The organism is Faecalimonas umbilicata (genome assembly GCF_004346095.1).
Classification (GTDB): Bacteria; Bacillota; Clostridia; order Lachnospirales; family Lachnospiraceae; genus Faecalimonas; species Faecalimonas umbilicata.
Window position 1 is genome coordinate 1 of the sequence record NZ_SLZV01000012.1, and the last position, 57671, is coordinate 57671.

Below are 57671 nucleotides of genomic sequence, written 5' to 3' on the forward strand. Positions count from 1 at the left end.
CGTGCAAAGTCAGTAATCTTATTCTACACTGAGGTATTTTTTTCTCAACCTTCTTTCTTGGAATTCCTTATATTTGAATTATACAGGAAGCTCCTCATATTTATTTTATATATGTTTAATCATTCATATGATCTTTTTAAATTTGCACCCCTTTTGCTTTTACATCGGGGTGCATTTTTTTCTAAAGTTCAATCTCACAATCTGGCTCTACTTTTTTACAAGCCTTTAAGACATCATTCATAACTGCTTTTGGTTCTTTTCCATCTTCAAACTCCACAATCATTTTTTGTGTCATAAAGTTTACAGTTGCATTTGCTACTCCAGCTGTCTTTTTTGCTGCATCCTCCATAAGATTTGCACAGTTTGCACAGTCAACTTCGATTTTGTAAGTTTTTTTCATGATAAATATCTCCTTTCGTGATTGCTATTTAAACTTTCATTTAACAATTAAGCACTTGTTTAATCGTTGTAGCTATAGTATAATTCTGTTGTAGCCTAAAATCAATAGAGATACGTGATTACCTGCCAAACGGGCGAAACACATTTCTAAATAGAGCAAAAGAAAGGAAAATTGTCTATGTCTTATACGAAGTTACCACATAACCATCATAACGAAACAGATCATACTGCGTTATTAGAACAGCTTGATGATATCCAACACTTTCAAATCGTTTCAGAATTATTTAAACAATTAAGTGATCCTACACGTATTCGTTTATTTTGGCTTTTATGTCATTGTGAGGAATGTGTCTTAAATATATCTGCAATGATGAAAATGACAAGCCCTGCCATATCCCATCATCTTAGAGTACTGCGAAACAAAGGATTGATTTCTAGCAGGCGCATAGGAAAAGAGGTTTATTATAAATCATCAAACACAGAACAGAGTATACTGTTACATAAAATGATTGAAAAAATTTTAATGATTACATGCCCTGAACATAAGGAGTAAATAATATTATGAACAACGAAATCGTACCATTAGAAAAAAGTGATCAAGAATTTTCTCAGAAATATCATCTCGCTAGTTATGATTTATATGAAGGTATAAATCTTGCTTTTATGTCATTGACTGGCAGAAAACAAACTGATACACATGAGCCATTAAAACATATATTAGAAATCAATTACTGTCATAAGGGAAGAATTGGGTGGAAAATGGCCAATGGAAATAGCATTTATTTAGGTGAACACGATTTTTCACTGCACACAATGGAATATTGTTCTGCTTCTATAATAACTTTACCTAATGAATACTATGAAGGAATCAAAATTTATATTGATTTAAATATCCTTTCAGAAAAAACACCAGAACTGTTAAAAAATACTGGTATTACAGGAGAAAGTATACTTAATAAATTTTGTAAAGATGGAAATTTTTCAGTTTTCATTGGCAATGAAGAAACTGACGCTATCTTTTCAGCATTCTATCATCAGCCAAAAGAATTTCAACTTGCATACTGGCGAATAAAGGTGATAGAACTCTTACTATATCTAAGTAAATTATCTATTGATACAGAAAACAGATTATCTGAATATCAATCTGAACAAGTTGAAATTATTCGCAATATCCACAAATACCTTTTAGATAATCTGAGCCAGCGAATAACAATAGATGAAATGGCATGTAAGTATCTTATCAATCCTACTACATTAAAATCTGTCTTTAAAGATGTATATGGTACTTCTATTGCCTCACATATAAAAGAACACAGAATGAAATTTGCAGCCCGTTTGTTAATGGAAACACCAAAAAGTATAAAGGAAATTGCAAAAGAAGTAGGATATGAAAGCCAAAGCAAATTTTCTAAAGTTTTTAAAGAATATTACAAAGTTTTACCGACAGAGTATCGAATGTTTCACTCAAGCAAATTAAAATAGAATTGATTGGCTATATAACAGCTTTCAACCAGTGTTTTAATGAATACCTAATATTCTTTCATATTTAATTACAAAACCATCACTAATGTTCCAACACCAATTAAAATACACCCTATCAAAGATTTCATTGTAAATTTTTCGTGTAAGAAAATAAAGGCAAGTGCCAAGGTAATGACTACACTTAACTTATCAATTGGAACAACTTTTGAAGCTTCCCCCATCTGTAACGCTCTGTAATAGCATAACCAGGAAGCTCCCGTAGCCAATCCGGATAGAATCAAAAATACCCAGCTTTTTCGACTGATTTCTGATAATCCGCTTTGTGTATGAGTCAAAAATACCATTCCCCACGCCATCATTACCACTACAACAGTTCTTATAGCCGTGGCAAGATTAGAATTTACTCCATCAATACCAATCTTAGCCAGTATCGAGGTCAATGATGCAAATATTGCTGATAGTAGTGCAAATATAAACCACATAAATTTCATCTCCGTTTCACGCTTACAGATTTGCGGCTTCTTTATCAAAAATTATACCATACACAAAATAAACCGTCACTGTTTTTTGTACCTTTTTCATATATTGTAACAACAGATTCTGACAGTGTCTTATCCTTCTCCTGACAAGAAAAATCCGGTCAGGGATCTGCCGCCACATACCGCAGATACATCCTCGACCGGATTTTTTTCTTCCTTATTGTAATTGTATATAGGTTTAACAGCTTTATAATTTTAATATTTCTCTTAGCTTTTTCAGTGACATCCGGTAAACAATCAGCTGATAAATACAGATTATAACTGCAAATCCTACTGTACATCCAAATGACATCCACTCCGTACTCTGGATTCTTTTATCATTTCCGATATAGATGATCATCAGAAATGATAGGATCAGAAACAGTCCGATTGCCGTCGGAAGCACAAAGATTTTCCGGAGCTGGTTCTTGATACAGCGCATGATATAAGTATTTTTCGCACCAAGTTTTCTCAAATCGTCAAACATTTTCTGATTCTGCACACCGATCGTAACGCTTCGTGTATAAGCGATGATCCCGATTGCTGCCAGGCAGATGCAGGAGACGTAGAGAAAGGTCAAGATCATAATTCCGCTCTCGTGAAGATAAGTTTTCATCTGGATCGGTTGAATCTCCGGATTGAATTTCCAGTCATGGTATAAATATGGATCTTCTGGATCCATCGGCTCTGTCATCCGATAGTGATAAGGTTCTCCGGCAGCTTCTGCCCGATCCTCTTCAGCTTCGTTATATGCATTCAACACTGCCATATCTTTGCCTGCACGTCTGACATACTCTTTCCGAAGTTCGATTGCAAAATCATACACATTTTCACTCTCTTCCACATCAAAGAAAATCTGTTTCATCTGGCGCTGTTCTGTCATCTGTGCCGTGATCGTCTGGAAGTCGCTGTCATTTAAAATATAGCGGTGTACATTTGCACGGTAAAACATGCGGTCTTCCACTGTTTTGGCAAATTTCAGATTCAGCTGTGCTCCGGTTTCCTGATTTGTCACAAGATCCATATCGGTATATTTCTCCCAGAAGTTTTCTGTCTGCTCCGGCAGGATAATCTGTGCAAATGTTCCTGGCTCTACCTCCACTTTTGTCCCGGTATACTGCTCATAGACAGATGCACTGATAAATTCTCCATAGGCATATGTCTCATAATAATCTTCGATCAGCTTCCCATCATCTGTCCAGTCTCTCTCGACCCCGGATGTCTGAAGTTCTGCAAAAAGAACTTCCTGATAATCTGTGATCGTCACTCCATATTCGTCTGCCATCACCTCGATGTCTTCCTTCTGGATCTCCTGCTCTGTCTGTCGGTAAATCAGATTAAAATCTACCGGCGTATCTGCCATTGTGCGAAACATCACAAGCTTGTCTGGGATATAGGAGCCTGCGTAGAGTGCTGCACCGGTCAGAAAAGCAAGGATACACATATTCCGGACGGTCTGTCTTCCCTGAAATTTCATCATACTGTTGGAAATCAGGTTATGATAATATTTCTGCGGCTGCTTCCCTCGCTTGTGATAGACGATAAAAAATACAAACAGCATATAGATTCCGACTGCCGCTACGAGATAGACTGCATTCCAGATAGCCGGCATCTGAAATTTCAATAAATTGGCGGTAAGCTGTGGCCCCGCATATCCAAAAAGCAGACCCACCACAAGAAAGATTCCGCCTGCAATTCCATAGCCTTTCTTTACAAGCTGAAGCGGTTCATTTTTCTTCTCTTCATTTAAAATATCCATCAAATTTGTCCGCCTCATATAGCGCGCTGCCATAAAAAATAAGATGAGCACTGTCACCGCCGCAAAGAAAAGACTGATACCAAGTCCCGCAGCCGAAAACATCCTCCGCTCCAGAATATCCGTCAGAAACGTGTGAAGCAAGATCCACAAAATCCCGACTGCAGCCACTACTCCAAGTACAATCCCGGATATGATTCCCTTTCCCAGAGACAGGCAAAGTTCTTTGTACAGTTCTTTTTTGAGCCGTTTCTTCGACATCCCAAGTGCTAGAAACACTCCGGTCTCACGGCTTTTTGTCCGGAAAAATAACCCAGCCGCATAAATATTAAAGATCAGACATCCAAGGACTGCCAGTGCAAAGATCATCATGATCATCTTCAGCGAATCTCCGCCCTCCGGAAATCCTGCCTGTACCACTGGACTGTACAACACACAGACAAAGGATGTCACAAGAAAAATCGAAAAAAAGGTACAAAATAGTAACTGCTTATAATTTTTCTTGTTATATCTGCGAAGTTTCAGGAAAATACTGCTGCTACTCATCTTCATCGCCATCACCACCATTAATGATTTTTAATTCTGTCAGAAGTTCATCTAAAAATGTTCTCCGATCCCCGGTTCGGATCAACTCTTTATAGATTTTTCCATCTTTCATGACAATGACACGGTCACAATAGCTTGCCGAAAAGCTGTCATGCGTGACCATGAATATAGTTGCATCCAGATTTCTCTGCGCTGCAAGAAATGCTTCAATGACTGCCTCACTAGATCTGCTGTCCAGATTTCCGGTCGGTTCGTCCGCAAGGATCAGAAGCGGGTCGTTCATCAATGCTCTTGCCACCGCAGTACGCTGTTTCTGCCCACCGGAAATTTCTGCCGGATATTTGTCTGCAATCTCCCAGATGCCAAACATCTTTAACAGCTTTTTCGCCTTCTTTTCCATCTTTTCGTACGGCGCATCTTCGATCACCTGCGGGATGCATACATTTTCAAAAACTGTCAGTCCGTCTAACAGCATGAAATCCTGAAAGACAAATCCAAGTTCCTGATTACGGATTTCTGCCATTTTTTCTTCTTTTAACTGCGCCAGTTTTTTGCCATTTAACAATACCTTTCCTTTTTCGTATGGGATAAAGCAGGAAATACAATTTAATAATGTTGTCTTTCCGCTTCCCGACGGCCCCATGACCGCGACAAACTCTCCTTTATGAATCGTAAAATCGACACCTTTTAACACTTCGTAAGTATCTTTTCCAACCACATACGATTTATGTAAATTTTGAACCTCCAGCATGTGCTCTCTCCTCCTCTTTCTTTTTCTAAGAACATCTTATCAAAAGAAAGTTACCACACAGGTACTGAAATGTTACAATCTTGAAACATTGTTGAGAGTTTTACTCTACAGATACGCGGATCCGCTCTACCAGACTTCCACTCTTTTCGATTTTCTGATAGGTCCATACCGGAACTACAATACACACTACGAATAAAATTAGTGTTGCTCCCAGGAAAGGAAGCGCCGGGAACCAGAATTTGGCACCCATATAGTTCATCGTCTGATAGATTGCATAAGTAATTCCAATTCCAACAGTTAACGTCAAGAACAACACCCCGCCTGTATAGAAAATACCTTCCCACACAAGCATTTTCTTCACCTGCCGTTCGGTCATTCCCACACTTTCCATGATCGAGATTTCTTTCTGGCGGCTCTGCATATTTCCGACAGAAGTATTGATATAGTTCATGACTCCTATAATTCCAAGTATCAGAACGATTCCGAATCCGATTTCCATCATGTGCCCCTGTGCCGCTTTTACATTTTCTGCCTGCTCGATTTTAGAATCCCATGAAAAATCAGTTTTATTGGGGCTTTCTTCTATATTGGAAAGAATTGCATCCTCAGTCTCTTTATGATATTCTTCCGCATAACGGATCCCCACTCTGAAAACGATCGGTTTTTCTGTAAATGCTTTGACTGCATCATCGATGACAATCATCGTAGGTGGAAATCCAAGAAGCGATACATAATCCCCGACGTCTGTCATACCTGCGATTTCAAATGTCCGGGTATTTTCCGAATGTACATATTCCTCACAGGAAATCTGCTTCCCGCGCAGCTCCTTTTCATCTAGTCCGAACAATCCATGTCTATATAAAATACAAGTCTTGCCGCTCAAAAATGCCTCCTCATCCACCGGCTGTTCCATTTCTGCATTCAGCGCCCGGAAATCTTCCTCCGTAATCCCTACCAGAGAAGATCCAAAATTTTCTGGATGCTGCTGATATTCTTCGATATCGTCCTCATAAGGAATATTCATCCATGTTTCATAAAACTCCCGCATCCAGACATCTGTTACCTCTTTTTCCCATGGAACGATTGTAGGAACTGTGATAGTTGGAAGTACTTCTTCCACTCCATCTGTTTGACGGATCTCATTTAAGAGTTCTTCATTTAAGATCGGATGCACTCCCTGAATCTGTTCTTCTCCTTCTGCGGCACGATTCAAAACCATGTTGTTGATCGTATCATTTTTCAAGACCATATCCAGTCCCATGTAATTATAGGAATACTCTCGCGCCGACTGTGTGTGCAGCAATGTGATCAGACAGAGAAATACAGAAAGGCTGGCAGCAAGTGACAGCATAGTCACCATCGTCTTTTTCTTATTCCGTGTCAGCTGTTCCAATGCCATGCGAACAATCAGACTTCCTTTTCGTGTTTTGTGCCTCTTTCTCACACTGGAGACTACACGGTACTCAAGCGCTTCGACCGGTGAGCTTCCCACTGCAATTTTCGTCGGTTTTCTTCCTGCATACCAGACAGTGCATCCAGTCAGCAACACGGTCAATAAAACGATGATCGGATGAAAGGTTACCTGCACCGCTCCCATTTCCTTTGCAGATACGAATGTCTTTACCACGACCGGAATCAGAAAGAAAGAAGTCCCTGCTCCGATCAGAATCCCTGCAAGCATTCCGATGCCACCAATCCATAAAAGCTGTTTCTGCATCAACTGCCGGATCTGACGCCCGGTCATCCCAATTGTCTGTAAAAGCCCGTAATACCGGATATTGCCCGCCACAGACAAATACATAATATTGTAAATCAACAGATAGGCACTCAACACTGTAACAAGTGCGATCCCTGACAGTCCCAGAAAGATTTCGGTTGCATTTCCATACTCATACACATAAAATAGCCGCTGTGATTTTTTAAGTTTCATACTGTCAATAAAAGCCTGCTGCGCTTCATCCGACATCCATTTTTTACAAAAGGAAATATGACAACGGCCATAATATACCGCATCCAGCTTCTGCTTGTCACAAAAGGCTTTTGACATATAAAAATTGTCTGTATCGCCGTATCCATCCCAAATACCGGAAATTCGAAAGGTTTCCACTTCCCTTTTCTCATTGATCTCATACACAAATGTAATTTCATCTCCGATTTTCTTGTCTGAAAACCCACACTTTTTCAGAGCATCTTCTGTCACCATCACCTCGTTTTCTTCAACTGGATAATGACCTTTCACAAATTTTCTGGCAGGTGCCATCATTTTCTTCCAGTAAGTATCATCTGCATACAGCAAACCGACTCCCGGTGTCTTGTCCGCCTCCGTTTCTGCGACTACACCTGACACCATTACAACACCATAATGCTCTACAGTTGGATTTTCTTCTAAAATCTCTTTCTGTTCTTCTGAAATTCCATACATGATCGCGTCAAACTCAGCCCCGTTCAAACGGATATTCTGTTGTCTCTGCATTTTTAAATAGGTAGCTCCCACGGTAAAAACACTAAATAGCAAAAATGAAGACAACATGATTGCCAGAACCATAGATAAGCTGCGTCTTCGATTGCTTTTCAAATTGTTCTTTGCCAGCCGTTTCACAACAGCCTGATTGTTATTCTTCAGCATAGAACTCACTTCCTTTCACAATCTTTCCATCCTCAATCCGCACAATTCGGTCCGCCATCTGCGCAATGTCATTGTCATGGGTGATCAAAACGATCGTCTGCCGAAACTGCTTTGCGACAATTTTCAGTAAGCCCAGCACATCATGACCAGTGGCTGTGTCCAGATTGCCGGTCGGTTCATCAGCAAGGATCAGCGTCGGCTTACTTACTAATGCCCTCGCAATCGCCACCCGCTGCTGCTGCCCGCCAGAGAGCGTACTCGGAAGTGCTTCCCGCCTTTCCTCCAACTGAAGCAGTTCCATGATTTCTTGTACAAACTCCTGATCCACACGCTTCCCATCCAGTTCGATTGGAAGTATAATATTTTCATATACGTTCAGATCCTGTACCAGATTATAACTCTGAAATACAAATCCTATTTTTCGGCGGCGGAATATCGCAAGCTGTTCTTTCGTAAGTCCTGCCAGATTTTTACCTCCTACAATCACACTCCCACTTGTAGGCACGTCCAGCCCTCCGATCATATGCAGCAATGTGCTTTTCCCGCTTCCGGATTTCCCGATAATTGCTACAAATTCTTCTGCCTTCACCCGAAAATCCACTCCATCCAAAGCCTTTACCGTATTCGTTCCCTGTTGATAATATTTTTTCAGATTTCTTGTTTCCACAATATAATTTTCCATCTACTTTCCTCCTCGTCTAAGTACTTCATATGTATCTTTCCGAATGTATCTTTTCGAACACATCTTTATCTTAGCAAAGAAAAATCACAATCCTGTCACAATCTAACATTGTCACAAAATTGTGATTTTTTCAATTTGGAAGATAGAGGCAAAATTCTGACCCTTTTCCGATTTCAGAGTGTACTTCGATATATCCATTCTGCAATTCCAGTATCCTGCGTGTCAGATATAAGCCAATTCCCACGCCGTTCTGCACATGAACTTCCGGTTCCCGATAAAATCTCGTAAAAATTTCTGCCTGCCGTTCCAATCGGATGCCTTTTCCATTGTCCTTGACACTGATTTTCGTAAAGATTTCCTGACGAATTACCGTGACGCAAATTTTTCCCCCGGCACTTGTATACTTCACCGCATTATCCAGTACATTAAAAATCGCTTCTTCCGTCCATTTTTTATCGTAGTCCAACATCATATTTTCTTCACATTCCACATACAGCTCAATTTCTTTTTGTGCCGCTGCGGGAACAATCTGACTGACCGCCGCCGTCAATGTCTGATAAAGATTTTCGCGCTCTTTCTGTATCTGAATAATTCCAGTTTCCAGCCTTGACATTTTTACCATACTCTGCAAAAGGAATTCCAGTTTCCCAGTCTGCTCCTCCAGACAGTTTAAAAACTCCTTCCCCTTTTCAGACAATGCTTCTTCCTGCAAAAATTCCTGATACAATTTCATATTTGCCAGCGGTGTTTTAGTCTGATGAGAAATATCTGAAATCAGCGCCTTCATCTGCCTTTTTTCCAGTAAGGCATCCGCTTCTTTCCGGTTCCATACTCGATACAGCTGCCAAAATTTCTCACCGCATTTTCCCCACAGCGTATCTTCTGTCACCTCAGTCGTTTCTTTCCACTCTTTTCCCGACAATATCTGCTCAATCGCCTCTTCCACCTGATCTGCGAACAAATCCACTTCTTGTTTCATCTTCATGGATTTCCTGACGGCGCCTGCTGCCACAAAGGCAGAAGCAAACACAACAAGATCTCCAATCCCCATCATCCAATCCATTGATAGCCCATCCCATACACATTTGAAATATATTTGTGCTCGTGATTCTCCAGCTTCCGCCGAAGACGGTTGACATTTACCGCCAGCGTATGCTTATCGACAAACTGCCCGTCACAGTCCCACAACTGCTCGAGCAGAATCTCATACGTCAATAGCCTTCCCTGATTTTCTGCCAATACTTTTAACAGCCGAAACTCCGTAGGTGTTATTGCACATGCTTTCTGATCCACCATAACTTTTGCCCGCTCCCAATCGATCTTCAGATATCCGTCATCATACCCTCCCGGCTGTTCCGGCTGCGTTCGCTTAAAGATCCGCTCAATCTTCCGCAGCAACACTTTCATAGAAAAAGGCTTTGTGATATAATCCTCTGCTCCCAGATCATATCCTTTCAGCACGTCCTCTTCCAAATCTCTTGCCGTAAGAAAAAGAACCGGAATGTCCTGCTGTGCTTTCACCCACTGACAAAAAGTAAATCCCTCTCCATCGGGCAGATTGACATCTTGGATCACAAGCTGCAGTTTTTCTTTCCCGGTGAATGACTGATATTTTTCCTTCGCCTCTTGTATGGAAAATGCCGTGCTTGTGTGATAGTCCTGCTTCTTCAGTGCATAGCATAATGCTTCATTCAATTCTCTGTCATCCTCTACTACAAGTATGTTCTGCATGGTTTCTTTAGCTCCTCCCGCAATGGATGTATGCAATAGACATCTGTCCTTGCTTTTTTGTATTATAGCATTGTTCTTTTTCCGCTACAATCCTATTTTTATTTGGCATAATTCACACGAATACACTCCGCAAAGCCTGACGGATCGCCTGCTTTTGCTTTATCTATATTTTCCCTCAGATAATTCCGGGTGGCGTCATCGCACCTGTCTTCTCCCATATATGCCATATCAAATGCCTTTTCCAGTTCCTTTAATGCCCGCTCTGCACGTTCTGGCTCTGTTGTGTAAGTATCCAGCCACTCCTGCATCCACAAATATTCCCACAGATTGCAGGCTCTCGTTTCTCCGTATCCCTCCTGAAAAGATGCTTCACTGTCCTCTCCTTCCAACCTTTCCGGGAGGACTGTTCCTTCGGGAAAATCCAGACTTTTCAATGTATCCAGATATTCTTCCTCTATATGGGTAAAATCTGTAAAGCTTCTTGACCCTTTATTCTGTTCCGCGTTCGAACATCCTGCAAATGCAAAGCAGAGAGATACGATCATTCCTGTTACGAAAACCTTACTACTTTTGAATTGTTTAAAAAATCTCCTCATAATCTTTCCTACCTTTCTCCGTAAATTCAAAGACTCTTATCTTGACACCATCATTGTATCAAAATAAGAGTCTCTATATCTTCGTTTCTTTCTATGATATTCCTCATTTTTTCTACTGAAATTCTTACGATTTTCCTACGAAGCAGGAAGGGTAATCCGAAATCGGATGTTTTCATCCTTACTTTGTGCCGTGATTGTTCCTCCATGAAGTTCCACTATCTGTTTTGCGATAGCAAGTCCTAATCCGGAACCGCTGTTTGTTCCTCTGGAAGAATCCAAACGATAAAACTGCTCAAATAGGTGTTCCAATATCTCAGAAGGAATCGTATTTCCCCGATTTTCAAAGCAAAGCTCTATACTTTCTTCTTTCACATCCACCCGCACCGTAATCTCAGTATCGCTATAGCTGTAAATCACTGCATTCCGCAAAATATTTTCAAATACTCTTTGCACTTTATTTGCATCACATCTCAGCATCACATCACCCGGAGCTGTCAGATTACACTGCAGGTTTTTCTCTTTCAGCATAGGCTGAAATTCATAAATCAACTGTTCCAGCAAACGCGTCAGATTAATCCGGCTGTATTGTAACGTAATATTGGACCGGTTAAATCTTGTAATTTCAAAAAACTCATCGATCAGATTTTCTAACTGCTCTGCTTTCTCAAGGGAAATCGATAAATATTTCTCACGCATTTCTTCTGATATTTGTTTTTCCTCACGCAGCAAGATTAAATATCCAATGACTGACGAAAGAGGTGTTTTCAAGTCATGTGCCAGATACATGACCAGGTCACTTTTCTTTTGCTCACTTTCCTTTGCCAGACGTGCATTTTTTTCGGATTCCTGCTTCAGATGATTGATCTTCACTGCGATGTCACCAAATTCCGAAGATAATTCAATATAGCTGATATTATGGTCAAATAACTTCTCAGCAGCATCCTGCAATTCATCCACATAACCATCCACTTTTTTTAATAGTCTATAGGTAAGCTGCACAATATAAATTCCCCATATGATAATGGCTGCCATCCATACATAAAGCGAGCGGTATACCATGTACCAGTTCTCAACATATGTCTCAAGAATCCAGAAAATCAAATTTACCAAAATCAGCGCAGAACCAAAAATAACACCCGTTCCTATCATACATGAAAGAATGTAACTTTTAAAAAGTGCCGATGACAAATGATGCTTCAACTTCCTATTCAATTTCATACCCCACACCCCAGACTGTTTTAATAAATTTTGGATTTTTTGCCGGTTCCCTCAACTTTTCCCTCAATCGTCCCACATGTGCCATCACTGTATTGTTATTGTTCAGATACTTTTCTTTCCATACCGCTTCAAATAATTCCTCTGAGGGAACAACCTTTCCCTGGTGTTCGCATAAATACCATAAAATAGAAAATTCAATCGGAGTCAGTGAAAGTTCCTTCCCATATAAAGAACATTTATGCTTTGTTCTGTTAATCACCAACCCTCTGATATCATACTCATCTTTTTCCTCTTTTCCATTTCCCATCAGATTGTATTTTTGATAACGTCTCAAATGCGTTTTTACTCTTGCAACAACCTCTAGAGGGTTAAACGGCTTTACCATGTAATCATCTGCCCCAACAGTCAGTCCCAAAATCTTATCACTGTCAGCAACTCTGGCGGTCAGCATGATAATCGGAAAGTAATATTTCTCTCTAATCTTTCTGCACAACTGCATTCCGTCAATATCCGGCAACATAATATCCAATACCGCCAAATGTATCTCTGTTTCTTCTATCTCCTGAAAAGCCTCTGTCCCATTATAAAACTTATAAACCGTATATCCTTCATTTTTCAGACAGACTTCCAGTAAATCCGCAATTTCTTTCTCGTCATCCACAATCAAAATATTTTCGCCCATGCCCGAATCCTCTCCATATAAGTCCCATTACCTAATTCTCACTTAGCTTTATTATACCTTGATTATGAAGCAACTACAAGCCTGCTGTTCATCCCAGGCCCGTTCCTGCTTGAGTATCCCACTACTAGGGCGGATTAGGAACTTTCACCAACTAGCGGCGTGCGCCGCAAGGCGCACCAAAAAAACATCAGGGGCTTAACGCCCCCGATGTTTTTCTTTTTTCTTCTGTTGTTTCAATTCAAACAACCGCTTTTCCTCCGCTAGTTTTTCTTCTCTACTTTTAATTTTACGTTGCTTTTTATATTGTTCGCGCTGTAGATTTAGAGCCTGCTGAGATTTTGTTCCAATCCCCTTGGCAGACATTTGCTTATGAATTTCTTTCTGACGTTTCTTCGAATTTTTAACTTGTTCTTTCACAACAGTTTCTATTGCCGTACTAAAACGTAAACTGTTATAGTATTGTAAAACAAACTCATAAATCTCATAGTCCTTCGGCTCTGCTCCAAATGTTACTTTGGAAACTGAAAGCTTACCACTTTCAATTCGTTCAAAAACTCCCACCCAAAATGGTTCTTCAAAAAACACTGTCAGTTTGCCTATACTTGTACTCATGACAATCCCTCCTTAGTAATTGCTATGAGCAAAGAATGGACAACCCGGAGGGGCAGGTTACTTACCCTGATAAACAGGACGGCCGGGCTACCTACCGGCTCTGGCATATATCGCTATATGCGTTGCGTTTTTATCTTTGCTTTTTATATTGTAATTCTAATTATAAAGAAATCATTCCACTCTGTAAATACCTGTCGCTTTTATTTTCCATCATAGTATTCATTCAGTGTTTCGCTTACTGATATTTTTCTTGTTCTTGCCCTTGCTTTGCAGTCTTGAATATCTCTAAGCTACCATCAAACTTATCTGAACCATATCGCATGATTGTTCCAAAGTTTGGTTTATCTCCTCTTATTTCAGATAAATTGCTTCCGCCGTTTCCAATGCGGATTTTTCTAATATTTCTTCTGCTTTTTCAAAACTCTCATGGTCTAAGTAATAGACAAAAAGCAATGCCTCGCCACTAATTTTTTCACGAAAGACTTCTTCATACATTTGGTATTCTTCTTCGTCTGCCTTTCCTGTCATTGTAGAAGTATTAATTCTTTTTAAGAAGAAAAGATTTCCCATACTGCTATCTTACATTTCTGTTTGCCGGATTCGCTCTACCACACTTTTTTTCTCACTGTGAAAGAAGCAGAACACTGCAAGCAGCACCGCCGCCACAATCCCGGCTAAGATCAGAAACGGCAGAGGGAACAATGTAAATCGGTACGTCATCACCCATCCGGTCGAAAACAGTTCCCTCTGGATACTCCTCTTTAAGATCGTCAGACTGTACAGACAGCCCACTGCCACGGCAATCACGGACGATACAAGAACATAGCAGAGACATTCCCACAAGATCATCTGGAATATCTTCTTTCCCGACATCCCCATGCTCTGGAAGATAGCAAATTCCTTCGTTCTCGCCAATGTCATTGTCGCCTGCGTGTTGATATACCCGGAAATTCCCAGAAGAAACAATAAGCATCCCGCTGCCAGCTCCGGGAACACAGAACGGATACATTCCTCCCGAAAGCTTTGCTTTAAAGCATAGGAAGATTCCTCCGCAATCGGCGCCCCGACACGCTTCTCATAAGATTTCAGCAAAGTCTCCGCCTCTTTTTCTTTCCGATCCTCCACATTGAAATACAGTTTTCGGATACTTGTCTCCGGATACAGTTCCCGGAAATCTGTTCCCGGAATGACAATCTCCGGCACAAACATATGATAGGAACCACCCTGCGTCATCCGGTCCGGCAGATAGACCGTCGCCATGATCTCAAATGTCCGGCCGTCAATTTCCACCAGTTCCCCTGGACTGTAATTTGGCTGCTCCTTCGAGGGAATATCGCTGCCGACTGCAAGCGCATATCCGCCCTGGGCAAACTGCTCCAGATCCCATGTTCCATCTAAGATCCAGTCCATTTCTTTCAACATCGGAAAAACAGCCTGATCGATCCCCCATATCCGTATCGTGCACCGCCCGCTGTCTGTCGCCTTCTCATATTCCTGCAGCCACTGCGTATATGGCTCCATATAGTGGAAAATTTCTTCTCCCTCTCCTGCAAAAAAGGACCGGATCTGTTCTCGTACGGATTCCGGAAGCACATGTGGAATCTCTTTAGAAGAAACAGCGCCGTATTCCTCCAGCCCATAAAGCGCCAGGATTTCCTGTTTCATCTTCCCGTCAATCTTGTTTTCTCTTTCATTATAGATGCCGCCTGCGTTCCCACACAGAGAAGCCTCCTTCACAACAAAATCAGAAATAGCCGTTTCCCGCAAATATTTTTCTGCATCAAAAGAATGATATTTTGTGGCAGCCATCAAGATCAGAAACATTCCTCCTGCAAGCGCCGCACAGACCTTCCATGTCCATTTCCGGTTCTTCCAGAATGACTCCGCCGCAAGGAAGAACGGTAAATTTCTTCCGCTCTTTCCCATCTTCGTGAGAAATAACCGTCTCCGGTTTCTATTTCTTTCCTTTCGGATCCGGGCGATCCTTTTCTCTTTTCGCTCTGTCTGTTTCTTTCGATATTTCCCTGACGGCATGACCCACCAGATTGCATGAAGTGCTTCCATCGGGGAACAATTTTCAATGACGTCCGCCGCTCTTTCGCTGCACCTGCGCACGACAAGAAACAGGAAAGCAGTCTGGAGCAGGAGCTGCCAGACATGGATGTGGAGCTGTTCCAGAGATACACTCCATCCGGTATGTGTCAGAACAATCCTTCCGCCAAAAAGAGCAAATAAAATTCCCGGGACCGCACCTGCCGCACATAAGATCATCCCGCTTCCGGTCCACACCTGCCGGATCTGTGTCGGAGACATTCCAAGTGTCTTCAATCTCCCATAATATTCCAGATCTGTCACCGCCGCAATCCGGAATATACTGCGAAAGACAAGGTATGCTGCCAGATAGAGAAACAGTATCAGGATCAGCACTCTCTGATTTTCCATCAAATTTCGCAGCTGCATGCCGATCCGCTCCACATCGTTGATTTCTGCCTCTGCCCCCTTCAGCCCGCAGGCAGAAATCAGTTCCTCTGTTTTTCCCGCAAGACCGAACGGCAGTGCAAACCGTACCTGCACCTGGAACGTATCCCCCGGAAATTTCTGCGCAAATTTCGCGGATACCCACAGATCCCCGTTTTTTCCGTCTGCATCTTCCATTTCCAGATAACCGGACACGACAAAGGTTGACACCGTCTCCTTTCCTTCCCGCTCCCAGGCAATCTCGACAGTCTCTCCTGCTTTTTTCTCCACTCCAAGTGCATCCAGTGTCGTTTCATCGAGAACGATCTCCGTTTCTTCCTCCGGCAGTTTTCCGTGCAGTACTCCCCTTCTGTTCTGCTCAAGAAAGACGGAATCCGGGCAGATCAGCTTCGGAAGGCGGTAGGTCAGCTCCGGATTTTTCACTTCGCCGATCACATTTGCCGCCCCGGCCTTTCTGACCTGCGGCTGCGCCTGGATCCTTTCCTTTTGTTCCTGTGTGACTCCCTGTAACAGCAGATGTGCATCTGTTCCCTGCCATTCCAACAGTATCGAGTGCAGATAGTCAACTTCAGCGGCAACGCCCATTCCCAATAGCGTGATCACAAACATACAGCAGAAAATGAGAAATACCAGTATGGTATTTCTCACTTTTCGAAACCGGATCGTGCGGAAAATAATCTGTCTGACTGCCTGTCCGTTGTTATTTTCCAGCATGATGGCCCTCCACGATCTTCCCGTCTTCCAGGCGGACAATCTGATCCGCCATCTGCGCCAGCTCTTCGTTGTGCGTGATCATCACCACCGTCTGTCCGTATTTCTTACTCATCATCCGAAGGAGCGCCATGACATCTCTGCCCGCGATCGTGTCCAGATTTCCGGTCGGCTCGTCCGCCAGCACGACCGGAGGCTTTGCGATCAATGCCCGCGCGATCGCCGCTCGCTGCTGCTGTCCGCCGGACAATTCCCCCGGAAAGGCTTCCATCAGATCTTCCAGACGCAAAAAAGAGACGATAGACCGAAGAAGCTCCTTGTCCGGCTTTCTTCCGTCCAGCGTCAACGGGAATACAATATTTTCATAAATGTTTAACATCGGCGCCAGATTGTAATTCTGGAAAATAAATCCCACCTTCCTCCTCCGGAAAACACTCTTCTCCTCTTCATCGAGATTGTCTAGCAGGACCTCCCCGATCTGCACACGGCCTTCTGTCGGCTCATCCAGCCCGCCGAGCAGGTGTAACAGCGTAGATTTTCCGCTGCCCGAAACACCCATCACCGCCAGAAAGCAGCCGCGCTCTACTTCCAGGTCAATTCCGTCCAGCGCTTTGATCAAATGTGATCCTCTCTGATAGTATTTCTTCAGATTGTTTGCCCTCAGCTGTATCATTGTTTCCTCCCTCTTCTTCCTCTGTTTTATCCGTGCGGATCCGGCTCATTCAGGAGATATACAGAAAACGTCGTCCCTTCTCCCACAACCGAAGCCACGCTGATATATCCTTTCTCCAGCTCGATGATTTCCTTTGCGAGATGCAGTCCCAGACCGATTCCATCTTCCCCTTCCGCCTCCGGCTCCCGGTAGAACCGTTTAAAAACGTGATTCAGATGACCTGCCGCGATGCCTCTTCCGGTATCAGCAATATCGATCTTTGTATAGAACTGTCCCTGGCCTGCGTCAATTTTGACTCTTCCTCCCGGACCGGTATATTTGACTGCATTGTCAAGCAGATTAAAAATTGCCTCCACCATCCATCTTCTGTCATGGATCAGCTCCACCGAATCCGAACAGGACACTGTGACTGTGATTTCTTTTTTGAGTGCCTTTGGCATCACCTCACTTACCGCTTCCGCAAGTGTGTCAAGCAATGGTTGCCGCTTCCGGTGCAGTGAGACAAGCCCGGTCTCCAGGCGGGACATCTTCGTCATTGCCTCCATGAGGAAATGGAGTTTCTCTGTCTGCTCTTCCATCATCGTCAGAAACTGTTGCCTTTTCTCCTCGGGGATATTTTTCCGTCCCAGGATTTCCGCAAACATCCTGATATTTGCCGCCGGTGTCCTGGCCTGGTGGGCAATGTCCGACACCATACTCTGGACCGTCTCTTTTTCCTTCCGGCTTGTCTCTCTCGTATGAAGCATGATCTCATGGTACTGTTTCATCCGGTCCTGAATCTTTACGGTCAGCGTATCGTGATATTCCGGAAAACGAATCTCCTCTTTCTCAGCAATCATATCGTCCAGCGTATCTAACACCTGCTCCGCCTGTTCTACAAGCAGTTTTCTCAGAGATACCAGTTCCAGCAGGCAGACGGCCACTGCCGCACACACAATGGCAGCTGCGCCGAGTGCGAACAGTTCTTTCTGCAGCGGCAGAACTGTAAGAAGAGCGATTCCTCCTATTCCGATCAGGAACACAAGCGCCATCGTTTTATAGATCTTATGCTTCATGCGCTTTCCTCCGCACAAAAAGATAGCCCATTCCGTAGATCGTCTGAATATATTTGTGGGACGCATCCTCAATCTTTTTTCTCAACCTTGTCATATTGACGGTCAGCGTATGCTCATCAATAAAGTTTTGATCACAATCGTAGAGCCGTTCCAGGAGCACGCGCCTGGTCAGGACCGTTCCCTCATTTTCCATAAAGAGCTTTAACATCCGGTACTCATTCGGTGTCAGAACCAATGTTTCCATCCCTCTGATGGCAGTCATCCGGTCAAAGTCGATTTTGAGATAACCATCGTCATACCGGTCTGACTCCTTCTTCTCCTCTTGTCCACCGCGTTTCAATATCACGGCAATCTTTCTTCTGAGCACCGCCGGGGAAAACGGCTTTGTGACATAATCATCTGCACCGAGATCATATCCTCCCAGCAGATCTTCCTCTTCGTTCCTCCCGGTCAGAAACATGACCGGAACGGAATACCGCTCTCTGATCTCCCGGTAGAAGGTAAATCCGTCCCCGTCCGGCAGATCTACATCCAGTATCAACAGGTCGAATTTTGATGTTTCCAATAGTTGCCCCGCCTTCTTCAGCGAGTGTGCCGTGATCGTCAGATAATCTTCTTCCTCCAGTTCAAAGCAAAGTCCGGCAGAAAGCGCGATGTCATCTTCTACAAGCAGTATTCTCTTCATATTCCTCTCCTCGCTCTTGTTCTTTCTCTGTCTTTCTTATGCACTTTTGAGATTATTTTACTAAATTTTTCAGCTTTTTACAACAGCTGTTTTCGGCTTTTATGCTTGTTTTGATTCTCGCTTTCCTTTCCGTTTTTGCTCCAGCACATAGCCGGCCGCTCCACAGAATACAAGTGCGCTTCCCACAATCCAGTAAACAACGGTAAGTCCATTTGTCGTTCCATAGATTTCCAGCGCCCCCGTAAAAAAGCTTCCAGTGGTCAGCGCCGCTATTCCTTCATGATACCGCCTGAGGCTTTTTCTTTCCGGAACTTCCCTATGAAAGAATTGGAGAAGAAAAAAAGGAATCACACCGCCTGCCAGCGGAAATGCAAACGCATAGATCATATAATAGGAAAATACTCCGTGACTGAATGTTTCATAGACGGCGCCAAGCAGGACGCAGGCTGCCGTGACAGCCAGATAACCGAAAATAGTGTTCTGCAGTCTAGTATCCGATGTAGACAATATCACTCACACTCCTCTCCCGAATGCTTTTTCCGTCTGTGGTCGGCTGATTAATGATCTCTCCGTTAAAGTAAAGTGTAGAAGATCCGCCGCCATCCAGATTATATGCCGTCGTCACTCCCAGTCCTTTCATAAATTCTGCCATCTCCAGAAGCGAAAGCCCTTCGCTCTCCTCTGTCCTTCCATCTGAGACGACAAAGACATAGTGGAGTTCATCTATGATTCCGATCGCTGTGCGCGGATTGCTCGCCATCGCTTTTCCGACCTCATCTTCTTCCGTTACCGCGACCTCGCCGTCAGCAACGAGCGCCGGTCCAAATGACAACACCTCTTTTGCATTGTTTGCCAGAAGCTCCTCCGCTGTCACATCTTCCTCCGAAATAATCCCAAACGTTCCATTTTCATAGATAACCAGATCCTGCTGTCCTTCCCTTACCGTATCCCGGTACAGCACGCCGTTCCGGATCACATAGCCGGACTCCTGTGCCCCATAATAGTCCCCGTTGATCGCAAGAATCGCTCCTGCACTTTCTGCAATCTCCGATGTCTTCTCTGTCACATTCCGCCCGTACACATTTTGTGCCAGCGCAGTCTGCAGATATTCCGGCGAAGAAAGTATGACATCCGCCACATAGATAGAAGTGTCATATTCCCGCATGTGTGATATGGCAACCTCTATATTTTCATCTTTGTAGGTGCTGTCGGATACTGTCGCCTCCGCACTGCTTTCTTCTGTTTCTGCTATTTTGCTGTCGGTCTCTGTGCTGGTCTGCTTTTCCACAGTTGCATAAACTTTTTTCAACACAAACGTATCCAGTCCCAGATAAATGGTAAACGAAGTCAGGAACACGGCATAGATCAATTCCCACCTATGCTTTTTTAAAAACCGTTCCATGCGCATCCTCCCTTCTTCGGAAAATGAAATGACTCTGTACAAACCAGCTCACAATGAATAAGATCAACTCCGCACAGATTTTTCCCACATATTGATTCATCCCAAGCCGTCTCACAAAAATTTCTAAAAGAGCAGTGTTCGCCACAAGGATCAGAACGACAAGCAGCAGATATTTTCCCGATGACTGCACCACCTTTTCATTGCTTTGGAAGACAATGTTCCGGTTTGCTGTATAATTTACCCCTGCGCTGACAATTCTTGCTGTAACATTGGAAATGATTCTGGCACTGTCCGGCAGCATACCGGCTGTCAGACAGAGCATCCCACTGTAAATCCCGTAGTCTATGAGAAAACTGCCGAAAGAAACTGCTGAAAATTTCAATATTTCTTTGTAAATACGTACGGAGTCTTTGATCGTGTCAAAATGAGAGGTCCGGTTTTCATCTATATAGACTGTCTCAATCTCCACCTCCCGCACCGGAATCTTCTCACGCGCACATTGGAGCAGCACATTCATCTCATATTCGTAACGCTCCCCCTCAACCTGCGCAAATCTGTGTGCAGTTTTTCTGTCAAATGCCCGCAGCCCTGTCTGCGTATCGTACACCTTCATCCCCGTTGCAAGCCGGTAGACGATGCGGGTCACCGTATTCCCAAACCGGCTTCTGAGCGGGATATCCCCTTTCATTTTCCTGCTTCCCAGGATGAGCTGTCCCGGATTTTCCATTCCCGCTGCGCACACTTTCTTCACGTCATCCGGTTTGTGCTGCCCATCCGCATCGACCGTCACTATGACATAATCTGACGATACGCTGTTCTGAATATAGTTGAATCCGGTCTTTAATGCCCGCCCTTTTCCTCTGTTTTTGTCATGTCTTAACACTGTCGCCTCTTCCTCGAGCTTTCGGAACAGCCCCTGCTTTTCCCTGGAACTCCCATCATCCACAACGACAACTTCCAATCCCTTTTCTCTGATCTTTCGGACCAGTTCCAGCAGACCCGCCTCCGGCTGATAGGCAGGTATCAATGCAATTTTTCTGCTGTTCATACAATTATCACCTCTTCTTTCTGCTTTCTATTTTCTGATGTCCTCCTCTCCTCAAAAGCCCTCCTGCTTACATACTGTCTCCTGTATCTGAAGAACTTCCTTGATTTTCTCCTGCTTCTCCCGGACCTCCCTGCTTATTTTCTCCGTTTCGGTCAGGAGGTGTCCCCTGCTTATTTCCTTCGTCCATATCAGGAGGCGTTCCTTTCATTTCTCTCTGCTCCGGATTCCCCGGTCCGCCCTGCATCTGACCGCTTCCATAGATCAGAGTATCCAGCGTGATTTCTTCACTGTATGTCCCTGCCGATACCGTGTAAGTACTGTCTTTTGTAAGTTCCGGACAGCTGATCAGCACAGATGTGTATACTTTATCCGGTTCCCACTGCATAAGTTCTGTTCCATCACTGTCCTGAAGAGAAACAACACTGCCTGCCTCCTGTGATCCGACTGATACCAGCACTGTGCCCTGTGTGGAGGAACTTCCAAAATTTTGCGCCATACCGGAAGAACCTGCCGCAACAAAGGTTCCTCCGCTGATGACCGCTTCTCCATTATAGTCTAATGCACCGTTTCCATCATTGACCGGACCGGATATATAAGTTTCTCCGCCTGACACGGTCAGATCTCCATTAGAATCAATCCCGTCTCCTTCGGAATTGACATGTATCACGCCGCCGGAAATATGAATGTAAGCTCCTTCTGTTGCCGCAAACTGATCTCCACCTGTGCCTTCAAAACCGCTGCTGTCATTTCCGCCTGCCGCATTCAGTCCATCGTCTGATGCAGTTACAGAGATATTTCCACCTGTAATATCGATGCTCAACCCTTCAATCCCTTCGTAACTTTGGGCAATCTCTATTTCCCCGCCTAGAATCGTTGTAGAAGAATCTGCATGGATTCCGTCGTCCTGTGCCGTGATTTTAAAACTGCCGTCCGCCAGATAGACAAATCCAAGGCTGCTGTCATCTGTATTTGACGCATGGATGCCGTCTTTCCCTGACGTGATCGTAAAAGTTCCACTTAGGATCCGCACACTGTCCTTCCCGGAAAGTCCATGAGATGCCGCTGTAATGTCATAAGTACCACTTGTAAGTACAAGGTCATCTTTTGACACAACTCCATGTCCTGCCTCCGCCTTGATCTTCAATGTTCCGGCGCCGTTTAATGTCAGGTCATCTTTTGAAAAAATGACCGCATCGATATTATTATCATCAATCGCCGTGTAAGTTCCTCCATTAGTCAATATGTTGTCTGATCCGGATGCCGTCGTGAGAAATACTTTATCTGCTGAACGGACATAAATTGCCGCTGACTGTGCACTTGTAATCTCTACACCATTTAAAACAATCTGAATCTTATCGGTGTCCTCGGCATCTACGATAATCATTCCATTCGATAGTGTTCCCGACAAAATGTAAGTTCCTTCCTCTGTAATCGTGACTGTATTTTCTGAAATCTGCACCGCATCTGAATCACAGAGTGTGCCGTTATCCGCAAGCGTGATCAATGCACTATCTTCCTCATCGTAACCGATCTCCTTATCTCGGTCTGTAAACATTTCTGAAATATCTTTCACTGTCTGTTCCTCAGAATTGGTGGCAGTATCACTTTGGTTTTCAGAGGATGCCTCTGCATTTTTCAAAGTACATCCCGGCACTAGAAGCATTCCTGCAAACAGCCATAATAATATGATTCTTCTTTTTTTCATTGCGCACCTCCTATAATTCTCCGATAATCGTCTCCTGCTTTGATACCGTAATCTCCAAATTGCCATTTCTGCATCGCAGCTTGTCGATCATCTCCTTTTCCTGATCCCTACTTCTCAGTGTCAAATTGTAAGTTAAGCGGAACAAGCTCCCCATATTTGTCGTCTTTACTTGAACAAGTTCACATTCTGTCGTATATTTCTGCAAAATCTTATCAAACACTCCGGAATAATCAAGATCTTCCGGAATCGTGATGTGCATTGTCTTATACCGATCCTGTTTTTTTCCTGCTCCAAAGTCCAGTCGATGGTAAAGAAGACTCACTCCTCCAAGAAGCACCGCTACAAGAAATGCATACCCAAGATAGCCCATCCCCGCGACAAGCCCAGTTCCCATAGCCAGAAAGATTGCTCCGATTTCTTTTGCGGAGCCTGCAGCCGACCGGAACCGCACAAGACTAAATGCCCCTGCGACCGCTACCCCAGTTCCTACATTTCCATTTACCATCATGATCACAACACAGACAACGGCCGGAAGTATGGCCAGTGTTGCCACAAAGCTTTTTGTATACCGTGTCCCACACATATACGCAACTGCCAGGATCAAACCGATTACAAGAGAACATCCTACACAGAGCAGAAAGTCTTGCACAGCAATCACATTTGTCATATCCGTATCAAAAATCCCGCGAAACATCTGATTAAGCATAGCGCACACCTCCCTTTGCATTCTTGTTCATCATCTGCATATACGCAGAGCCATATTTAGAGAAGGATGTCTTAAACAAATGATTACTGCTCAACGTTCGGCTCATCCAAAGAGGAATGCCCCCGGATGTCTTGATTTCCAACAGTGTCTGCCCATTTTCCAATAGTGGCTTCCCATAAATTTCACTTCCCAGAGAAACATCATCCTCCCGGTAAAGTATATTTTCATCAAATGTCACCCGGAAATCACTGCCATCCAGAGAATAATATGCCTCTCTCTCATAAGTCAGAAAGACTACTGGAACTAACTGCCCATAATAGTGCCGGAAATACTTGATTTCTTCTCCAATCTGTGACTTAACCGGAAGATCTCTCCTGCGCTCAAAGCTCTCCCTGACTATCTTCTCCGGAAGTGTAAGCCTTCGTTTATAGACAATTCCGTCATATTTCTTTTTCAATTCTACAAAGACTTCATCTTCCGGATCTGCGGTCTCATAACTCCGCACTCTTAGTTTTTCCTTATATGCCGGCTTTTCCAGAGAACGGCGGATCAATCGGAATGTATCTGTATCAAAATAAATATTCCGGATGGTTGTTCTTCCATAGTGATCTATCTGCATATATGGATCCATTGCTTTTAACACTTTCTCCTTTTCCTGCCTTGTGAGCAGATATTTCAGCTCATACCGCTTAAAAGTTGTCTGATATGTCATAAATTTTTCTCCTTTTCCTTGTGATGGATCAACTATAGCAGACGAACCTTAAATCTACTTAAAAAACAGAACACCTCCATTAGCAACTGGCCAGATATGTATGATTCACTGTATCAAAAAGCCGCCTCAGTGCTTCTGCACCAAGACGGCATGCCATCTACATTTATGAAATTTAGCAAAACTCAGATTGGAAATGTAACTGTGATCCAAAGTGATCTTCCATCCTCTGTAAATGCACTGATCTTTCCCCTATGTGCGGATACTGTAGCTGCTGCAATGGAAAGTCCCAGTCCATATCCCCCTGTTTCCGAATTGCGTGACTGATCTGTTCTGTAAAAGCGGTCAAACAGATGTTCCAGTTGTTCTTTTCCTATTTGATCTGTCGTGTTATAGACCGACAGACAAATTTTGCTTTTTTGCTTTTTCAGCCGTAGAAAAATATTTCCTCCTTCCTCAGAATATTTAACTGCGTTGTCCAACAGGATACTAAAAAGTCTTTCAATCGCTTTCTCCTCCCCTTTCATCTGAAGGGACGGTTCGATTTCCCCTTCCAGATATTTCTTCTGAAGCTTTGCAGGGGCCTGAAAAGCAGCAAGTGCCTGTTCTGCCATATCGGAAATTTGGATTTCTGTCACAAATTCTTTTTTCTCTTCTTCCATACGTGCAAGAAGAATCAGGTCATTGGTCAAAGCTGCCATCCTCTCCGTCTGCATCTGAATATCCCGAAGCCATTCACTTTCTCCATGATCCATCTCTAGCACTTCAGCATCTGCCTGTATGATCGCAAGCGGAGTTTTCAATTCATGCCCTGCATCGGTAATAAACCTTTTCTGTTTTTCATAAGTCTCTGAAAAAGGTTTCACTATGCGTGCCGACAAAAAGATAAGTAAAATCAGTACTGCCGCAAGTCCCAACACAGAAACTCCAACCGCTGTCACGACAAAATTTCGAAAAGTAGACAAATTTCTTCTGCAATCCAGAAAAACAATTCTTCTTTGCTCCCCACTTTGAAATACTTTGTAGCGGTAGTCCTCGACAAACCCACTCAGAGTTCCGCTCTCCCACACCGCCATTCCATATTTCATCGCAGTACTGCTGTCGATCATGGCAATCTTTCCAGTATCAGATGCAAGCACTTCTCCCTTTTGGTCTAGAAGAACCGAAAAATATCTCGACTCATATGGAAGCTCTGGAGACAGAAAAGGATCATTATCCACCGGGGCTTCTTTCTTTTTTTTCTCTGCAAAGAGATCTGTCTGAGGAAACCTTCCTTCATTTTCTCCGAGTACTTCCAACACTCGATCAGCATCTTCCACAATTTTTTTATAGTTTATCCCACCGATTACACCCTCGATGCAGAGCAGTACAGCAAGAAGTGACAACATCGATGCTGCAATCAATTTCATCCGCAGTTTCCCGATCATTTCAGTTCCTCCAAAGAGTATCCTGCATTTCTCGTCGCCCGGATCTGAATATCTGCATCGAGGGAACTAAGTTTTTTCCTCAAATTGGAAAGATATACCCAGACAACATTGAGTTCCGCCTCACTGTCATATCCCCAAATTTTCTCAAAGAATCGCTCGGAGGAAATTAAATGTCCTGGGTTACTCATAAGAAATTCCATCATCTGATACTCTTTATTCGCAAGCCTGATACTTCCTTTTGGTGTGGTCAATTCAAATGTCGCTCGATCCAGTGTTACATTTCCCGCTTTCAGCTGTGAATCTTCCGATTCCATTTGTACTCTTGTCATTGCCCGCAGCCGTGCCAACAACTCTTTTGCGTGAAAGGGTTTTGTCAGATAATCATTCGCTCCCGCATCAAGTCCCTCTACCTTATCATCAACTTCTCCTTTTGCTGTCAACAGCAAAACCGGAATCTTACTTCCTTTTTTTCGAATCTCCTTTAAAACAGTCAATCCATCCTTTTTCGGCATCATAATATCAAGAATAATCCCATCATAATTACCGGCTGCCATATATTCCAGAGCCGCTTCCCCGTCATAGACTGCATCTACCGAATAATTGCTTCTCTCCAAAATCGCCTTCAGCGCCTTTGCCAGTGCCTTTTCATCTTCTGCAAGTAATAACCGCAATGTCTGTTCCCTCCTTTGATTTCTGTCATGTTCTAAATTCTAACTTAACAAAAACCGCCGGAAAAATCAATGTGTCAAATAATAATACAAACCATTCCCCCATTGCTGTCATTGACAATCTTCTGCATGGAATCCTGAAGCTTCACTTGACTTTCGTCGGTGATTTTTGTAATCTTCCCACGGATTCCATCTGTGACAAGTTCCTCGATCGATTTGCCGAAAATATTTGTATTCCAAATTCCCTCTGCTGATGCGCTCGTCTCATTGATATAGCGCACAAGATCCTCTGCCTGTTTCTCACTTCCTACGATTGGTGCAATCTCTGTCTCGATATTTGCACGGATCATATGGATGGACGGCGCTTCTGAATGAATCTTTACGCCAAACTTACTGCCCTGTTTGATGATAACTGGTTCTTCCAGATGGATTTCCTCCCTCTTCGGTGTGACAACCCCATATCCTTTGAGGCGCACAGCATCCATCGCGTCTTTGACCTGCTCATACTCTTCTTTCATTTGGGCAAGTTTTTTCATCGTTCCAATCAACTCATATTCTCCGCCGATCTTCGTTCCAGTCAGCTCACTGAGCAGTTCATAATAAAATGTCTCTGCCAGTTCCATCCGAATCTTCACTTTTCCGGTATCCATCTGAATCTCATCAATCTTGACCTCTTCAATGTAAGGACTATCAATCTTTGGCAGTCCGTCCGCTGCATTCCGGATTGTCTGAAGCCCGGCCATGATTTCTTTTACATGTACGAGCAGATCTGCCTTGATCTTATGATCCATCGGCAGCATCTCCACCCATTTTGGTATGTAAAATTCCACCTCTGCAATTGGAAATTCAAATAAAATCTGTCGGATAATATGATGGATGTCATCTTCCCGAAGCTGTTCGCAATTGACCGGAAGTGCACTGACTCCATATTTTTCTTCAATAGATGCAGCAAGCTTTTTTGTCTCTTCACTATATGGCTTCTGTGTATTGACAAGCACAATGAACGGTTTCCCGATCGACTGCAGCTCTCGAATCGTCTTTTCCTCCGGTGCAACGTAACTCTCCCGCTTTAGCTCCCCAAAACTCCCATCCGCCGTTACTACAATCCCGATCGTTGCATGTTCATGGATCACCTTCTTTGTTCCGATGGTCGCAGCTTGTGTAAATGGGATTTCATGGTCAAACCATGGTGTCTTCACCTGCCGCTCCGCATCATTTTCCATATACCCGGTTGCCCCCTCCGCCATATAGCCGACACAGTCGATCAGTCTCACTTTTGCCTTCACATCCTGTGAAAGCTGGATCTCTGCCGCCTCCTTCGGGACAAATTTCGGCTCTGTTGTCATAATCGTCTTCCCTGATGCAGACTGTGGCAGTTCATCTCTCGTCCTCGCCCGACTGTTTGCATCGGTCATATTCGGCAGTACGAGCAAGTCCATAAATCGTTTGATAAAAGTTGATTTTCCAGTACGCACCGGTCCTACAATGCCCAGATAAATTTCCCCATTTGTCCTTGCCTCAATGTCTTTGTATAAATGAAACGTCTCCATAAGAATACCCCCTTGCTATGCTGATACAATCTATGCAAAAAAAGCCAGTTTTAGAATCTCCGCTATTCTATTTATTTTTTTCTTTTTCCTAAAGCATTTTTATGCTATAATATTGCGGAATAACTACAAACGAGGTGAAACATGAATATTTTGACAACATTAAAAAAATCTATCATCGGAGGATTTCTGATCGGCTTTGGCGGAACTGTCTACTTAAATATGGACAATAAGATCGTCGCTGCATTCCTCTTCGGTCTCGGACTGTTTACGATCATCAATTTCGAGTTGAACTTATATACCGGTAAGATTGGCTATCTCTCAAAAGAGAACTGGAAAGAAATACTTCTGACACTGATTGGTAATTTCATCGGTACCAACCTCTTTGCGTTTCTCGTACTTCAGACACGCCTTGCAGGAAAATTAAAAGAAGCAGTTGCTCCGGCCGTGGAACTAAAATTGTCTGACAATCTGTTAAGCACATTCATCCTTGCGATTTTCTGTGGAATACTGATGTCCATTGCAGTCGGAACCTTTAAAAAGCTTCCAAATATTTTAGGAACTCTGGCCGTCTTTTTGTGCGTGGCAGTCTTTATCCTCGCCGGATTTGAACACTGTGTAGCGAACATGTTCTTCTTCGCACTCTCAAGTTCTCCGGCAGACTATCTTCTGACACTGCTCGTGGCAATTGCCGGAAACAGTCTTGGCGGAATCGCATTCTACAGACTGACAAAGATAAAAGAAGCTGAAGCCTAAATAAGTTGATCGCACCTGTGACCGGGCTTTCCCTGATCAGGTCATCCCTATATCCGGTACAACGAAAAACTCCTTCTCGTCAAGAAATGAATTGCTTTTCATTTTCTTTTGACGAAAAGGAGTTTTATTTTATTCAGGATTCCACTGCTGACTAAAAACAGTTTGAAATCCTTTTTCTCTTTCAATATTCAAATATCTTATGCTTCCCACGGCAGATCCGAATGTTCTGTCTTTCCATCTCGGAGCATCAGTTCTTTTACCGCCTCTGCCGCGCTCTTTCCTTCAAAGAGAACTGCATTGACCTGCTCAATGATCGGCATCTGCACTTCATATTTCTGTGCAAGCTTTACGGCTGCCTTTGTAGAATAGACACCTTCCACAACCATCTGCACTTCATCCATCGCCTGCTGCATCGTCCTTCCCTGACCGATCAGATAACCTGCTTTCCGATTCCGGCTGTGCACACTTGCACAAGTCACAATCAGATCTCCGATTCCGGTCAGTCCGGTGAAGCTCTCGATCTTTCCACCCATCTTCACCCCGAGGCGTGCGATCTCTGCAATTCCTCTCGTGATCAGAGCAGCCTTCGTGTTATCCCCGTATCCAAGTCCATCGGCAATTCCGGCAGCAAGCGCAATGACATTTTTCAGCGAGCCGCCAAGCTCGATCCCGAGAATATCCGGGCTTGTATAGACACGAAAGACTTCATTCATAAACATCTTCTGAAGATATTCGGCAGTCTCTTTTGTACGCGCCCCTACGACACAAGTCGTCGGAAGACATCTTCCGACTTCTTCCGCATGGCTCGGACCGGACAATACCGCCACATCCGCCTGTGGAATTTCCTGCTCAATCTGCTCAGAAAGTGTCATCAGTGTGCTTTCCTCGATTCCCTTTGCCACATTGACGATTTTCTGTCCTTCTTTCACAAACGGAGCCATCTTCTTTGCAGTTGCCCTCGTAAACGGAGAAGGCACCGCAAGCACCATGAAATCCTGATCTGTAATTGCTTCCTGAATCTCATTGGTAAATTTCATCGTCTGCGGAAGTTTCACTCCCGGCAGCTTGCTTTTGTGCTCCCGCTCACGATCAAGCATCTCCACCTCTGCCTGATCGATCGACCATACCGTCACATCATGCCCGTTTTTATCCAACAGTAATGCAAGTGCTGTTCCCCAGCTTCCTGCGCCCAATACTCCAGCTTTTGCCATAATCAGTCCTCCTGTTTCTTCTTTGCACCAAACTTATTTTCCGTTCCATTTAACAGTCTTTTGATATTTGCCCTATGCTTATAAAATGCAGACAACATTAAAAAGACTGCGATCGCATACATCTCATACAGATGTGCCTGAGAAAGTCCAAATCCTCCGCGCTGTCCATATACAACAACCTCTACAACAAACAGCACAACAATTGTAAGAGATCCCAGAGAAACATATCTGGTAATTCCGACGATTACCCAGAAAACGATTGCCGCGATCAGCATCATCATCGGATTTGTCGCAAAAATCAACCCTGCGGTCGCCGCAATCCCCTTTCCGCCCTTAAATTTTAAATAGAACGGATAGTTATGTCCGAGCACAGCGCCCATTCCTGCATACATGGAAAGAAGTGCTAATTCCTCCGGGTAAGCCTGACTATAAAGTATATGTACGATCCACACTGCCAGCACACATTTTAAAAAATCTCCGAGAAACGTGATCATTCCCGCTTTCCATCCTAATGTCCGCAGTGTGTTTGTCGTTCCGGCGTTACCGCTTCCATGCTGCCTGATGTCAATATGTTTCCATTTTCCATAGAGATACCCCGTCTGCAACAGCCCGCAGACATATCCTATGATCACACAGACCAAACGTTCCATAATTATCGGTCTTTCTCCTTTCTCTCGCGGATAAAGAATTTTAACGAGGTTCCCTTAAATCCAAACGCCTCGCGGATCTTATTTTCCAGATAGCGTGTGTAAGAGAAGTGCATCAGTTCCTTATCGTTGACAAAAATGACGAAGGTCGGCGGCTTTACTGCCACCTGCGTAATATAGTAAAGTTTTAGTCTCTTTCCTTTATCTGACGGCGGCTGCTGCATCGCAACGGCTTCCATCATAATCTCATTGAGTACTCCGGTCGAAATACGAAGTGTCTGATTCTCCAATACCATATCGATCATATCGAACAGTTTTGGAAGGCGCTGCCCCGTCTTCGCAGACACATACATGATCTCTGCATACGGCATGTATGACAATACCTGACGGACATTCTTTTCATACTCATACATCGTCTTGTCATTTTTCTCAATGGCATCCCATTTATTTACAATAATAATCACACCTTTGCCGCGCTCATGAGCGATTCCGGCAATCTTGGCATCCTGCTCTGTGACACCTTCCACCGCATCGATCACAACTAAGACGACGTCTGCCCGCTCCACAGCTGTCACCGTACGGATAATACTGTATCGTTCCAGTTCTTCTTTGATTTTATTCTTTCTACGAAGTCCTGCTGTGTCGATGAAGACATATTCTTTTCCATTCCATGTAATCTCTGTGTCGATGGCATCTCTTGTCGTTCCTGCAATATTGGAAACGATCACACGGTTCTCTCCGACCAGCTTATTGATGATCGAAGATTTTCCTACATTCGGCTTTCCGACAATCGCGATCCGAGGTCTCTCATCCTCTTCTTCCTCTGCAGAATGCTCCGGAAAATGTGCAGCGACTGCATCTAGCATATCTCCCAGTCCAAGTCTTGAGGATGCAGAAATCGGGATTGGATCTCCGATTCCCAGATTGTAAAATTCATACACATCTGCCATCAGCTTCTGGAAGCTATCCACCTTATTGACAACTAATACGACCGGCTTTCCAGAACGGCGCAGCATATCTGCCACTTTGGAATCCGAATCCTGAAGTCCTTGTCTGACATCCGTAATAAAGATGATCACATCCGCAGTATCAATCGCAATCTGTGCCTGCTCTCTCATCTGTGCAAGAATGATATCCTTGCTGTCCGGCTCGATCCCGCCTGTGTCAATCAGTGTAAATTCCCGATCAAGCCATGTTACTTCTGCATAAATTCTGTCCCTTGTGACTCCCGGCGTGTCTTTCACGATGGAAATCATCTCTCCTGCCAGCGCATTGAATAATGTAGATTTCCCTACATTCGGTCTTCCTACGATGGCAACTACTGGTTTACTCATAGTTTCACTCCTATATCTGTCTTATTTTATTATTTTCTTTTGTCTTTGTTCTGACAAGTCACCTATATCTTCTCATCCAGAACTGCTTCGATGAGATCTTGTCCGCTTGATTTTACAATATCTATCTGCACTTGTAAAGCCTCTTTCAGCTGATCTAAGGTAACATCATCAAGAAATACTTCTTCGCCGTTTCTTAACATACAGCACGGCAGAAGCAATCTGCTTCCAAGCGGTCTGCCAGAAAGCTGTGCCTTCAGATCCTGCCCGGTGATCAGTCCCGCTACAGTGATCAGCTCTCCAAAGAAATCATTTCGAATCTCATAGAGATGGACAATCACATTTGGATATTTTGTCTGAAGTGTCTCGATCATTCTTTTTAAATACGGATACGCAAGTTTTCCGGTTGCCAGGGAAATCTCTGTCTCTCTGTCATCCCCGGACAATTGCTCAAATGCCTCCTGAAACTCGTTCTGCAAAAGTCTTGTAGTGCCGACTCCGTTTTCCAGCTGAAGGTAACCGTCGTAACGCTCTTCCTCCGGCATCTCCTCCCCGGCAAGAATGTACCATTCATCTCCTGCATGGATAAAGTGTGTTCCATATTCCTCATAGATTTTCTTCTGCCAGCGGTGAATGATCGCAAGCACTTCCTTCGCCTCTTCTTTTGTAAATGGCTCCAACGGATACAGTCCGTCGCGGAATTTTGTCAATCCAACCGGAACGACCGATACACTCTGCAAATGTGGCAGATATGCCGTCATATCACGAATACTCCGCTCCAGCTCCTCGCCGTCATTGATTCCTTTACAGAGCACGATCTGCCCATTCATCGTGATGCCGCCCTCATAGAGTGTCTGTACCTTCTTCAGTGCATCCCCCGCAAACCGGTTGTGCAGCATCTTACACCGCAGTTCCGGGTTCGTTGTATGAAAGGAAATATTAATCGGCTCCAGATGATACTGTACAATCCGGTCAATATCATGATCACTCATATTTGTCAGCGTGATGTAATTTCCCTGCAGGAAGGAGAGTCTGGAATCATCATCTTTAAAATAAAGTGTCTCTCGCATTCCTTTCGGCATCTGATCAATGAAGCAGAACATACATTTATTTCTGCAGGAACGATACTCGTCCATCAGCCCCTGCTCAAACTCGATGCCCAAATCTTCCTCATAGTCCTTCTCAATCTCCAGCTCCCACTCTTCTCCGTCCGGCTTCTCGATCAGAAGTACAAGTTCTTCGTCATTTACAAGATAATGGTAATCAAAAACATCCTCGATTTCCTTGTCATTGATACTGATCAGGCAGTCCCCCGGCTCCACGCCAAGTTCCCACGCAATACTTCCGTCCTCCACGGAACGGATGATATGTCTATGTTTCATATTGTCTTCTCCTAATTCTACTACTTCCAAACAAATACCGCCTGTATTTCGTCAAAATTTTTACATCTCTTTCGAAACATGCGTTTTCTGCCATATTTGTTTCTGGCTTCCTTTTATCATACTAGATTTTTAAGGAAAAAGCAATTTTTTACACCTCTTTCTTGCCCCACAGATCAAAAAGTGATATAAATGAAATGTCAATAAATTTTTTAACGGAGGCCATTATGCCAAATATTCAATTATTAGAAAAAACTCTTCCGGCGGCACCGCTTCGCATTGCAGCACTGGAAAGCTGTCTGCCGCTGGCGCAAAAAGTCGACGACTACATCGTGACATTCCGGAAAAGTGCACTGGAATCCATGCAGTCTTCTGCACTTTATGCAAACTACAAAAAGGACAGTTACCTTCTGAAAACTTCCTGCCCGCGGTTCGGCTCAGGAGAAGCAAAAGGAATGATCCACGAATCTGTCCGCGGTTCAGATTTATTTGTCATGGTAGATGTGTGCAATTACAGCCTGACTTATTCTGTCAACGGACATTTAAATCACATGTCCCCGGATGACCATTATCAGGATTTGAAACGTATCATTTCCGCAGCTACCGGAAAGGCGCACCGCATCAATGTGATCATGCCATTCCTCTATGAAAGCCGCCAGCATAAGCGCACAAAGCGAGAGTCTCTTGACTGTGCCCTCGGACTGGAAGAACTGATCGATATGGGTGTCAGCAATATTCTCACCTTTGATGCCCACGACCCGCGTGTGCAGAACTCAATCCCACTGAAGGGATTTGACAACTTCAGCCCTGCATATCAGTTCATGAAAGCATTGTTCCGTGCAGAATCCGACTTAAAAGTAGACAAGGATCACCTGATGATCATCAGCCCGGACGAAGGCGCGATGCACCGAGCTGTCTATTTCTCAAACGTGCTCGGCGTAGACATGGGTATGTTCTATAAGAGAAGAGATTACTCTACAGTTGTCAACGGGAAAAATCCGATCGTTGCCCACGAATTCCTCGGAGATGACGTAAGTGGAAAAGACGTGATCATCCTCGACGATATGATTTCTTCCGGAGAAAGTATGTTAGACGTGGCAAAACAGTTAAAAGACCGCCACGCAAACCGCGTATTTATCTGCACAACCTTCGGACTTTTCACAGAAGGATTGGGAAAATTTGATGAATACTATGAGAAAGGGTACATCGATCGCGTGATCACGACAAACCTCACTTACCTGCCTGCAGAGGCTTCTGAAAAGCCATATTTTGTTGTGGCAGATATGAGTAAGTTCCTTGCGTTGATCATTGATTCCCTGAATCACGACATTTCCATCGGTTCCGTATTAAATCCAACCGATAAAATCCACAGACTGTTGGAAACTTATAAAAAAAGATAACAAAAACTGCATCCACCACGATGTATCAAAAGAGGGAGATCACACAAATCAACGTGTATCTCCCTCTTCGTTTTATCTAACTGCCACACTTTTCTCTTTATCAATTATTTTTCATACCCTCACGGAAAGAAGCAGCTTATTGTTGCTGTTCGTTCACCTCTTCGTGGTGATACTCCCCTTCAAATACCTCTTCCTGTGGCTGTACTTTTGCTTCCCCAGACTCTGCGGCTCCCGGTGGGAAGGAATAATACTGATGACCATTCTCCAATACGACTCCTCTTGCCTCGGCAAGTTCACTGACTGTCACAAGCTGATAGCCCTGCTCCACAAGCTTTGGAATCAACTCCAGTGCAGCATCGATCGTCGTGGAATGAATGTCATGCATCAATACGATATCTCCATCTTTCACGGTATTCAGCACACTATCTACCGTCGCTTTTGCATTTTTTGTCTGCCAGTCCAGTGTATCCACGGACCACATAATAAATGGCATTTTCACAGTCTGTTTCAGTGTGTCACTGACTGCCCCATAAGGCGGCCGAAGTGTTGTAGTGCCATTTGCAACAAATCCGTTGATGATTCTGTTCGTACCATCCACCTCGTCTAAAATTCCCGCAGGATCCATCGTAGATAAGTTTGCATGTGTCATCGAATGGTTGGAAAGTTCACATCCCTGCTTTGCCATTCGCTTGATCAGCTCTCCATTGTTCTGTGCGTTCTGCCCAAGCATGAAAAAAGTTGCTCGTGAATTATATTTTTCCAATTGATCCAGCAATTCCCCGGTCCGCTTGCCTGGTCCATCATCAAATGTCAGTGCAAGCATAGGTTTATTCGGATCAATAGAACTCTCTTCGGATTTCAGTTTTCCATCTTTTGCAAATCGATAAGTTTTGACACCTATCCGCAGTTCTCCGGTTACCAGATTTCCTTCCCCGTCAAAATAGTATTTCTCTCCGTCATCTTCTACCCATCCATTTTGCACATAAGTTCCGTCCGGCTGCTGAAACTTCTTCCCGTCCCACTCTCCATATTTATTTTTTACAGTCAACGTACCATCCCGTGTCTCAAAAAATACAGACTGAGACAGTTCCCCTTCTAGTTTCTTCTGCAAATCATCTGAGAGTTTTATTTTGACCGGAAAGGTTCCTTCTTTTGTCCCGTCCGATTCACATTCCAGCGTATAGTCTTTCCCCTCTGTCAGACTTTCCATAAACTGCTGCGCCGTATACTGCTCTTTTTCATCTAACGTAGTCTTCATCGCACCTTCCCCGTGAATATCCACAGAAAACTTTGGAAGTTCACTGTCCTGGTACATCGTCTCTGACTTCGCCTTCATAGAAATCACTGCCAGTCCACTCTTTTCAGAAGCCGCTGCCGTACTGAAAAGTATGACCGACAGCAGGCAAAGAACTACAATGCTGATCAGTTTCTTTTTAACGCGTTCCCGCTTGCGCACGCGCTTTATCTGCCTCATAAATTTTGTACCCCCTAAACTTTTGTAACACTTTTTCTCTTTTCAGTATACACAATTTCCCACCAGACTGCAATCGTATTTCCCGCACATTTCATACGCCTTTTCGAAGCAAAAAATACCTTCCATTCCGGACAGTTTTCCGTCCAAAATGAAAGGTATTCTAATTATTCTTCGTTTACTTTTTCTACTTGAATAATTGCAGATTTCTGCATTGGGATACGACAGTTTCTGTTATTTCCAAACTCTACGATCACATCATCGTCTGTGATATCGATCAGTACACCGTAAAATCCGCTTGTTGTCAATACTGTATCTCCTACTTCCATAGAAGCAACCATCGCCTGAATTCTCTTCTGCTCTTTTCTCTGCGGGCGGAACAGAAAGAACCACATACCTCCGATCAGTACTGCATACACTAAGATAATGGAAAACATTCCACCAGCTCCACCTGACGCTAATAAACCATTCATACTAAATTCCTCCTACTTCTCAATTAAGCACTATTGCTATGATACACAATTTCTGCTGAGACATCAAGTTATTTTTAGAAATTTTATGATTTGTTTATATCTGTCCGCGTGTGAATCCTTCCAGTTTCTGCTTCTTGTATTCTTTATATCTTCCTTCCTCGATCGCTGTGCGGATTTCTTCCATCATATTGTTGTAGAAATACAGATTATGCAGCACGCACAGACGCATACCAAGCATCTCTTTTGCTTTCAGCAAATGGCGGATATAGGCTCTGCTGTATTTGCGGCAGGCCGGACACTGACACCCTTCCTCGATCGGTCTATCATCCAGCTCATATTTTGCATTGAACAGATTCATCTTTCCATGATTCGTGTAAACATGCCCATGTCTTCCATTTCTACTTGGGTAAACACAATCAAAGAAATCAACACCTCTGTCAACCGCCTCAAGAATATTTGCCGGCGTTCCAACTCCCATCAGATAAGTCGGCTTGTCCTGTGGAAGATATGGAACTGTCGCGTCAATGATCCGATACATGTCTTCATGGGATTCTCCCACTGCCAGTCCTCCGAGCGCATAACCATCCAGATCAAGTTCCGCAATCCGTTTCGCATGTTCGATGCGGATATCTTCATAAATACCACCTTGATTGATTCCAAACAGCATCTGTTGCTTGTTGATCGTATCTTCCAGACTATTCAGCCTTGCCATCTCTTTTTTACAGCGCTCCAGCCAGCGCACTGTGCGATCTACCGAATGCTGGATATAGTTGCGGTCTGCCACACTGGACGGACATTCATCAAACGCCATCGCAATCGTGGATGCTAAATTGGACTGGATCTGCATACTCTCCTCTGGTCCCATGAAAATTTTCTTTCCATCAATGTGGGAGTGGAAGTATACGCCTTCCTCTTTGATTTTTCGCAATCCTGCAAGAGAAAAGACCTGAAATCCACCTGAATCTGTCAGAATCGGCTTATCCCACACCATAAATTTATGCAGTCCCCCGAGTTTTTTTACTACTTCATCTCCCGGCCGCACATGTAAATGATACGTGTTGGAAAGCTCTACCTGTGTCTTAATCCCTTGAAGATCTTCTGTGGAGACAGCACCTTTGATCGCTGCTGCTGTTCCCACATTCATAAATACCGGCGTCTCGATCACACCATGTACTGTTTTCAGTCTCCCTCTTTTGGCAAGACCATCTCTTTTTATTAATTGATACATTCTTTTTCTCCTCTGACTTAATAATGACAAATGACCGGAACTCCTGCACTGATCAAGTTCAGCAGCTGCCCCGCCTTATCAATCGGCATATTGATACATCCATGAGAACCGGCACTCTGATACAGACTGCCCCCAAATGCCGGCTGCCAGTCCGCATCGTGGAATCCGACTCCGCTCCATGTAAACTGCATCCAGTATCTTACTTCTTGTTTATAAATTGGTTCTCCTGTCTCCGGATCGTTCTCTCCGACAAGAATAGACGGACTTTCTTTATAAAGTACATCGTAGACCCCTTCTGGTGTTATCCTATCCGGCGTCGGAAGTCCTGATACGATATCTGTCTCCAACACTACATTTCCATTCTGGATATACCACATATGCTGAGTAGATAAGTCCACTTCTGCATACGTATTGCCCCAGTCTGTCGCACCAAATGACGCAGCACGTTTTTCATAGATAGGCTCTCTCTGTACCGGCTTTCCTCCGGCAATATCTGCCTTCAACTGCTCAATCTCTGCCGGCTCATCGATACTCCATCCGTATGTACCGCCAGATACAGTCGCAGCTTTGCCGGTTGGTGTCGTAAAACTTCTCGTCTTTCCTACTGTATCATACCTGGATGCGAGATCCCTTACATATGCAGAAATCCCATCTGTCGTAAATGTGACATTCATATTCTCATCGACTGTAATCCACTCTGCAAGCTTTGCCTTGTCGATTCCTTCCGGAGTCGCTCCCATCTGATAAGTGACTGTTCCTCCGAGGTACGAATTCATCTTATCTCTCGCCGCCACAACTTCAGATGAATCTTCAGTAAATTTCGGCTTAAGATAGCAGCCTTCCTTTTCCAGATCCATCTCATGCTGGAATCCACTGATCTTCTCCTTGATCTTCTGGCGGAAGACTTCCTGATCCAACTGTGTGCCCTCTACCTCTTTTGTAATCACGAATGTATTCCCGTCAAATGTCGGCTTCGCAGATACTGACGGTGTCTGATTCTCCGGCTTCATGCACTGAAGTCCACTGATCAATGCATCTAATGCCGCCTCATCGTACTGGACATCCACTTTCGCCTCTGCGCTTCCCTTTTGGAACAATGCCCGGATCCACAGAAACGCATTCTGATCTTTTACAATCTTCTCCAGTTCTTTTCCTGGAAGATATTCCAGAGAAATATCCTCTCCACTGATCACTTCTGTTCCGCCATCATTTTCCTTTAAGGTAAGTGTATAGCCTTGTACCTGCTTCTCCATATAAGACTCTGCTTCTTTTACTGTCTTACCTGAAAAATCATTTCCGTTGATGGTTGTATTAAAATAAAAATGCTTTGTAAAATAGAAAGCAAATCCAAGGTAAACAAGCGCTGCCGCTCCAAGAACCCCTCCTGCGATAAACAATGCCTTCTTCTTCATCTGCTCTTTCTTCTCGCTGCTTTTGCCATTTTTCTGATGATTCTGCTTTGCTGAATGGCTTCCTGATGAGTTCTTCGCGTTCTGTTTCAGCTGCATCTCAGAAGATCTTCTGCTCTCCTCCCTGTGCTGGGAATTCTTTTTGACAGATTCTTCCTGATGCGTTCTCTTCTGCTCATGCTGCTTCTGTCCATGCTGTTTCTGTAGTTCTTTCCGCGCAAGATTCGTTGCCTTTTGTGTCCGTATCTCTTTTGGAAGTTCAGCCGTAAACTGCGCCTTCTGAAGATCAGATCTTTGGGCACGCGGCCGCGGATTCTTTCTTTTCTTTTCTTTCTTCTCTATCTCTTCTATATTCTCCTCATCCGGACCATCATCCAGACGATAGGAGAAGTATTCGATGTCATCTACACGCCCGTCTGCATGTCTGTTCCCAGATCCTTGGCGTCTTCTCTTATCATTCGTGCCGCCCATATAGTATCTATTTCCTTTCTCTAAACAATATCTAGTAAACATTATAATACGTCCCTTTCTAAAAGTACAGTATAAAATAAGCATTGCCACTTTTTTTAACTTCCTATATAATAATGACAAAAGTTTGTAATATTTTTGTCACGAAAGGAGTTTTTATATATGGCTGGTTCCTATTTTGGAAATTCATTCCGCATCACAACCTGGGGAGAATCCCACGGTCCGGCAATCGGTGTCGTCATCGATGGATGCCCTTCCGGACTTGCACTCTCCGCGAAAGAAATCCAGTGCTTTCTCGACCGCAGAAAGCCTGGTCAAAGCCGCTACACGACACAGCGAAACGAATCGGATCAAGTAGAAATCCTCTCCGGTGTATTTGAAGGACGTACGACCGGAACACCAATTTCATTAATTGTCCGCAATCAAGATCAACGCTCCAAAGATTACGGAAATATCGCTTCCTGCTACCGTCCCGGACATGCCGACTTTACTTTTGACAGCAAGTATGGATTCCGTGACTATCGCGGAGGTGGTCGTTCTTCCGGGCGTGAGACGATCGGCCGTGTCGCTGCCGGTGCTATTGCCTCCAAACTGCTCGCAGAAATGGGGATTACTATCATGGCTTACGCCAAGTCGATCGGACCTGTTACCGTTCCTACATCTGAATATCATCTGACTGAGATTATGGAAAATGCTCTGTATATGCCTAATAATACATATGCCGGACAGGCAGAAATATACTTAAAAGAATGTATGGAAAGACAGGATTCTTCCGGGGGAATCATTGAATGTACCGTTCACGGAATGCCTGCCGGAATCGGTGAGCCTGTTTTTGAAAAGCTCGATGCCTCTCTCGCCAAAGCTGTTATGTCCATTGGTGCTGTCAAGGGCGTGGAGATTGGTGACGGTTTTCAGGCAGCCACTTCTCATGGAAGTATCAACAACGATGCCTTCACCTGCGAAAACGGCTCCATCTCAAAGCTGACAAATCATTCCGGCGGAATCCTCGGAGGAATGAGCGACGGCTCAGACATTGTCCTGCGCGCTGCGTTTAAACCGACACCTTCTATTTCACAAGTACAGCAGACTGTGACAACTACATCTGAGAATATCGATCTTTCGATTCACGGACGCCATGATCCGATCATCGTTCCGCGTGCAGTCGTTGTCGTAGAGTCCATGGTGGCACTCACACTGATCGATCTGTTATTTGCCAACATGAGTTCCAGACTGGATAAGATTCTTTCCTTTTACAAAAGATAAGATCCAAAAGAATCTATAAGCCATTTTTAATAATATTTTTCGTTCGTGTATGATATTCTTTCAGACAATATTGTACGCGAACGTTTTGTCTGTCTTTAGTTTAACAAAATTTTTTTACTTTTCTTTTCATTCTTTCTTAATCTTTTCTGAAATTCTTTTCTAAGTCCCATCACCTGCATAATCTATCAAGGCGGATAACCTTCAACAAAGTCTGTTTTTCTTCATTTTCCGATTGACTATTACCTAAAATAGAGTATAATAATATAGGCACATTTGTTTAGAAATAGTAAACTTTTTGTTTATTTATAATAGTACTTATACGTATGGAAAGGATGTCCGTATATATGAATATAGGCAATAAACTCAGGGAATTGCGCATGGAGAAAGGACTTACGCAGGAAGAACTTGCCGATCGGGCAGAACTTTCGAAGGGATTTATCTCCCAGATAGAAAGAGATCTTACCTCCCCTTCGATTGCAACGCTGGTCGATCTACTGCAATGTCTCGGGACAAATCTGAAAGATTTCTTCTCCGATGACTCCGATGAGCAGATCGTATTTCCTAAAGAAGATTTCTTTGAAAAAACAGACGCGGAACTTCTCAACACCATTGAATGGATCATCCCGAATGCACAGAAGAATATGATGGAACCAATCCGTGTCACCTTACTCCCCGGAGGCTCCACTTACCCAGACAGACCTCACGAGGGAGAGGAATTTGGATATGTCCTTCAAGGAGTGATCCATATCCATCTCGGGCAGCGGGTATACACGGCCAAAAAGGGAGAGACTTTCTATTTTACCCCGAACTGTGAACATTCGATCAGTGCGGGAAAAAAGACTGGTGCAAAATTTATCTGGGTAAGCACACCACCCAGTTTTTAATTATTTCTAATTGTTTTCATGTACAAAACATCTATTTAGCAAAACGAAGGAGGAGTGAGCATATGGCTAACAAATTAATTGATATTGTAAATGTATCAAAATCCTACGGGGACAATCTCGTCCTCGATGAACTCAACTTATATATCAGGGAGAATGAATTTCTGACACTGCTCGGACCGAGTGGATGCGGGAAGACAACTCTGCTCCGCATCCTGGGCGGATTTGAGAGCTGTGATTCCGGACACATTATTTTCGACGGAAAAAATATCAATAATGTCCCGCCAAATAAGCGACAGCTAAACACAGTCTTCCAGAAATATGCTCTGTTTTCCCACATGTCCATTGCAGAAAATATTGCATTTGGACTGAAGATCAAAGGGAAATCAAAAGCATATATCAATGATAAAATCCGCTATGCGCTAAAGCTTGTCAACCTCGATGGTTACGAGAACCGTACTCCGGACTCTCTAAGCGGCGGACAGCAGCAGCGGATCGCTATCGCCCGCGCGATCGTCAATGAGCCAAAAGTGCTCCTGCTCGACGAACCTTTAGGCGCTCTCGACTTGAAATTGAGACAGGATATGCAGTATGAGCTGATCCGTTTGAAAAACGAACTCGGAATTACATTTATCTATGTCACTCACGACCAGGAGGAAGCGCTCACAATGTCCGACACCATCGTCGTGATGAATCAGGGATATATCCAGCAGATCGGTACGCCGGAAGATATCTACAACGAACCGGAAAATGCATTTGTCGCTGACTTCATTGGGGAAAGCAATATTCTTCCGGCTGTCATGGTCGAAGATAAACTGGTAAAAATTCTCGGCGTCAATTTCCCATGTGTCGATGTAGGATTTGGCAAAAACAAACCCGTCGATGCTGTGATCCGCCCGGAAGATATTGATCTTGTAAAACCAGAAGAAGGACTTCTCGAGGGAGTCGTGACACACCTGATCTTCAAAGGCGTTCACTATGAGATGGAAGTTTCCGCAAATAACTTTGACTGGCTTGTACATAGTACAGACATGGTTCCGGTCGGCACGACTGTTGGAATCAAAGTAGATCCATTTGATATCCAGATTATGAAAAAGCCAGAATCTGAAGATGAGGAGGCGGTTCCAGTTGAAGAGTAAAAAATTACTTGCCGGACCGTACTTATTCTGGTCGGTATCTTTTATCATCATCCCGCTTCTGATGATCTTCTATTATGGGCTGACAGATCAGGATGGTGCCTTTACCTTTGCAAACCTTGCAAAGATTACAACACCGGAGAACTTAAAAGCGCTCGGACTTGCGCTTCTTTTGTCTCTGATCAGTACTTTGATCTGCCTTGTCATGGCATATCCACTGGCGATGATCCTCGCCTCCATGAATGTCAACCAGACAAGCTTTATTGTATTGATCTTCATCCTTCCGATGTGGATGAATTTTTTGCTCCGCACGCTCGCATGGCAGACTTTATTAGAAAAGAATGGTGTGATCAACAGTATTCTGTCGTTTTTCCACCTGCCACAGCTTGCGATCATCAACACACCTTATGCGATCATTCTTGGTATGGTCTATAACTTTTTGCCATTTATGGTACTTCCGATCTACAACGTGCTCGTAAAGATTGACAAAGATGTGATCAATGCCGCACGAGATCTCGGCGCAAACAACCGTCAGACCTTCTTTAAAATCATACTGCCATTGACCGTTCCGGGAATCATCAGCGGAATTACCATGGTATTTGTTCCGGCACTCACAACCTTCGTCATCTCCGATCTTCTTGGTGGAAGTAAAATCCTTCTGATTGGAAATGTCATCGAGCAGGAATTTAAACAAGGAAGCAACTGGCATGTCGGCTCCGGACTTTCACTCGTGCTGATGATCTTCATTATTTTAAGTATGGCTCTCATCGCCAAATATGATAAAGACGGGGAGGGAACTGCATTTTGATTAAAAATACATTACAGAAAATCTACCTGGGGCTTATTTTCATTTTACTTTATGCCCCAATCATCACCCTTGTCGTGCTGTCTTTCAACAATTCCAAGACACGCGCCAAATGGGGGGGCTTTACCGGAAAATGGTACGTTGCCCTTTTTCAGAATGAGCAGATTATGAATGCGCTCTACACAACATTGATCATCGCCCTTCTTTCGGCGCTGATTGCCACACTCATCGGAACCGCCGCCGCGATCGGCATTCAGGCAATGCGAAAAAGAGTCCGTACAGCGATGATGGCTGTCACCAATATCCCGATGCTAAATGCAGATATCGTGACTGGAATTTCCTTAATGCTCTTATTTATCGCATTCCGCTTTTCACTTGGATTTGCAACGATCCTCATGGCACACATTACGTTCAACATTCCTTATGTCATCTTAAGTGTCATGCCAAAATTAAAGCAGACAAACCGTCGGACTTATGAAGCTGCACTGGATCTTGGAGCCTCTCCGATCTATGCATTTTTCAAAGTGGTTTTCCCGGATATCCTTCCAGGTGTCTTCTCGGGATTTCTGCTTGCCTTTACGATGTCCCTTGATGATTTTGTCATCACTCACTTTACAAAAGGACCAGGCGTAGACACACTGTCCACAAAAATTTACAGTGAAGTTCGAAAAGGGATCAAACCGGAGATGTATGCGCTTTCGACCTTGTTGTTTGTATCCGTGCTAATCTTGCTGATTCTCGTCAATGTTTCTCCTTCTTCCAAAGAAGGCAGTACTAGAAAATATGTCAGCAAAAAAAGTAAAGCTGCCCGCTTTGTATTCCGGCGCCTCGTTCCTGCAGTTATGGCAATCGTGATCATCGCCGGAGGATTTTTCTACGGTTCAAAGAGATCCGTCAGTGGTGATAATCAGGTAATTGTCTACAACTGGGGAGAATACCTTGACCCGGAAGTAATCACTATATTTGAGGAAGAAACCGGCATCTCGGTTGTCTATGAAGAATACGAAACAAACGAAATCATGTATCCAAAAGTGCAGTCCGGCGCCATCGCCTACGATGTTGTCTGCCCATCCGACTATATGATCCAGCGCATGATCGAGAATGACTTGCTCGCAGAAATTAATTTTGATCATATTCCAAATATAAAAAACATTGGCACACAGTATATGGAGCAATCCCGCCAGTTTGATGCAGAAAATAAATATTCTGTTCCGTACTGCTGGGGTACTGTCGGAATCCTCTATAACAAAAAAATGGTTGAGGAACCGATCGACAGCTGGTCTGTCCTCTGGGACGAAACATACAAAGACAATATTTTAATGCAGGACAGTGTCCGCGATGCATTTGCTGTTGCTCTGAAATACCTTGGATATTCTTTAAACTCCACAGACCTAGATGAGCTTGAAGCTGCAAAAGCACTGTTGATCGAACAGAAACCGCTTGTGCAGGCATATGTAATTGACCAGGTCCGCGATAAAATGATCGGAAACGAAGCCGCCATTGGTGTTATCTATTCCGGAGAGGCTATTTATACCCAGCTGGAAAATCCGGATCTGGAATATGTGATTCCAAAAGAGGGCTCCAACGTATGGATCGACTCCTGGGTCATTCCAAAAAATGCAAAGCACAAAGAAAATGCAGAGGCATTTATCAACTTCCTCTGCCGTCCAGACATCGCCAAGATGAACTTTGACTACATCACTTACTCAACACCTAACATAGAAGCAAGAAAACTGATCGAAGATCCTGCAATCCGCAACAGCACTATCGCATTTCCGGATGCTTCTGAATTAGAACGGTGTGAGACATTCCAGTTCCTCGGCGACGAGAACGATGTGCTATACAATGAATTATGGAGGGAGATTAAATCAAAATAATGAAACGGACATTTACCTATCCGATCCATCATGAAATGGCCGGCATGACGATCCAGTCTTTCCTAAAGCAACAGCAGTATTCCAGTCAGGTGATCACGCATTTAAAGCGGACACCTGACGGCATCTGCCGAAACGGTGTCTGGGCACGGGTACACGAAGTGCTACAAAGTGGAGATCTTCTTACGATTTCCATCGTGGAAGAAACTTCCTCAGAGCACATCGTTCCCGTGCCTCTTCCATTTCCAATCGTATACGAGGACGAAGATCTGCTTGTGATCAATAAGCCTTCCGGCATGCCGATTCATCCTTCTCAGGGAAATTATGAGAATACGCTCGCCAATGCTGCTGCTTACTACTTTGCTTCTCAGAACATTCCTTTCACCTACCGCTGTATCAACCGCTTAGACCGGGATACTACCGGGCTTCTGATCATTGCCAAACATATGTACAGCGCTTCTCTTTTGTCCAATATGGTCGCCAGACGAGAGATTCATCGAGAATATCTTGCCGCTGCCACCGGTCTTGTCGAAGAGTCTGGGATGATTGAAGCACCGATTGGGCGGGCAAACGGTTCTACCATCGAGCGCTGTGTCGACTTTGCGCACGGTGATTATGCCTGCACCCATTTTCACCGGCTTGCTTATCAAAATGGGTACTCTCTCGTTTCTCTCAAACTAGAGACCGGGCGCACCCACCAGATCCGTGTTCATATGAAATATATTGGGCATCCGCTTCCGGGAGATTTTCTCTACCATCCAGAGGATCACTGTATAGACCGTCAGGCACTGCACTCTTACCGACTCTCCTTTATCCATCCAATCACAAAACAGTCACTGACCTTCACAGCACCTCTGCCAGAAGATATGCAGGCAATTTTTCAAAAGGTCACAACGTAAAAATGAGCGTGACGTAAAATAGATTTCTTATGAAATCCCTTGTTTTACGCCACGCTCATTTACTATAGTTCTATCCTTTTTACATATTCCATCTAAGTGGAAAGATCGTCCGTCGTCAGAAAATCAATCTCCTGATTGGTCCACTCTTGCTTTTCCCAGCTTTCATTGTATGTCCAGACGTTGATACTGATTCCCTTGTCTTTTGCATATGCTACCATATCGCTGCTGATTCTGGATGCTGCAATCCCACTGTGGGTCAATTCTGCCATTTGGTCGATTGTTTCCTGCGTCCCTTCCTCCACCAGATATTTGATACGGATAATCTCAGAACATTCCCGGATCTTCTTTAGCTGCTCTAGACTACCGCTTAGACATACCACGGAATCTTCCATCCCAAGTTCCTGTATTTTTTGCACAAGCGAAATAATATCTTCTACAGAGGTAAACTTAAGATCTAATACAGCATTTGCACCACTTTGTTGACATACTTCCAAAAATTCCTCCATGGTCGGCACCCATGCATATGGATATGCCCAACTGTTGCTTCCACTGTCAATTGTCAGCATCTGGATCTCATCTAAGGTCATCTCCGCAATCACTCCGGTTCCATCGGTCATGCGATCTACAGTTGGATCGTGCATACATACAAATGCCCCATCTGCAGTCCGGTGAATATCTGCCTCAATTCCCCATGCACCACTCTGCGCTGCCAGTTCATAGGCAGGAAGCGTATTTTCCGGCGCCTCAGAACTGTACCCACGATGTGCAATGACCTTTGTTCCACTATTTTTTACTGCAAGTTCTGTCGTCTGTTCCAGTGCCTGTTCTATATTCCCTCCAAGCAGCGGTACTGCTTTTTCCACTGTAGTTTCCGGAAGTATCCTTGCCTTCAAGTCTAACGTATAGCTTCTACTATACACAAAGATCCCTGCAGCCACACAGAGGATTGCCCCGGCGGTACATCCGAGAAATATTTTCTGCCTCCGCACCTTTCTGCGCCGCAGTTCCTTCATTCGTTTGAGCTTCTGCTCTCTCAATGTATATTCTGACATGACTGTCACCTGCTATACTTGAAAACATCCGCCGCCGACAAATTCTCGAAGAAGCGAGTTTTTCGGAATATTTTCGCTTCCGACACCAACAAAATACTCGAGGAACTTCAGAAGTCTTTTTGCTTCTGTATACTCTTCACACTCTTTGTCGATACCAAATAAAATCGGCTCTGCATACTGCTTTAACACTGCCAGTTCATAAATCAGCGCAGAGTTAAACATAACATCTGCATCTTCCTGATAAGGGAAAATATTTTCCTCCTCCCCGCGTCTGACGGAAGGCCACATCCGGATTGTCTGTTGGGCAGAAGTTCCCCGCGTTCTCGCATCTCTTACCAGTCTGCGGATCAGACGACCGTCCGTCGTAGGAATCCGGTTGTGCTCATCGATATTTAACTGTGTCAATGCACTGATGTAAATTTTAAATTTATTTTCTGCTGCCAGCTTATAAGTCATCGCATCATTCAGACAGTGGATTCCTTCGATGACAAGGACATCATTTGCCCCAAGCTTTTTCGGCTTCGAAATATATTCTCGCTTTCCAGTCTTAAAATTAAATGTCGGAAGCTGTACTTCCTTTCCTTCGAGAAGATCTGTCATATCTTGATTAAATTTCTCTAGATCAATCGCCTCCAGACATTCAAAATTGTAGTTACCGTTCTCATCCTTCGGCGTCAGTTCCCGGTCTACAAAATAATTGTCAACCGCGATCGGATGCGGCACAAGCCCATTGACTCTGAGCTGTACAGACAGTCTGTGGGAAAAAGTAGTCTTTCCCGAAGACGACGGCCCTGCGATCAAAATAAAACGCACTTCCGGTCTGGCTGCGATCTGCGCTGCGATCGAGGCAATCTTACTTTCCTGAAGCGCCTCCTGCACAAGCATCTCCTCAAGGATATCCCCCTTTGTGATAATGTCATTCAGCTCTCCGACCGTCTCAATTCCCTGCATATCTCCCCATCTTGTAGATTCCTTCAACACCTGGAATAATTTATTCTGAGGTACAAACGGCGGCACCTCTTTTGGCGCTGACGCTACCGGCATTTGGATAACAAATCCTTCATCATATAAATGCAGTTCAAAATATTTCAAGTATCTTGTGCTCGGAAGCATATACCCATAGTAGTAATCTTCGAACTCATTCAAACTGTACAGATTCACTTTCGATCCTCTCCGATACTCAAAAAGCTTCTCTTTATCCACCATCCCGTACTGGTGAAAAAGCGCTGTGGCATCCGGTGTCGATACACTTCTCTTTTTAATCGGTATGTCTGCTTCTACGATATCCCTCATACGGATTGTCACCCGGTTTAAGAAATCCTGATTGACGACAACATTCCCCTCTACTTTGCAATAATACCCTTTGCTTACAGAATAGAGGATTCTCACTTTATCTATATTTTCATGCCCTGCCACGTTATAAACAGCCTTCACAAGCAGAAGGCTCATACTCCTTCTGTAAGTCTGATTTCCAATTGCCTCACCGGTTGTGACAAACTTTAATACACAGTCTTTCTTTAACTTTTTCCCAAGCTCCTGAAGACGGTTGTCTACAAAAACAAGCACAATATCATTTTCATACTCTGCCTGAAAATCTTCTGAAATCTTCTCATAAGTTGTCCCCGCTTCATACTGGCGGAGTACCTCCCCAACCTGAACGGTATATCTCTGTTTTTCCACCTGTTTCCCTTCTTTCTTCTCTGTCATCTTACATTCTATGCTACACAACAGAAAACGGATGACTGATCGGAGCACACTTGATATCCAGTTTTTCAAATCTTTCTTCCAAAAACTTTCTCATGTCCTCTATAAAAATATGTTCCATTCCATAATGCCCGGCATCCATAATCGTAAGTCCCTGCGCCTCAGCATCTATCCCGGAATGGTGATCAATATCTCCGGTAATCAGCACCTCTGCTTTCTTTCTGATCGCCTCCCCGATTACACTCTTCCCAGATCCTGGGCAGACCGCCACTCTCTGAATTTTTCTGTCCAAATCCCCAAACACTTTTATGTGCGAAAGGGCAAACCGCTCTTTGACAAGTTCACAGCATTCCCTCACAGTCATCGCACTTGCAAACTGCCCGGATTTGCCGATTCCTTTCTCCGGTTCTTTTGGCTCAGTCTGTTCCAATACCTCTATGGACTGTAAGCCTAGACGGTTGGCTGCAAGATCTGCCATCCGCAGTACATCATAGTTCGTATGCATCGCATAATAGGAAATATCGTGCTGCAGCAATTGTACAACACGATTTCCAATAAAATCCTGATCTGAAATTTTCTTTAATCCCTTAAAAATCAATGGATGGTGCGTAATGAGTAAATCTGCCTTCACCCGAACCGCTTCCTGGATTACTTCCTCGGTCACATCCAGCGCAAGATAAACGCTTTTCACCTCTTTGTTGGCTCGTCCGACAAGAAGCCCTACATTATCCCACTCACATGCATACGAAACCGGATATACTTCTTCGATTTTCTCTGTCAATTCCTTACAAAGCATCGCTCTTTCCTCCCGTTTCTTCTATTTCTTTTGCTTCCCCCCAGATTCCCACTGTCCTAAGATTCCTTCTACACATGCAGTCTCCTTCTGCAGTGCTTCTCTTCTCTGGCAAATATGATCACCACTTTTATCGTCCAATTCTCTTAATACCTTTCGCTTCATATCCAGCTCTCTATGAAGAAAGCTTTGGAGTACCGGATGCCTCTGAGAAAGAAGTTCTTTTCCATAACATGCCTCTTCTTTCGTCAGTGTATAAGGACTTCCCGGACACACTTTCATGATCGGATAAAATTTGCCTTCCTCCAGCACCATGTCTTCAGCAAGTATTTCATACCCCTGCTCTGCCAAATATTCCCGGACTTTATAAAGTTCCGACTGGGGCTGTAAGATCAGCGCTTTCAAACTTCTTGCTGTCGCACTGCTCTCCTCCAAGATCTTGATCGTCAATGCTCCGCCCATTCCGGCAATAATCGCACAATCTGCCTCTTCTGCCTTTAGCTCTTTCATCCCGTCAGACCTTCTTGTATCGATCTTTTCAGAAAGCTCTGCCGCCTGAATATGTGCTCTTGCGCGGTCAAGCGGTCCGATATTGATATCCATCGCAACTGCTCTCGGACATCTTCCCTCCTGCACAAGTGCGATTGGAATATACCCGTGGTCTGTTCCGATGTCTGCTACAACCATCCCATCATCCACGAGATCTGCCACAGCACGCAGCCGTTCTGATAATTCTGTCATCACTTTTCCTTCCTCTCTAGTCAAGATAATCTCTCAACTTCCGGCTTCTGCTTGGATGACGAAGCTTTCTCAGCGCTTTTGCCTCAATCTGACGAATTCTCTCTCTTGTGACATCAAATTCTTTTCCAACTTCTTCCAGCGTTCTTGCACGTCCATCATTCATACCAAAACGAAGTCTTAACACTTTCTGCTCTCTGTCTGTCAGTGTACTGAGCACTTCATCCAGCTGTTCCTTCAAAAGGGTTGCTGCGGCAGCCTCTGCCGGAACCGGAACATTATCATCCTGAATGAAATCGCCAAGATGACTGTCTTCTTCCTCACCGATCGGTGTTTCCAAAGATACCGGCTCCTGGGAAATCTTAAGAATTTCTCTGACTCTGTCCACCGGCATATCAAGTTCTTTTGCAATCTCCTCCGGAAGCGGTTCTCTTCCAAGTTCCTGAAGCAGTTGTCTGGATACACGGATCAGTTTATTGATCGTCTCTACCATGTGCACCGGGATACGAATCGTTCTCGCCTGATCTGCAATGGCTCTTGTGATTGCCTGACGGATCCACCATGTCGCATAAGTACTGAATTTAAATCCTTTATTGTAGTCAAATTTCTCTACTGCCTTGATCAGACCGAGATTTCCTTCCTGAATCAAATCCAGGAACAGCATTCCTCTTCCAACGTATCTCTTTGCAATGCTGACAACAAGACGGAGGTTTGCCTCTGCAAGACGCTTTTTCGCATCTTCATCGCCTTCTTCCATTCTTCTTGCAAGTTCGATCTCTTCCTCTGCACTTAACAGCGGTACTTTTCCGATTTCTTTCAGATACATCCGGACCGGATCTTCAATGCTGATTCCATCCGGCACTGAGAGGTCGATTTTCTCCATATCCACCTCATCTTCCTCTGTGAGCATGATCTCGATATCATCGTCGTCCTCATCGCCCTCTCCGATTCTAAGCACATCGATATTGCTCGCCTCAAGCGCCTCAAACACCTTATCCATCTGCTCAGAATCCAGTTCCATATCTGAAAAGAAATCATTGATCTCCTGTAATTCCAGAATGCTTTTCTTCTTTTTCCCAAGTGCAATGAGTTCTTTTACTTTCTCAATCAGTTTTAATGTATTTTCTTCCATTCGTGTCTATCCTCCATAATCTGTTTCTATTTTATCCTTAATTGATGGAAATATGCAGTTTTTGCAGATCCTGCACCGCTCTTTTACTCTCCATCAACCGCTGTAATCCCACAATATCGGTCGGTTCTAAATTTCTTGTCGCCGTCTCGATGCTGTTCTCTTTCACACGGATGATTGTCTCTTTGAGTGCTTTCTCCTGCTCACTTTTGGTCGTCAGTTCCCTGATCTTCGTATGGAACAAAGCTGCCACCTCCCGGTGCTCCTCCTCATCTGTGAAGTGGTTCATAATTTTTGCCGGATTGACTTCTCCTTTCTCATACTGCTCATAGAGCAGTAAAGCAACGGTCCGGTAAAGCTCCGTAGTAAAATCTTCCGGCATAATGTATTTCCGGATCATTCCAAACAGAGATTCATCTTCGATCATCCACGTAAGCAGAATCTTTTGCGACTGAAGCATACCATCTTCTTTTTGCTGTTCTTTTGCATGTGTCGTCCGCGGTCTTGCCACCGGTGACGCCATCCCCGACTGCACCGCCGCTTTCGCCACTAATTTCCGCAAACTATCATATCCGATATGGTAAGCTTCTGCCACGGCATCGATATAGTTGTTGCGCTCAATTTCCTCTTCGAACTGCGCCAGCCTCTTTGCCGCCTCATAGTAGAACTCTGTCTTTCCTTCCGGAGTATGCATATCATACTGTCGCTCCAAAATCTCCAGGCTGAACATAAATCCATTGCGTGCCTTTCCAATCCGCTGTTCAAATGCTTCTGCACCAAGATTTTTGATAAATTCATCGGGATCTTTATATGGGTCCATACGGATCACTTTTGCACTGATCCCGGCTTCCTTTAAGATCGGCACTGCCCTAAGAGCTGCTTTTGTACCAGCCTCATCACTGTCGTAAGTCAGATAGACTTCACTGACATACCGCTTGATCAGAGAGGCATGTCCCGCTGTCAGCGCTGTTCCAAGCGAGGCAACCGCATTGGTAAATCCTGCCTGGTGAAGTGAGATCACATCCATATAGCCCTCGCAGATCAGAAAATATGGTTTTCGCGATGTGCGCGCCCGATGCAATCCATAAAGATTCCGGCTCTTATCAAAGATCAGTGTCTCCGGCGAGTTGAGATATTTCGGTTTCCCATCCCCCATGACTCTCCCGCCAAAACCGATGACACGGTTGTTCGCATCCATGATTGGAAACATGACACGGTTCCAAAATTTATCATAGATTCCGTGTTTCTCATCCGTATTGATCAGTCCCGCCTGCCGGATCAGATCGTCTGAATATCCTTTTTCCCTGAGAAATTTATACAGATCATCGCTGTATTTATTGGAATATCCAAGTCCGAACTGTGTGATTGTTGTATCGGTAAGCCCTCTGTCTGTCAGATAACGGTAAGCATGTTCTCCGTTTTTCCCTTTTAACTGTGAGTAAAAATACCGTGCCGCAAGCTTATTCATCTCCAGAAGTGTATTCTTTAGGTTCGCTTTCTCTTTTGCTTCCTTAGAGTATTCCATTTCCGGAAGTTCCACTCCCGCGCGCTCCGCAAGCATTTTTAATGCTTCCACAAACGAGTAATTCTCATATTCCATAATAAATGTAAAGACATTGCCCCCTGCCCCACAGCCGAAGCAGTAGTACATCTGTTTATCCCTGCTCACAGAAAACGACGGGGACTTCTCACTGTGAAATGGACAAAGTCCAAAATAAGAACTTCCCTTTTTCTGCAATTTCACATAGCCGGAAATCACATCTACGATATCATTTTTCATGCGGACTTCTTCCACGATGTCTTCTGAATAATACATGATTTCCCCCTTTCCAAAACTGTCTCAAAATCCTTACGTTATAAATATTCGACAAAACTTTCTCATTTCCTTTAAATTTTCCAAGATTCTGGAATAAAAATTTCCTGATACTGCTTTACGGCATATAAATCAGTCATACCCGCAATAAAATCACAGACGTTTTGCTCTTTCTTGCCTTCTCCTCGTTCGATTCTGTCTCTATATTTTTCCGGTAATTCTGAAATATGCTCTATGTAATACATATAGAGCTGCTCCACAAGGTGTACTGCTTTCTTCTCCTCTGCTTTTGCTCTGGAATTCTGATAGACTTCCGCAAACATAAACTTCCGAAGCTCCGCAGTCGCCTCCCCAATCTCCGGTGACATCCTAATCTCCGGGCAGTCCATACTCTGCGTGATCACGTCATGGATCATCGCATTCATCCTCTGTCTCGGTGAGGCTCCGAGTGTCTTGCGAAACTCCTTTGGGATTCTCTCCTCTGTCAGAATTCCTCCGCGGATCGCATCGTCTGTATCGTGTGCAATGTAGGCTATTTTATCTGACAATCTGACAATCTGGCCCTCCAGAGTGGATGGTCGTCCTGCAGTCTTATGATTTAAGATGCCATCCCTCACTTCCTTTGTAAGATTAAGGCCTTGTCCCTGATTTTCCAACACTTCCACGACCCGGACACTCTGCTCATTGTGTCGGAATCCGTTCGGGCACACGCGGTTCAGCGCCCGCTCTCCGGCATGTCCATACGGCGTGTGTCCAAGATCATGTCCAAGCGCGATCGCCTCCGTCAGGTCTTCATTGAGCCGCAGTGCCTTGGCGATCGTCCGGGCATTCTGTGATACTTCCAACGTATGTGTCAGCCTCGTCCGGTAATGATCTCCTTTCGGCATCAAAAATACCTGCGTTTTCTGCTTTAGTCGCCGAAACGCCTTACAATGTAAGATCCGATCCCGGTCTCTTTGATATACTGGACGGATATCGCATGGAATCTCCTCTCTGTCACGGCCTTTGGAGTTTACACTCATCGCTGCATAAGGACTTAAATATTCTAGTTCTCTTTGTTCCATCTGCTCCCTGATCGTCATCTGTCCACCTTCTTATCTGCTTTCTAATCTTTTCTCGATTGCTTCGATCACTGCCTCCAGCACTTTGATCCTCGCATAGTATTTACAATTTCCTTCCACGATCACCCAAGGTGCTTCCGGCGTAGATGTACGGATCAGCATCTCATTAACCGCCTCCTCATAGGCATCCCATTTGTCTCTGTTGCGCCAGTCTTCCTCTGTGATCTTCCACTGTTTTTCCGGATTTTTCTGCCGCTCTTCAAACCGCTTTCTCTGTTCCTCTTTGTCAATCTGCATCCAAAACTTCAGTACGATCGCACCGGACTGTACAAACTGTGCCTCCATGTCATTGATCTCTTTGAATGCTCTCTGCCACTCCTTCTTCGTACAGAACCCTTCAATCCGCTCTACCATCACCCTTCCATACCATGTCCGATCATATACCGCCACATGTCCTTTCTTCGGCACATTCTTCCAGAACCGCCATAGATAATGGTGCGCCTTCTCATAGTCATTTGGTGCAGCGGTCGTATTCACTGTAAATCCTCTCGGATCCATTTTTTCCGTCAGGCGTTTGATCGCCCCTCCTTTTCCTCCGGCATCCCATCCTTCAAATCCGATGATCACTGGAATCTGTCTACGGTACAGTTCCCCGTGCAACTTCCTGATTTTCTTTTGCAGTTTCTTTTTCTTCTTATGGTATTCTTTCTCCGTATAGCTTTTTGTCAGATCCACTTTCGCAAGCACCGATTCCTCTAACTCTCGGTTTTCCCACGTTTCTGTCTCTTCCGTCTCTTGTGAAATTTCTCGCCCGGCTTCCGCCTTCTTCTCGGCAACCGCTTCCTTGAGCGCTTCGATCACAGTCGTGTAGATCTTAACCGTTGCGAATCTGCGGTCTGTCGCCTCCACGATCGTCCACGGTGCGTAGTCTGTATCCGTTCTCTGCAGCGCCTCCTCGATCATTCGGACATAGCTATCGTACTTTTCATTTTTCTCCCAATCTTCCCGTGACACCCTCCATGCAGTCTCCTTTGACTCCAGAAGTTTCTCAAACCGCTTTTTCTGTTCTTTCTGATCGATTGCGAGAAACAATTTAATCATCACAGTTCCACCGGCGGTCAGCTGTTCTTCAAAAGAACAGATTGCCGCATAGGAATCTTCTAGCTCCTCCTTCTCTGTGTTTCCCGAAAAACGATCCGCAAGTACTCTCCGGTACCAACTCGTATCGTAAATCGCAATCTTTCCATTTTCCGGTGTCTTGATCCAGAACCTTCGAATGAATGGATATTTCTGTTCTTCCTCTGTCTCTCCAGTGATTGCATGAACACGGAACCCTCTTGGATCCAGCGCCTGTATGAGTTTTCCAATCTGGACGCCCTTCCCCGACGCTCCGAATCCTTCCAGTACGATCATCACAGGAATCTTATATGCATGGCATTCCCTCTGTAACCTGCCAAGTTCCAGTTCCAGTGCTTCCATCTTCTCGCGGTAGGATTGTTTTTCCAGTTTCTTTGTCAAATCAATTTTCTCCAACATACAAGCTTCCTCCTCATACTGTTATTTATTTGTACTGTGCAGACAGATTATTCAGAAAAAGAAGCGAAAAGGAACTATACATCTCTGTACAATTCCTTTCTCTTTCACTCCTCTCTTCCCATCATCTGCCACGAGCCTTTATCACAGTTTTTTGTTCTGTAATATGATAAAAAGGCATTTACAGCTACCTGTAAATGCCTGACATGCAGGAGATGGGACTTGAACCCACACGATCGCATTGATCACAAGATCCTTAGTCTTGCTCGTCTGCCAGTTCCGACACTCCTGCATCTCGCATATGTATTCACTTTTGAGCAATCTCATACGCTCCGAACGTACCCCGGTCACTTGAAACAGCAATGCAGGAGATGGGACTTGAACCCACACGATCGCATTGATCACAAGATCCTTAGTCTTGCTCGTCTGCCAATTCCGACACTCCTGCATGTCAACTTCTCTATGTCCGTCGTACAAACGATATATTACCATCCATCAGAACAAATGTCAACACTTTTTTCAATTTTTTATTCAATTTAAGTAATTTCTCCTTTTCCTCTGATGTACATCCAGCTTTCCCTCCTTTTTGCAGACTTTGCTCCAAACACTCGATTACGAAAATAGTCGCAAAAAATTTTTTTATTTTTCATCCTCCTCTTTACAACAAAACAATGTTGTGTTAACATCTATTCATATCAAAACAATGTTTCATTAATTTCTTTTTAGTAACACATTGTTTTATTAAAATTTTGATATAACTGATTCTAACAGGAGGTGCTATATGGACATTTCTCAAAAAGAGCT

52 protein-coding genes, 2 tRNA genes and 1 pseudogene (1 of these 55 running past the window's edge) are annotated in these 57671 nt (G+C 44.1%); 11 read left to right on the forward strand and 44 right to left on the reverse strand.

Annotated features, from left to right (window positions below):
- Nucleotides 1-181: 181 nt before the first annotated feature.
- Complete coding sequence (locus tag EDD74_RS06785; protein ID WP_004799061.1) at nucleotides 182-400, reverse strand: cation transporter; 219 nt, start codon at nucleotides 398-400, stop codon at nucleotides 182-184.
- A gap of 177 nt (nucleotides 401-577) precedes the next feature.
- On the opposite strand from EDD74_RS06785, the gene EDD74_RS06790 reads away from it, so the two are divergent.
- Entirely contained in the window at nucleotides 578-952 is a 375-nt protein-coding gene (locus EDD74_RS06790) for an ArsR/SmtB family transcription factor (protein ID WP_008976091.1), read from the forward strand.
- 8 nt (nucleotides 953-960) lie between these two features.
- Entirely contained in the window at nucleotides 961-1881 is a 921-nt protein-coding gene (locus EDD74_RS06795; protein WP_016440291.1) for a helix-turn-helix transcriptional regulator, read from the forward strand.
- 68 nt (nucleotides 1882-1949) lie between these two features.
- Here the strand turns inward: EDD74_RS06795 and EDD74_RS06800 are convergent, their stop codons facing one another.
- From EDD74_RS06800 to spoIVA, 25 genes and pseudogenes are all read right to left on the reverse strand, one after another.
- Nucleotides 1950-2363: an EamA family transporter gene (locus EDD74_RS06800; protein WP_009262685.1), complete on the reverse strand. Its 414-nt coding sequence runs from the start codon at nucleotides 2361-2363 to the stop codon at nucleotides 1950-1952.
- 244 nt (nucleotides 2364-2607) lie between these two features.
- A complete protein-coding gene (locus EDD74_RS06805; protein WP_116441878.1) occupies nucleotides 2608-4707 on the reverse strand; it encodes an ABC transporter permease family protein in 2100 nt (699 codons plus the stop codon).
- Nucleotides 4694-5452, reverse strand: a complete 759-nt coding sequence (locus EDD74_RS06810; RefSeq protein ID WP_008976096.1) for an ABC transporter ATP-binding protein — start codon at nucleotides 5450-5452, stop codon at nucleotides 4694-4696. Before EDD74_RS06810 ends, EDD74_RS06805 begins: the two co-directional genes overlap by 14 nt.
- 100 nt (nucleotides 5453-5552) lie before the next feature.
- Nucleotides 5553-8078: an ABC transporter permease gene (locus tag EDD74_RS06815; RefSeq protein ID WP_116441877.1), complete on the reverse strand. Its 2526-nt coding sequence runs from the start codon at nucleotides 8076-8078 to the stop codon at nucleotides 5553-5555.
- Nucleotides 8065-8760 (reverse strand): ABC transporter ATP-binding protein, encoded by a 696-nt coding sequence (locus EDD74_RS06820; RefSeq protein ID WP_116441876.1) that lies wholly within the window; start codon nucleotides 8758-8760, stop codon nucleotides 8065-8067. The genes EDD74_RS06815 and EDD74_RS06820 overlap by 14 nt, the downstream gene beginning before the upstream one ends.
- 130 nt (nucleotides 8761-8890) lie before the next feature.
- On the reverse strand, nucleotides 8891-9814 hold the full coding sequence (locus tag EDD74_RS06825; RefSeq protein WP_009262691.1) for a sensor histidine kinase: 924 nt from the start codon (nucleotides 9812-9814) through the stop codon (nucleotides 8891-8893).
- A complete protein-coding gene (locus tag EDD74_RS06830; RefSeq protein ID WP_039930647.1) occupies nucleotides 9811-10491 on the reverse strand; it encodes a response regulator transcription factor in 681 nt (226 codons plus the stop codon). Before EDD74_RS06830 ends, EDD74_RS06825 begins: the two co-directional genes overlap by 4 nt.
- Nucleotides 10492-10589: 98 nt before the next feature.
- Entirely contained in the window at nucleotides 10590-11087 is a 498-nt protein-coding gene (locus EDD74_RS06835; protein ID WP_242990147.1) for a hypothetical protein, read from the reverse strand.
- A 135-nt stretch (nucleotides 11088-11222) separates the two neighbouring features.
- A complete protein-coding gene (locus EDD74_RS06840; RefSeq protein ID WP_116441875.1) occupies nucleotides 11223-12305 on the reverse strand; it encodes a sensor histidine kinase in 1083 nt (360 codons plus the stop codon).
- Nucleotides 12292-12987: a VanR-ABDEGLN family response regulator transcription factor gene (gene vanR, locus EDD74_RS06845; RefSeq protein ID WP_116441874.1), complete on the reverse strand. Its 696-nt coding sequence runs from the start codon at nucleotides 12985-12987 to the stop codon at nucleotides 12292-12294. Before vanR ends, EDD74_RS06840 begins: the two co-directional genes overlap by 14 nt.
- Nucleotides 12988-13182: 195 nt before the next feature.
- Nucleotides 13183-13599 carry a YjdF family protein gene (locus EDD74_RS06850; RefSeq protein ID WP_116441873.1) on the reverse strand — a complete coding sequence of 139 codons (417 nt, stop codon included), beginning with the start codon at nucleotides 13597-13599 and terminating at the stop codon, nucleotides 13183-13185.
- A gap of 235 nt (nucleotides 13600-13834) precedes the next feature.
- Nucleotides 13835-14169 (reverse strand): annotated as a pseudogene (locus EDD74_RS06855) (DUF5037 domain-containing protein).
- A 9-nt stretch (nucleotides 14170-14178) separates the two neighbouring features.
- Nucleotides 14179-16791: an ABC transporter permease gene (locus EDD74_RS06860; RefSeq protein WP_116441872.1), complete on the reverse strand. Its 2613-nt coding sequence runs from the start codon at nucleotides 16789-16791 to the stop codon at nucleotides 14179-14181.
- Entirely contained in the window at nucleotides 16778-17461 is a 684-nt protein-coding gene (locus EDD74_RS06865; protein ID WP_116441871.1) for an ABC transporter ATP-binding protein, read from the reverse strand. Before EDD74_RS06865 ends, EDD74_RS06860 begins: the two co-directional genes overlap by 14 nt.
- A gap of 26 nt (nucleotides 17462-17487) precedes the next feature.
- Nucleotides 17488-18516, reverse strand: a complete 1029-nt coding sequence (locus EDD74_RS06870; protein ID WP_242990145.1) for a sensor histidine kinase — start codon at nucleotides 18514-18516, stop codon at nucleotides 17488-17490.
- The gene (locus tag EDD74_RS06875; RefSeq protein ID WP_116441870.1) at nucleotides 18506-19201 is read right to left on the reverse strand and encodes a response regulator transcription factor; all 696 of its coding nucleotides are present in this window, start codon (nucleotides 19199-19201) and stop codon (nucleotides 18506-18508) included. Before EDD74_RS06875 ends, EDD74_RS06870 begins: the two co-directional genes overlap by 11 nt.
- 99 nt (nucleotides 19202-19300) lie before the next feature.
- Nucleotides 19301-19714, reverse strand: coding sequence for a hypothetical protein (locus EDD74_RS06880; RefSeq protein ID WP_132038441.1), 414 nt, complete (start codon nucleotides 19712-19714; stop codon nucleotides 19301-19303).
- Nucleotides 19689-20603: a phosphodiester glycosidase family protein gene (locus EDD74_RS06885; RefSeq protein ID WP_116441868.1), complete on the reverse strand. Its 915-nt coding sequence runs from the start codon at nucleotides 20601-20603 to the stop codon at nucleotides 19689-19691. Before EDD74_RS06885 ends, EDD74_RS06880 begins: the two co-directional genes overlap by 26 nt.
- On the reverse strand, nucleotides 20578-21651 hold the full coding sequence (locus EDD74_RS06890) for a bifunctional glycosyltransferase family 2/GtrA family protein (RefSeq protein WP_116441867.1): 1074 nt from the start codon (nucleotides 21649-21651) through the stop codon (nucleotides 20578-20580). Before EDD74_RS06890 ends, EDD74_RS06885 begins: the two co-directional genes overlap by 26 nt.
- A 67-nt stretch (nucleotides 21652-21718) precedes the next feature.
- Nucleotides 21719-23356, reverse strand: coding sequence for a carbohydrate-binding domain-containing protein (locus tag EDD74_RS06895; RefSeq protein WP_116441866.1), 1638 nt, complete (start codon nucleotides 23354-23356; stop codon nucleotides 21719-21721).
- A gap of 10 nt (nucleotides 23357-23366) precedes the next feature.
- Complete coding sequence (locus EDD74_RS06900; protein WP_008976107.1) at nucleotides 23367-24062, reverse strand: DUF4956 domain-containing protein; 696 nt, start codon at nucleotides 24060-24062, stop codon at nucleotides 23367-23369.
- A complete protein-coding gene (locus tag EDD74_RS06905) occupies nucleotides 24055-24774 on the reverse strand; it encodes a polyphosphate polymerase domain-containing protein (protein ID WP_008976108.1) in 720 nt (239 codons plus the stop codon). The genes EDD74_RS06900 and EDD74_RS06905 overlap by 8 nt, the downstream gene beginning before the upstream one ends.
- Before the next feature lie 182 nt (nucleotides 24775-24956).
- The gene (locus EDD74_RS06910; RefSeq protein WP_116441865.1) at nucleotides 24957-26198 is read right to left on the reverse strand and encodes a sensor histidine kinase; all 1242 of its coding nucleotides are present in this window, start codon (nucleotides 26196-26198) and stop codon (nucleotides 24957-24959) included.
- Nucleotides 26195-26869, reverse strand: coding sequence for a response regulator transcription factor (locus EDD74_RS06915; RefSeq protein ID WP_008976111.1), 675 nt, complete (start codon nucleotides 26867-26869; stop codon nucleotides 26195-26197). The genes EDD74_RS06910 and EDD74_RS06915 overlap by 4 nt, the downstream gene beginning before the upstream one ends.
- Before the next feature lie 74 nt (nucleotides 26870-26943).
- Nucleotides 26944-28416, reverse strand: a complete 1473-nt coding sequence (spoIVA, locus tag EDD74_RS06920) for a stage IV sporulation protein A (RefSeq protein ID WP_008976112.1) — start codon at nucleotides 28414-28416, stop codon at nucleotides 26944-26946.
- A 141-nt stretch (nucleotides 28417-28557) separates the two neighbouring features.
- Here spoIVA and EDD74_RS06925 point away from each other — a divergent pair, with 141 nt between their 5' ends.
- A complete protein-coding gene (locus EDD74_RS06925; RefSeq protein WP_008976113.1) occupies nucleotides 28558-29169 on the forward strand; it encodes a formate/nitrite transporter family protein in 612 nt (203 codons plus the stop codon).
- 197 nt (nucleotides 29170-29366) lie between these two features.
- Here EDD74_RS06925 and EDD74_RS06930 read toward each other — a convergent pair whose 3' ends face one another.
- The 4 genes from EDD74_RS06930 to EDD74_RS06945 all read right to left on the reverse strand — a co-directional run bounded on the left by EDD74_RS06930 (nucleotide 29367) and on the right by EDD74_RS06945 (nucleotide 33740).
- Complete coding sequence (locus EDD74_RS06930) at nucleotides 29367-30380, reverse strand: NAD(P)H-dependent glycerol-3-phosphate dehydrogenase (RefSeq protein ID WP_008976114.1); 1014 nt, start codon at nucleotides 30378-30380, stop codon at nucleotides 29367-29369.
- A gap of 2 nt (nucleotides 30381-30382) precedes the next feature.
- Complete coding sequence (gene plsY, locus EDD74_RS06935; protein ID WP_008976115.1) at nucleotides 30383-31030, reverse strand: glycerol-3-phosphate 1-O-acyltransferase PlsY; 648 nt, start codon at nucleotides 31028-31030, stop codon at nucleotides 30383-30385.
- A 2-nt stretch (nucleotides 31031-31032) separates the two neighbouring features.
- Nucleotides 31033-32361, reverse strand: coding sequence for a ribosome biogenesis GTPase Der (der, locus tag EDD74_RS06940; RefSeq protein WP_008976116.1), 1329 nt, complete (start codon nucleotides 32359-32361; stop codon nucleotides 31033-31035).
- A gap of 62 nt (nucleotides 32362-32423) precedes the next feature.
- Nucleotides 32424-33740, reverse strand: a complete 1317-nt coding sequence (locus EDD74_RS06945) for a DUF512 domain-containing protein (protein ID WP_174704851.1) — start codon at nucleotides 33738-33740, stop codon at nucleotides 32424-32426.
- A 224-nt stretch (nucleotides 33741-33964) separates the two neighbouring features.
- Between EDD74_RS06945 and EDD74_RS06950 the strand changes: the two genes are divergently transcribed.
- Nucleotides 33965-35137, forward strand: a complete 1173-nt coding sequence (locus EDD74_RS06950; RefSeq protein WP_008976118.1) for a ribose-phosphate pyrophosphokinase — start codon at nucleotides 33965-33967, stop codon at nucleotides 35135-35137.
- A 136-nt stretch (nucleotides 35138-35273) separates the two neighbouring features.
- Here the strand turns inward: EDD74_RS06950 and EDD74_RS06955 are convergent, their stop codons facing one another.
- The 4 genes from EDD74_RS06955 to EDD74_RS06970 form a co-directional block, all read right to left on the reverse strand.
- The gene (locus EDD74_RS06955) at nucleotides 35274-36611 is read right to left on the reverse strand and encodes a polysaccharide deacetylase family protein (RefSeq protein ID WP_116441864.1); all 1338 of its coding nucleotides are present in this window, start codon (nucleotides 36609-36611) and stop codon (nucleotides 35274-35276) included.
- A 164-nt stretch (nucleotides 36612-36775) separates the two neighbouring features.
- Nucleotides 36776-37081, reverse strand: a complete 306-nt coding sequence (gene yajC, locus EDD74_RS06960) for a preprotein translocase subunit YajC (RefSeq protein WP_008976120.1) — start codon at nucleotides 37079-37081, stop codon at nucleotides 36776-36778.
- Nucleotides 37082-37175: 94 nt separating this feature from the next.
- Entirely contained in the window at nucleotides 37176-38309 is a 1134-nt protein-coding gene (tgt, locus tag EDD74_RS06965; protein WP_008976121.1) for a tRNA guanosine(34) transglycosylase Tgt, read from the reverse strand.
- A gap of 17 nt (nucleotides 38310-38326) precedes the next feature.
- Nucleotides 38327-40231 (reverse strand): L,D-transpeptidase family protein, encoded by a 1905-nt coding sequence (locus EDD74_RS06970; RefSeq protein ID WP_242990144.1) that lies wholly within the window; start codon nucleotides 40229-40231, stop codon nucleotides 38327-38329.
- Nucleotides 40232-40348: 117 nt separating this feature from the next.
- Here EDD74_RS06970 and aroC point away from each other — a divergent pair, with 117 nt between their 5' ends.
- From aroC to EDD74_RS07000, 6 genes are all read left to right on the forward strand, one after another.
- A complete protein-coding gene (gene aroC / locus EDD74_RS06975; protein ID WP_116441862.1) occupies nucleotides 40349-41449 on the forward strand; it encodes a chorismate synthase in 1101 nt (366 codons plus the stop codon).
- A 344-nt stretch (nucleotides 41450-41793) separates the two neighbouring features.
- Nucleotides 41794-42333 (forward strand): helix-turn-helix domain-containing protein, encoded by a 540-nt coding sequence (locus tag EDD74_RS06980; RefSeq protein WP_016440220.1) that lies wholly within the window; start codon nucleotides 41794-41796, stop codon nucleotides 42331-42333.
- A gap of 62 nt (nucleotides 42334-42395) precedes the next feature.
- Complete coding sequence (locus EDD74_RS06985; protein ID WP_008976125.1) at nucleotides 42396-43469, forward strand: ABC transporter ATP-binding protein; 1074 nt, start codon at nucleotides 42396-42398, stop codon at nucleotides 43467-43469.
- Nucleotides 43441-44274, forward strand: a complete 834-nt coding sequence (locus EDD74_RS06990) for an ABC transporter permease (protein ID WP_008976126.1) — start codon at nucleotides 43441-43443, stop codon at nucleotides 44272-44274. The genes EDD74_RS06985 and EDD74_RS06990 overlap by 29 nt, the downstream gene beginning before the upstream one ends.
- Nucleotides 44271-46148, forward strand: a complete 1878-nt coding sequence (locus EDD74_RS06995) for an extracellular solute-binding protein (protein WP_116441861.1) — start codon at nucleotides 44271-44273, stop codon at nucleotides 46146-46148. Before EDD74_RS06990 ends, EDD74_RS06995 begins: the two co-directional genes overlap by 4 nt.
- A complete protein-coding gene (locus tag EDD74_RS07000) occupies nucleotides 46148-47044 on the forward strand; it encodes an RluA family pseudouridine synthase (protein WP_116441860.1) in 897 nt (298 codons plus the stop codon). The genes EDD74_RS06995 and EDD74_RS07000 overlap by 1 nt, the downstream gene beginning before the upstream one ends.
- A 92-nt stretch (nucleotides 47045-47136) precedes the next feature.
- Here the strand turns inward: EDD74_RS07000 and EDD74_RS07005 are convergent, their stop codons facing one another.
- The 10 genes from EDD74_RS07005 to EDD74_RS07050 all read right to left on the reverse strand — a co-directional run bounded on the left by EDD74_RS07005 (nucleotide 47137) and on the right by EDD74_RS07050 (nucleotide 57315).
- Complete coding sequence (locus tag EDD74_RS07005) at nucleotides 47137-48096, reverse strand: glycerophosphodiester phosphodiesterase (RefSeq protein WP_116441859.1); 960 nt, start codon at nucleotides 48094-48096, stop codon at nucleotides 47137-47139.
- A gap of 12 nt (nucleotides 48097-48108) precedes the next feature.
- The gene (locus tag EDD74_RS07010) at nucleotides 48109-49803 is read right to left on the reverse strand and encodes a nucleoside kinase (protein WP_165851591.1); all 1695 of its coding nucleotides are present in this window, start codon (nucleotides 49801-49803) and stop codon (nucleotides 48109-48111) included.
- A gap of 13 nt (nucleotides 49804-49816) precedes the next feature.
- A complete protein-coding gene (locus EDD74_RS07015) occupies nucleotides 49817-50596 on the reverse strand; it encodes a Nif3-like dinuclear metal center hexameric protein (protein ID WP_008976131.1) in 780 nt (259 codons plus the stop codon).
- 21 nt (nucleotides 50597-50617) lie between these two features.
- Complete coding sequence (locus tag EDD74_RS07020) at nucleotides 50618-51334, reverse strand: tRNA (adenine(22)-N(1))-methyltransferase (RefSeq protein ID WP_008976132.1); 717 nt, start codon at nucleotides 51332-51334, stop codon at nucleotides 50618-50620.
- Between the two features lie 16 nt (nucleotides 51335-51350).
- Nucleotides 51351-52463, reverse strand: coding sequence for an RNA polymerase sigma factor RpoD (gene rpoD, locus EDD74_RS07025; RefSeq protein ID WP_008976133.1), 1113 nt, complete (start codon nucleotides 52461-52463; stop codon nucleotides 51351-51353).
- A 37-nt stretch (nucleotides 52464-52500) separates the two neighbouring features.
- Nucleotides 52501-54276: a DNA primase gene (gene dnaG, locus EDD74_RS07030; protein WP_016439202.1), complete on the reverse strand. Its 1776-nt coding sequence runs from the start codon at nucleotides 54274-54276 to the stop codon at nucleotides 52501-52503.
- A 71-nt stretch (nucleotides 54277-54347) separates the two neighbouring features.
- Nucleotides 54348-55355 carry a deoxyguanosinetriphosphate triphosphohydrolase gene (locus tag EDD74_RS07035; protein ID WP_116441858.1) on the reverse strand — a complete coding sequence of 336 codons (1008 nt, stop codon included), beginning with the start codon at nucleotides 55353-55355 and terminating at the stop codon, nucleotides 54348-54350.
- 12 nt (nucleotides 55356-55367) lie between these two features.
- On the reverse strand, nucleotides 55368-56870 hold the full coding sequence (gene pap / locus EDD74_RS07040) for a polyphosphate:AMP phosphotransferase (protein WP_116441857.1): 1503 nt from the start codon (nucleotides 56868-56870) through the stop codon (nucleotides 55368-55370).
- 204 nt (nucleotides 56871-57074) lie between these two features.
- Nucleotides 57075-57159, reverse strand: a tRNA-Leu gene (locus EDD74_RS07045).
- Nucleotides 57160-57230: 71 nt separating this feature from the next.
- Nucleotides 57231-57315 (reverse strand) — tRNA-Leu (locus EDD74_RS07050).
- A 333-nt stretch (nucleotides 57316-57648) separates the two neighbouring features.
- On the opposite strand from EDD74_RS07050, the gene EDD74_RS07055 reads away from it, so the two are divergent.
- A protein-coding gene (locus EDD74_RS07055) for a DUF4004 family protein (RefSeq protein WP_116441856.1) crosses the window boundary here: on the forward strand, nucleotides 57649-57671 show its 5' end (the start). It continues 658 nt past the right edge of the window; the window shows 23 of its 681 coding nt (coding positions 1-23); it begins with the start codon at nucleotides 57649-57651; its stop codon lies beyond the right edge, outside the window.

Coding starts and splice junctions, on each gene's coding strand:
- EDD74_RS07000 (WP_116441860.1), top strand. CDS start 46,148: ATGAAACGGACATTTACCTATCCGATCCATCATGAAATGGCCGGCATG.
- EDD74_RS06905 (WP_008976108.1), bottom strand. CDS start 24,774: ATGACATATCAGACAACTTTTAAGCGGTATGAGCTGAAATATCTGCTC.
- EDD74_RS06830 (WP_039930647.1), bottom strand. CDS start 10,491: ATGCAGAACATACTTGTAGTAGAGGATGACAGAGAATTGAATGAAGCA.
- EDD74_RS06950 (WP_008976118.1), top strand. CDS start 33,965: ATGCCAAATATTCAATTATTAGAAAAAACTCTTCCGGCGGCACCGCTT.
- EDD74_RS07005 (WP_116441859.1), bottom strand. CDS start 48,096: ATGTCAGAATATACATTGAGAGAGCAGAAGCTCAAACGAATGAAGGAA.
- EDD74_RS06895 (WP_116441866.1), bottom strand. CDS start 23,356: ATGAAAAAAAGAAGAATCATATTATTATGGCTGTTTGCAGGAATGCTT.
- EDD74_RS06840 (WP_116441875.1), bottom strand. CDS start 12,305: ATGAAATTGAATAGGAAGTTGAAGCATCATTTGTCATCGGCACTTTTT.
- EDD74_RS07015 (WP_008976131.1), bottom strand. CDS start 50,596: ATGCTTTGTAAGGAATTGACAGAGAAAATCGAAGAAGTATATCCGGTT.
- pap (WP_116441857.1), bottom strand. CDS start 56,870: ATGTTGGAGAAAATTGATTTGACAAAGAAACTGGAAAAACAATCCTAC.
- EDD74_RS06945 (WP_174704851.1), bottom strand. CDS start 33,740: ATGAAACATAGACATATCATCCGTTCCGTGGAGGACGGAAGTATTGCG.
- EDD74_RS06790 (WP_008976091.1), top strand. CDS start 578: ATGTCTTATACGAAGTTACCACATAACCATCATAACGAAACAGATCAT.
- yajC (WP_008976120.1), bottom strand. CDS start 37,081: ATGAATGGTTTATTAGCGTCAGGTGGAGCTGGTGGAATGTTTTCCATT.
- EDD74_RS06885 (WP_116441868.1), bottom strand. CDS start 20,603: ATGGAACGGTTTTTAAAAAAGCATAGGTGGGAATTGATCTATGCCGTG.
- EDD74_RS06785 (WP_004799061.1), bottom strand. CDS start 400: ATGAAAAAAACTTACAAAATCGAAGTTGACTGTGCAAACTGTGCAAAT.
- EDD74_RS06930 (WP_008976114.1), bottom strand. CDS start 30,380: ATGGCAAAAGCTGGAGTATTGGGCGCAGGAAGCTGGGGAACAGCACTT.
- EDD74_RS07035 (WP_116441858.1), bottom strand. CDS start 55,355: ATGACGATCAGGGAGCAGATGGAACAAAGAGAACTAGAATATTTAAGT.
- EDD74_RS06810 (WP_008976096.1), bottom strand. CDS start 5,452: ATGCTGGAGGTTCAAAATTTACATAAATCGTATGTGGTTGGAAAAGAT.
- EDD74_RS06985 (WP_008976125.1), top strand. CDS start 42,396: ATGGCTAACAAATTAATTGATATTGTAAATGTATCAAAATCCTACGGG.
- EDD74_RS06970 (WP_242990144.1), bottom strand. CDS start 40,231: ATGTTTACTAGATATTGTTTAGAGAAAGGAAATAGATACTATATGGGC.
- EDD74_RS06865 (WP_116441871.1), bottom strand. CDS start 17,461: ATGATACAGCTGAGGGCAAACAATCTGAAGAAATACTATCAGAGAGGA.
- EDD74_RS06910 (WP_116441865.1), bottom strand. CDS start 26,198: ATGATCGGGAAACTGCGGATGAAATTGATTGCAGCATCGATGTTGTCA.
- EDD74_RS06990 (WP_008976126.1), top strand. CDS start 43,441: ATGAGGAGGCGGTTCCAGTTGAAGAGTAAAAAATTACTTGCCGGACCG.
- EDD74_RS06825 (WP_009262691.1), bottom strand. CDS start 9,814: ATGATGGGGATTGGAGATCTTGTTGTGTTTGCTTCTGCCTTTGTGGCA.
- EDD74_RS06900 (WP_008976107.1), bottom strand. CDS start 24,062: ATGCTTAATCAGATGTTTCGCGGGATTTTTGATACGGATATGACAAAT.
- spoIVA (WP_008976112.1), bottom strand. CDS start 28,416: ATGGAGACGTTTCATTTATACAAAGACATTGAGGCAAGGACAAATGGG.
- EDD74_RS06850 (WP_116441873.1), bottom strand. CDS start 13,599: ATGAGTACAAGTATAGGCAAACTGACAGTGTTTTTTGAAGAACCATTT.
- EDD74_RS06890 (WP_116441867.1), bottom strand. CDS start 21,651: ATGAACAGCAGAAAAATTGCATTGATACCTGCCTATCAGCCGGAGGCG.
- EDD74_RS06820 (WP_116441876.1), bottom strand. CDS start 8,760: ATGGAAAATTATATTGTGGAAACAAGAAATCTGAAAAAATATTATCAA.
- EDD74_RS06800 (WP_009262685.1), bottom strand. CDS start 2,363: ATGTGGTTTATATTTGCACTACTATCAGCAATATTTGCATCATTGACC.
- EDD74_RS06835 (WP_242990147.1), bottom strand. CDS start 11,087: ATGAGGAGATTTTTTAAACAATTCAAAAGTAGTAAGGTTTTCGTAACA.
- EDD74_RS06875 (WP_116441870.1), bottom strand. CDS start 19,201: ATGAAGAGAATACTGCTTGTAGAAGATGACATCGCGCTTTCTGCCGGA.
- EDD74_RS06805 (WP_116441878.1), bottom strand. CDS start 4,707: ATGAAGATGAGTAGCAGCAGTATTTTCCTGAAACTTCGCAGATATAAC.
- EDD74_RS07020 (WP_008976132.1), bottom strand. CDS start 51,334: ATGACAGAATTATCAGAACGGCTGCGTGCTGTGGCAGATCTCGTGGAT.
- EDD74_RS07010 (WP_165851591.1), bottom strand. CDS start 49,803: ATGACAGAGAAGAAAGAAGGGAAACAGGTGGAAAAACAGAGATATACC.
- tgt (WP_008976121.1), bottom strand. CDS start 38,309: ATGTATCAATTAATAAAAAGAGATGGTCTTGCCAAAAGAGGGAGACTG.
- EDD74_RS06860 (WP_116441872.1), bottom strand. CDS start 16,791: ATGCTGGAAAATAACAACGGACAGGCAGTCAGACAGATTATTTTCCGC.
- vanR (WP_116441874.1), bottom strand. CDS start 12,987: ATGGGCGAAAATATTTTGATTGTGGATGACGAGAAAGAAATTGCGGAT.
- aroC (WP_116441862.1), top strand. CDS start 40,349: ATGGCTGGTTCCTATTTTGGAAATTCATTCCGCATCACAACCTGGGGA.
- dnaG (WP_016439202.1), bottom strand. CDS start 54,276: ATGTATTATTCAGAAGACATCGTGGAAGAAGTCCGCATGAAAAATGAT.
- EDD74_RS06980 (WP_016440220.1), top strand. CDS start 41,794: ATGAATATAGGCAATAAACTCAGGGAATTGCGCATGGAGAAAGGACTT.
- EDD74_RS06815 (WP_116441877.1), bottom strand. CDS start 8,078: ATGCTGAAGAATAACAATCAGGCTGTTGTGAAACGGCTGGCAAAGAAC.
- EDD74_RS06925 (WP_008976113.1), top strand. CDS start 28,558: ATGAATATTTTGACAACATTAAAAAAATCTATCATCGGAGGATTTCTG.
- EDD74_RS06870 (WP_242990145.1), bottom strand. CDS start 18,516: ATGAAGCATAAGATCTATAAAACGATGGCGCTTGTGTTCCTGATCGGA.
- EDD74_RS06795 (WP_016440291.1), top strand. CDS start 961: ATGAACAACGAAATCGTACCATTAGAAAAAAGTGATCAAGAATTTTCT.
- rpoD (WP_008976133.1), bottom strand. CDS start 52,463: ATGGAAGAAAATACATTAAAACTGATTGAGAAAGTAAAAGAACTCATT.
- der (WP_008976116.1), bottom strand. CDS start 32,361: ATGAGTAAACCAGTAGTTGCCATCGTAGGAAGACCGAATGTAGGGAAA.
- EDD74_RS06955 (WP_116441864.1), bottom strand. CDS start 36,611: ATGAGGCAGATAAAGCGCGTGCGCAAGCGGGAACGCGTTAAAAAGAAA.
- plsY (WP_008976115.1), bottom strand. CDS start 31,030: ATGGAACGTTTGGTCTGTGTGATCATAGGATATGTCTGCGGGCTGTTG.